47 protein-coding genes and 4 tRNA genes (2 of these 51 cut by a window edge) are annotated in these 57,671 nt (G+C 42.7%); 31 read left to right on the forward strand and 20 right to left on the reverse strand.

The window, feature by feature from the left end:
• The 4 genes from Q4486_RS10080 to serB all read left to right on the forward strand — a co-directional run.
• Positions 1–163, forward strand: partial view of an efflux RND transporter periplasmic adaptor subunit gene (locus Q4486_RS10080; protein WP_303519305.1) — the 3' end only. 1,979 nt of this gene lie to the left of the window's left edge; 163 of the gene's 2,142 nt are visible here — the last part of the coding sequence; the start codon falls outside the window, past its left edge; its stop codon occupies positions 161–163.
• Positions 156–2,144 (forward strand): preprotein translocase subunit SecA, encoded by a 1,989-nt coding sequence (locus Q4486_RS10085; protein WP_303519306.1) that lies wholly within the window; start codon positions 156–158, stop codon positions 2,142–2,144. The genes Q4486_RS10080 and Q4486_RS10085 overlap by 8 nt, the downstream gene beginning before the upstream one ends.
• A gap of 11 nt (positions 2,145–2,155) precedes the next feature.
• Positions 2,156–2,926 (forward strand): efflux RND transporter periplasmic adaptor subunit, encoded by a 771-nt coding sequence (locus Q4486_RS10090; protein ID WP_303519307.1) that lies wholly within the window; start codon positions 2,156–2,158, stop codon positions 2,924–2,926.
• A gap of 65 nt (positions 2,927–2,991) precedes the next feature.
• Positions 2,992–4,212: a phosphoserine phosphatase SerB gene (gene serB, locus Q4486_RS10095; protein ID WP_303418744.1), complete on the forward strand. Its 1,221-nt coding sequence runs from the start codon at positions 2,992–2,994 to the stop codon at positions 4,210–4,212.
• Between the two features lie 71 nt (positions 4,213–4,283).
• Here the strand turns inward: serB and Q4486_RS10100 are convergent, their stop codons facing one another.
• The 11 genes from Q4486_RS10100 to Q4486_RS10150 all read right to left on the reverse strand — a co-directional run bounded on the left by Q4486_RS10100 (position 4,284) and on the right by Q4486_RS10150 (position 13,121).
• Positions 4,284–6,425 carry an EAL domain-containing protein gene (locus Q4486_RS10100; RefSeq protein WP_303519309.1) on the reverse strand — a complete coding sequence of 714 codons (2,142 nt, stop codon included), beginning with the start codon at positions 6,423–6,425 and terminating at the stop codon, positions 4,284–4,286.
• A 154-nt stretch (positions 6,426–6,579) separates the two neighbouring features.
• A tRNA-Gln gene (locus Q4486_RS10105) sits at positions 6,580–6,654 on the reverse strand.
• A gap of 205 nt (positions 6,655–6,859) precedes the next feature.
• A tRNA-Gln gene (locus Q4486_RS10110) sits at positions 6,860–6,934 on the reverse strand.
• A 15-nt stretch (positions 6,935–6,949) separates the two neighbouring features.
• Positions 6,950–7,026, reverse strand: a tRNA-Met gene (locus tag Q4486_RS10115).
• Positions 7,027–7,154: 128 nt separating this feature from the next.
• Positions 7,155–8,246: a redox-regulated ATPase YchF gene (ychF, locus tag Q4486_RS10120; protein ID WP_303418738.1), complete on the reverse strand. Its 1,092-nt coding sequence runs from the start codon at positions 8,244–8,246 to the stop codon at positions 7,155–7,157.
• A 22-nt stretch (positions 8,247–8,268) separates the two neighbouring features.
• The gene (gene pth, locus Q4486_RS10125) at positions 8,269–8,859 is read right to left on the reverse strand and encodes an aminoacyl-tRNA hydrolase (protein WP_067866581.1); all 591 of its coding nucleotides are present in this window, start codon (positions 8,857–8,859) and stop codon (positions 8,269–8,271) included.
• Positions 8,860–8,882: 23 nt separating this feature from the next.
• On the reverse strand, positions 8,883–9,473 hold the full coding sequence (locus tag Q4486_RS10130; RefSeq protein ID WP_303418734.1) for a 50S ribosomal protein L25/general stress protein Ctc: 591 nt from the start codon (positions 9,471–9,473) through the stop codon (positions 8,883–8,885).
• 126 nt (positions 9,474–9,599) lie between these two features.
• Positions 9,600–10,541: a ribose-phosphate pyrophosphokinase gene (locus Q4486_RS10135; RefSeq protein ID WP_067984270.1), complete on the reverse strand. Its 942-nt coding sequence runs from the start codon at positions 10,539–10,541 to the stop codon at positions 9,600–9,602.
• Positions 10,542–10,607: 66 nt separating this feature from the next.
• A tRNA-Gln gene (locus tag Q4486_RS10140) sits at positions 10,608–10,682 on the reverse strand.
• 124 nt (positions 10,683–10,806) lie between these two features.
• On the reverse strand, positions 10,807–11,391 hold the full coding sequence (lolB, locus tag Q4486_RS10145; RefSeq protein WP_303519310.1) for a lipoprotein insertase outer membrane protein LolB: 585 nt from the start codon (positions 11,389–11,391) through the stop codon (positions 10,807–10,809).
• 35 nt (positions 11,392–11,426) lie between these two features.
• Entirely contained in the window at positions 11,427–13,121 is a 1,695-nt protein-coding gene (locus Q4486_RS10150; RefSeq protein ID WP_303519312.1) for a tetratricopeptide repeat protein, read from the reverse strand.
• A gap of 257 nt (positions 13,122–13,378) precedes the next feature.
• Here Q4486_RS10150 and hemA point away from each other — a divergent pair, with 257 nt between their 5' ends.
• Genes hemA through Q4486_RS10170 form a run of 4 tightly spaced genes read left to right on the forward strand, consistent with a single transcriptional unit; the run spans position 13,379 to position 17,444 of the window.
• Positions 13,379–14,650, forward strand: coding sequence for a glutamyl-tRNA reductase (gene hemA, locus Q4486_RS10155; protein ID WP_303418722.1), 1,272 nt, complete (start codon positions 13,379–13,381; stop codon positions 14,648–14,650).
• Positions 14,650–15,738 (forward strand): peptide chain release factor 1, encoded by a 1,089-nt coding sequence (prfA, locus tag Q4486_RS10160; protein WP_303519314.1) that lies wholly within the window; start codon positions 14,650–14,652, stop codon positions 15,736–15,738. Before hemA ends, prfA begins: the two co-directional genes overlap by 1 nt.
• Before the next feature lie 55 nt (positions 15,739–15,793).
• Entirely contained in the window at positions 15,794–16,627 is an 834-nt protein-coding gene (prmC, locus tag Q4486_RS10165; RefSeq protein WP_303519315.1) for a peptide chain release factor N(5)-glutamine methyltransferase, read from the forward strand.
• A 34-nt stretch (positions 16,628–16,661) separates the two neighbouring features.
• Positions 16,662–17,444, forward strand: a complete 783-nt coding sequence (locus tag Q4486_RS10170; protein ID WP_303519316.1) for a molybdopterin-synthase adenylyltransferase MoeB — start codon at positions 16,662–16,664, stop codon at positions 17,442–17,444.
• Between the two features lie 22 nt (positions 17,445–17,466).
• Here the strand turns inward: Q4486_RS10170 and Q4486_RS10175 are convergent, their stop codons facing one another.
• The 7 genes from Q4486_RS10175 to ftnA all read right to left on the reverse strand — a co-directional run bounded on the left by Q4486_RS10175 (position 17,467) and on the right by ftnA (position 24,189).
• Positions 17,467–18,054 (reverse strand): hypothetical protein, encoded by a 588-nt coding sequence (locus Q4486_RS10175; protein WP_303519317.1) that lies wholly within the window; start codon positions 18,052–18,054, stop codon positions 17,467–17,469.
• 32 nt (positions 18,055–18,086) lie between these two features.
• Entirely contained in the window at positions 18,087–19,043 is a 957-nt protein-coding gene (locus tag Q4486_RS10180) for an AEC family transporter (protein WP_303418707.1), read from the reverse strand.
• A gap of 101 nt (positions 19,044–19,144) precedes the next feature.
• The gene (locus Q4486_RS10185) at positions 19,145–19,651 is read right to left on the reverse strand and encodes a histidine phosphatase family protein (RefSeq protein WP_303519318.1); all 507 of its coding nucleotides are present in this window, start codon (positions 19,649–19,651) and stop codon (positions 19,145–19,147) included.
• Positions 19,652–19,992: 341 nt separating this feature from the next.
• Entirely contained in the window at positions 19,993–21,651 is a 1,659-nt protein-coding gene (locus tag Q4486_RS10190; protein WP_303519319.1) for an acyl CoA:acetate/3-ketoacid CoA transferase, read from the reverse strand.
• 161 nt (positions 21,652–21,812) lie between these two features.
• Positions 21,813–23,189 (reverse strand): sigma-54-dependent Fis family transcriptional regulator, encoded by a 1,377-nt coding sequence (locus Q4486_RS10195; protein ID WP_303519320.1) that lies wholly within the window; start codon positions 23,187–23,189, stop codon positions 21,813–21,815.
• Positions 23,190–23,277: 88 nt separating this feature from the next.
• On the reverse strand, positions 23,278–23,487 hold the full coding sequence (locus tag Q4486_RS10200; RefSeq protein ID WP_303418696.1) for a hypothetical protein: 210 nt from the start codon (positions 23,485–23,487) through the stop codon (positions 23,278–23,280).
• A 165-nt stretch (positions 23,488–23,652) separates the two neighbouring features.
• The gene (gene ftnA / locus Q4486_RS10205) at positions 23,653–24,189 is read right to left on the reverse strand and encodes a non-heme ferritin (protein ID WP_303519321.1); all 537 of its coding nucleotides are present in this window, start codon (positions 24,187–24,189) and stop codon (positions 23,653–23,655) included.
• Positions 24,190–24,799: 610 nt separating this feature from the next.
• Here ftnA and Q4486_RS10210 point away from each other — a divergent pair.
• Positions 24,800–25,891 (forward strand): YCF48-related protein, encoded by a 1,092-nt coding sequence (locus Q4486_RS10210; protein WP_303519322.1) that lies wholly within the window; start codon positions 24,800–24,802, stop codon positions 25,889–25,891.
• Entirely contained in the window at positions 25,891–28,239 is a 2,349-nt protein-coding gene (locus Q4486_RS10215; RefSeq protein ID WP_303519323.1) for an RND family transporter, read from the forward strand. The genes Q4486_RS10210 and Q4486_RS10215 overlap by 1 nt, the downstream gene beginning before the upstream one ends.
• A gap of 75 nt (positions 28,240–28,314) precedes the next feature.
• Here the strand turns inward: Q4486_RS10215 and Q4486_RS10220 are convergent, their stop codons facing one another.
• Positions 28,315–28,626 (reverse strand): hypothetical protein, encoded by a 312-nt coding sequence (locus Q4486_RS10220; RefSeq protein WP_303519325.1) that lies wholly within the window; start codon positions 28,624–28,626, stop codon positions 28,315–28,317.
• Between the two features lie 241 nt (positions 28,627–28,867).
• Between Q4486_RS10220 and Q4486_RS10225 the strand changes: the two genes are divergently transcribed.
• The 19 genes from Q4486_RS10225 to Q4486_RS10315 all read left to right on the forward strand — a co-directional run bounded on the left by Q4486_RS10225 (position 28,868) and on the right by Q4486_RS10315 (position 52,493).
• The gene (locus tag Q4486_RS10225; RefSeq protein WP_303519327.1) at positions 28,868–30,619 is read left to right on the forward strand and encodes a flagellin; all 1,752 of its coding nucleotides are present in this window, start codon (positions 28,868–28,870) and stop codon (positions 30,617–30,619) included.
• 105 nt (positions 30,620–30,724) lie between these two features.
• Complete coding sequence (locus Q4486_RS10230) at positions 30,725–31,087, forward strand: flagellar protein FlaG (protein ID WP_303418682.1); 363 nt, start codon at positions 30,725–30,727, stop codon at positions 31,085–31,087.
• A gap of 47 nt (positions 31,088–31,134) precedes the next feature.
• Positions 31,135–33,252: a flagellar filament capping protein FliD gene (fliD, locus tag Q4486_RS10235; protein WP_303519329.1), complete on the forward strand. Its 2,118-nt coding sequence runs from the start codon at positions 31,135–31,137 to the stop codon at positions 33,250–33,252.
• A gap of 56 nt (positions 33,253–33,308) precedes the next feature.
• The gene (fliS, locus tag Q4486_RS10240; RefSeq protein WP_303418679.1) at positions 33,309–33,707 is read left to right on the forward strand and encodes a flagellar export chaperone FliS; all 399 of its coding nucleotides are present in this window, start codon (positions 33,309–33,311) and stop codon (positions 33,705–33,707) included.
• A 35-nt stretch (positions 33,708–33,742) separates the two neighbouring features.
• Complete coding sequence (locus Q4486_RS10245; protein ID WP_303519331.1) at positions 33,743–35,521, forward strand: tetratricopeptide repeat protein; 1,779 nt, start codon at positions 33,743–33,745, stop codon at positions 35,519–35,521.
• Positions 35,518–36,525, forward strand: a complete 1,008-nt coding sequence (gene rfbB, locus Q4486_RS10250; protein ID WP_303519332.1) for a dTDP-glucose 4,6-dehydratase — start codon at positions 35,518–35,520, stop codon at positions 36,523–36,525. The genes Q4486_RS10245 and rfbB overlap by 4 nt, the downstream gene beginning before the upstream one ends.
• 27 nt (positions 36,526–36,552) lie before the next feature.
• Positions 36,553–37,434 carry a glucose-1-phosphate thymidylyltransferase RfbA gene (gene rfbA / locus Q4486_RS10255; protein ID WP_303519334.1) on the forward strand — a complete coding sequence of 294 codons (882 nt, stop codon included), beginning with the start codon at positions 36,553–36,555 and terminating at the stop codon, positions 37,432–37,434.
• Positions 37,415–38,524 (forward strand): DegT/DnrJ/EryC1/StrS aminotransferase family protein, encoded by a 1,110-nt coding sequence (locus Q4486_RS10260; RefSeq protein WP_303519335.1) that lies wholly within the window; start codon positions 37,415–37,417, stop codon positions 38,522–38,524. The genes rfbA and Q4486_RS10260 overlap by 20 nt, the downstream gene beginning before the upstream one ends.
• A gap of 64 nt (positions 38,525–38,588) precedes the next feature.
• A complete protein-coding gene (locus tag Q4486_RS10265) occupies positions 38,589–39,641 on the forward strand; it encodes a Gfo/Idh/MocA family protein (protein WP_303519337.1) in 1,053 nt (350 codons plus the stop codon).
• A gap of 2 nt (positions 39,642–39,643) precedes the next feature.
• Entirely contained in the window at positions 39,644–40,789 is a 1,146-nt protein-coding gene (locus Q4486_RS10270) for an acetyl-CoA carboxylase biotin carboxylase subunit family protein (protein WP_303519339.1), read from the forward strand.
• Positions 40,790–40,882: 93 nt separating this feature from the next.
• Positions 40,883–42,178, forward strand: coding sequence for an aspartate aminotransferase family protein (locus tag Q4486_RS10275; RefSeq protein ID WP_303519341.1), 1,296 nt, complete (start codon positions 40,883–40,885; stop codon positions 42,176–42,178).
• On the forward strand, positions 42,165–43,205 hold the full coding sequence (locus tag Q4486_RS10280) for an FkbM family methyltransferase (protein WP_303519342.1): 1,041 nt from the start codon (positions 42,165–42,167) through the stop codon (positions 43,203–43,205). Before Q4486_RS10275 ends, Q4486_RS10280 begins: the two co-directional genes overlap by 14 nt.
• A gap of 10 nt (positions 43,206–43,215) precedes the next feature.
• The gene (locus Q4486_RS10285) at positions 43,216–44,361 is read left to right on the forward strand and encodes an iron-containing alcohol dehydrogenase (RefSeq protein ID WP_303519344.1); all 1,146 of its coding nucleotides are present in this window, start codon (positions 43,216–43,218) and stop codon (positions 44,359–44,361) included.
• The gene (locus Q4486_RS10290) at positions 44,361–45,425 is read left to right on the forward strand and encodes a class I SAM-dependent methyltransferase (RefSeq protein ID WP_303519345.1); all 1,065 of its coding nucleotides are present in this window, start codon (positions 44,361–44,363) and stop codon (positions 45,423–45,425) included. Before Q4486_RS10285 ends, Q4486_RS10290 begins: the two co-directional genes overlap by 1 nt.
• 117 nt (positions 45,426–45,542) lie before the next feature.
• Positions 45,543–46,991, forward strand: a complete 1,449-nt coding sequence (locus tag Q4486_RS10295) for a sigma-54 dependent transcriptional regulator (RefSeq protein ID WP_303519346.1) — start codon at positions 45,543–45,545, stop codon at positions 46,989–46,991.
• 1 nt (position 46,992) lies between these two features.
• Entirely contained in the window at positions 46,993–48,093 is a 1,101-nt protein-coding gene (locus Q4486_RS10300) for a PAS domain-containing sensor histidine kinase (RefSeq protein WP_303519348.1), read from the forward strand.
• A gap of 24 nt (positions 48,094–48,117) precedes the next feature.
• Complete coding sequence (locus tag Q4486_RS10305; RefSeq protein ID WP_303519349.1) at positions 48,118–49,488, forward strand: sigma-54 dependent transcriptional regulator; 1,371 nt, start codon at positions 48,118–48,120, stop codon at positions 49,486–49,488.
• Positions 49,489–49,718: 230 nt separating this feature from the next.
• Positions 49,719–51,671 (forward strand): acetate--CoA ligase, encoded by a 1,953-nt coding sequence (acs, locus tag Q4486_RS10310; protein WP_303418654.1) that lies wholly within the window; start codon positions 49,719–49,721, stop codon positions 51,669–51,671.
• Positions 51,672–51,827: 156 nt separating this feature from the next.
• Positions 51,828–52,493 (forward strand): response regulator transcription factor, encoded by a 666-nt coding sequence (locus tag Q4486_RS10315; RefSeq protein WP_067866510.1) that lies wholly within the window; start codon positions 51,828–51,830, stop codon positions 52,491–52,493.
• Between the two features lie 73 nt (positions 52,494–52,566).
• Here the strand turns inward: Q4486_RS10315 and Q4486_RS10320 are convergent, their stop codons facing one another.
• Positions 52,567–56,499 carry a NahK/ErcS family hybrid sensor histidine kinase/response regulator gene (locus Q4486_RS10320; protein WP_303418648.1) on the reverse strand — a complete coding sequence of 1,311 codons (3,933 nt, stop codon included), beginning with the start codon at positions 56,497–56,499 and terminating at the stop codon, positions 52,567–52,569.
• A 318-nt stretch (positions 56,500–56,817) separates the two neighbouring features.
• Between Q4486_RS10320 and Q4486_RS10325 the strand changes: the two genes are divergently transcribed.
• On the forward strand, positions 56,818–57,078 hold the full coding sequence (locus Q4486_RS10325) for a DUF4212 domain-containing protein (protein ID WP_067866506.1): 261 nt from the start codon (positions 56,818–56,820) through the stop codon (positions 57,076–57,078).
• Positions 57,079–57,109: 31 nt separating this feature from the next.
• Positions 57,110–57,671, forward strand: partial view of a sodium:solute symporter family protein gene (locus tag Q4486_RS10330; RefSeq protein WP_303418644.1) — the 5' portion only. It continues 1,256 nt past the right edge of the window; only the first 562 of its 1,818 coding nucleotides appear in the window; its start codon is at positions 57,110–57,112; its stop codon lies off the right edge, out of view.

A 57,671-nucleotide genomic window follows, 5' to 3' on the forward strand; every position in this document is an offset into this window, starting at 1 on the left:
AAGTTTTAGAGGGCATTTTCGGATGGACATATCTGTGCCCGATGCACCTAAAAACAGGTTTGATGAACGAGTTTATGTTTTATTTGAGCATGATTCGGAACCTGTGTTTTATCGGTGGTACCGGGCTGTACGGCGTGTTTTCTTGAGGCAGTTTGATGTATAAACGGCCGCAGTGTTTACCTAGCAATGTCCTTGAAAGACCACAGCAACACTTACATAAAGTGAGTGCATTGCAGCATTGGTCTCGTAAAATTGCTTCATTTTTTTCTAGACCTGCACGTTCGTCGTTATGGCTATATAAACGCTTTTTGAGGCCGATCCATAAAGAGGCAAAAGTGCTTGAAACCCTATCTACAGATGCGCTTGATACTTACCGAGAAACACTTAAAGCTCAGCTTAGAAAAAATGGAGTGACAGACCCCTTATTAATAAAAAGTTTTGCTTTAGTGAGGGAAGTCTCTGGTCGGGTACTAGGTATGCGGCATTTTGATAGCCAGTTACTGGGTGGTTTAGCTATGTTTCATGGAAATATAGCTGAAATGCAGACAGGAGAAGGTAAAACACTTACGGCTACATTATCGGCAGCGACGGCAGCGATGGCTGGAATCCCGGTCCATGTGGTTACTGTGAACGATTATTTAACGGCGCGTGATGCAGAAGAAATGGCCCCAGTGTATGAAGCGCTAGGGTTAAATTTAGGTGTCATTATTCATGGTTTAAGTTCGCAAGAACGGAAAGATATTTATGCTAAAGACGTTGTTTATTGCACGAATAAGGAACTTGTTTTTGATTTTTTAAAAGACAGTATTGTATTAGCAGGAAGAACACATCAACTAAATCGACATGCTGAGCGTTTAAAAGGTAACCAAGCGATGCTGGAGCAGTTAATGTTGAGAGGGCTGCATTTTGCGATTGTTGATGAAGCCGACAGTATTCTATTAGATGAGGCGCGTACCCCGTTAATTATTTCAGGCCCAGAGATAAATCAAGAAGATCAGCAGTGGGTGTATCAGCAGGCGATGTCGATTGCGCAAAAATTAAAGCAAAACGCTCACTACAAAGTTATTGCTAGGGAGCACCGGCTTGAATATACAGAGAAAGGTGAAGAGGAAGTTCTAGCGTTGACGGATGGCCTAGGGCCCTATTGGGTTGGACGGGTGAGGTGCTTAGAATTAGTTCATCAAGCGTTAACCGCACTGCACCTTTTCGATATCGATAAACACTACCTTGTTGATGATGGCAAAATTATGATTATTGATGAGCATACTGGCAGGGTAATGGCTGATAGAACCTGGGAGCGAGGCCTGCATCAGTTAATTGAAATTAAAGAAGGGTGTGAATTATCAAAGCCCAGGGAGACATTGGCGAAAATTAGTTTCCAAAACTTTTTTCGTTTTTATCATCATTTAGGGGGGATGACTGGTACAGCGAAAGAGGTTATGCCTGAGTTATGGAGCGTATATGCTTTGCCTGTTGTTTTTATTCCAACTAATAGGCCAAGTTTGCGGAAACGGACTGGACGTTGGGTGCTTGAAAATGAGCAGCTTAAATGGACCAAGGTTGTGCAGCGAATAATTGAGTTGCACCGTGAAGAGCGTCCCGTTCTCGTTGGTACTCATTCAGTTGCGGCATCTGAGCTGTTAAGTGAAAAGTTGCAGGCTGCGGGTGTCTGTCACCAATTGTTAAATGCAAAACAGGATGAGCAAGAGGCGGATATTGTCGCACAGGCAGGTATACCCGGTGCGGTTACTATAGCAACTAATATGGCGGGGCGAGGAACGGATATAAAACTACAGGATTGTGTGGAAAAAGCAGGCGGGTTACATGTTATCCTTACTGAATTACACGAAGCCTCGCGTATAGACCGCCAATTAGAAGGGCGGTGTGCTCGACAAGGAGATAAAGGAAGCTTTGAAATTATCCTTTCACTTGACGATGCTATTCTCACTCAAGCATATGTTCATTGGATGAGGTTTGTTTTACGCCTCCCACTACCAAGTTTTATTAGTCGATCACTTACTTTTGGGTTAATGCGGCGGGCTCAGAAACAACTAGAAGCTGAGCATGTGCGAATGCGTGCAGAGTTGCTGAAAGCGGATGAACGCCAACGAGAGATGCTCTCGTTCACAAGCAGTAAAATATAGGACAGTTAATAATGAAGTATTTCTTCAGTATTTTGATCGCGTTGCTTTTTATATCGACTCAGGCTGCTGCAGAGCCCGCTGCTGAGAATGTTACTGAACCTTCGGTTTTTGATGAGGGGGCATTAAGCTGCTTGTTAGAGCCTAGTATGGAGGTTGAGCTTAGTAGTGAGGTGACGGGTGTACTTGAAAAAGTAACAGTGCAGCGGGGTGATCGAGTTAAAAAGGGGCAGGTACTTATCTCACTAAGCTCACGAGTTGAACGGGCAGTATTGGCGACTGCACGTGCGAAAGTGTCGTTTGCTAAGCGAAAAGTAAAGCGTAATGAAGTGCTTTATAAAAAAGGTTTATTGTCTGATCATGAACGAGATGAAATGTTGACTGAACAGCGCCTAGCGGAACTTCTTGCGAGTGAGTCTTATATTAGACTAAAGCAGCGAGAAACAAAGAGCCCTATATCTGGTGTTGTTGTTGAACGTTACCTGGAACCCGGTGAATTGGTCGATGAAGAACCGTTTATGAAGATTGTTGCGCTAAACCCTTTGCATGCGGAAGTGGTTATGCGCTCAGAGTTTTACGGGAAAATACAGAAAGGAATGGATGTGCTGCTCTTTCCTGATGTTGTTTTAGGGCAGGGTTATAAAGGTACAGTGCATCTGGTCGACCCGTTAATTGATGCGGCGAGTGGTACATTTGCGATTAGGGTTCTGGTGCCAAATGATGAGTTGGTTTTACCCGCAGGCCTTAAATGTAGAATTCAGTTCGCGCCACAACTGAATGATTAATAGGCCCTATAAGTTCGCTTTGTTATAATCAGCACCAATATGAGTTTCCACTGGAACCGCTTTTGATGAAAGAGATTATTCTGCTTAATATCTCGGGTGACGATAAGCCCGGGGTTACCTCTGCTATTACCAATATACTTGCTCAATTTCAGATCAATATTTTAGATATTGGTCAGGCGGTTATTCACGATACGCTTTCTTTAGGTATTTTAATTGAAGTGCCAAAGGCCGCGGAGTCATCTCCGTTGTTAAGGGATATTCTCTTTAAAGCGCATGAGCTTAATATGAATATCCGTTTTCAGCCAGTTGATGAGCATAATTATGAGGCCTGGGTTGCGGGCCAAGGTAAGTCACGTCATATCATCACCTTGTTGTCACGTAAGCTAAGTTCGGTTCAAATTGCGCGGGTCACCGAAATTGCGGCGCTCCATAGTTTGAATATCGATAATATTAGTCGTTTGTCCGGGCGTATTAGTTTAAGTGATAGCTGTGAGCAAACTAAAGCCTGTGTCGAATTTTCAGTGCGTGGTGCGCCTGCCGATGCAGCGAAATTAAGATCAGAATTTTTGACAGCGGCGAGCGACCTTGATGTGGATATCGCCTTTCAAGAGGATAATATCTATCGCCGTAACCGTCGTTTAGTTGTGTTTGATATGGACTCTACGCTGATCGAAGCTGAAGTGATTGATGAGCTAGCCAAAGAAGCAGGTGTAGGTGATCAAGTCGCTGAAATTACTGAAGCGGCAATGCGTGGAGAGATTGATTTTAATGAAAGCTTCCGCCGTCGTATGGCGCTTTTAAAGGGGCTGGATGTTTCAGTGCTGGAGCGTATTGCTGAGCGGTTACCGATGACTGAAGGGGCTGAGGAATTGGTCTCTAACTTGAAGGCGTTAGGTTTTAAAACGGCGATCTTGTCGGGCGGCTTTACCTATTTTGCATCCCGTTTACAGGATAAGCTGGGCTTTGACTATGTTTATGCGAATGAGCTTGATATTGATGAAGCGGGTAAAGTAACCGGCGAAGTTAAAGGCGTGATTGTGAATGGTGAGCGTAAAGCTGAACTGCTGCGTGAGATCGCGCAGAAAGAGGGGATTCGCCTAGAGCAGACTATTGCGGTTGGTGATGGAGCGAATGATCTGCCAATGCTCTCTATCGCAGGCCTAGGTATAGCTTTTCGTGCTAAGCCTCTAGTTCGAGAAAGCGCAAAGCAAGCAATTTCTACCTTAGGTTTAGATGGTATTCTGTACCTTATTGGTTTCCGTGACCGAGATACGTTGCAAGAGTAAGCGGTATATGGATTAAAAAAACAGCCCTATCAAGGGCTGTTTTTGTATATGGATGCTCTTAGTTTAACGAGTTATTGTTCGGCGAAAAAATCATAGTCCATTTTTTCTTTCGGGGGCTGTAAATAATTTCCCTGTACATAGTCAACACCGGCTTTCCATAGGGAGGCCATTGTTTTGGTATCTTCTACTTGCGGCGCAATAGATATCTTATCAAGACTTCCTAGCTGCTGGATTAGGCTATAGAACTGCTCATCGAGTTCCGGTGTGTTGTTTAGGTCTTGTGTATAAGATGCGTCAAGTTTGACGAAATCAGAGTGCACCATAGAGAGTATATCGTTGGCATTGAGTGCGTTGCCAAAATGCTTAATACAGACTCTACAATGAATTTTTTGTAGTTTTTCAGTAAAAGCTTGTGCTTGGCGAGGTGAAATAGCTATATCTGATTCACTGATCTGGAAAACTAATCGTTCGGCTGGAATCTTATTTTTTCTAAGTACACCGGATAGCCAAGTAAGTAATTTTGTATCACTTAATACGTGTGCGGATATATTGATAAATAGTGTGTTTTTGATTTCTTGGTTAAGTGATCTCTTCAGCTGGATAAGGCTGTGTTCAATAACCCAGCGATCAACCTTTATTGATGCTTCGGAATCTTCAACAGTGGCCATAAAATCACAAGGTGCCAGCATGTTTTTCTCATCATCTAGTAGGCGGAGTAATACTTCATAGTACTGCTCCTTGTGGTCATCAGAGGTGAGATTCACTATAGGTTGGTAGAGTAACCTGAAATTCTTTTGGTCGATTAAAGTGCGAATATTTTCGTATTCATCATCTTTTTCTTCAATAATGGCAGCTTGAGGGATATGTAGTTTAACGCCATCTCCATTGCCTTTTTCTTTTCTAAGATCAGCAATCGCCATTTTTGCGCGATTTAAAAGTTCATCTTGAGGAGGGGTGCTGTCGTTAATAACGGTTATGCCTATAGAACAAGTTGATTGAACCTCCATGCCCGATATAGTTGAGCACGTTTTTGCGATGCATTGGCATAACTTTTCAGCAAAGGCTTCGGCTTTTTCTACATGCGGGTCTTTAAAGATGATTACAAAGGCGTTCTCTTCTGGATGTGTTAGTAAATGAGCTTTATTAACCTTTTTGTGCAGAAGGGCTGAAATATCTCGTATTAGCTGATCGCTTCCTTCATGGCCGCGTTTTTCTTTAATTTGTGCGAGCTGATCAAGCTCTATGTAGAGTAAAGAGCAATCATTGCCACCTCGTTGCGCTCTTTGGGTTATCTGTTCGAGCTGCTTATGGAGATGGTGTTTGTTAAAGAGCCCAGAGATATAGTCTAAATCTTCGTTTAATAGTCCGCCTACATGGTGATCATCGACTCGGAATAGGACTCTAATGAGCTGCTTCTGGTTACGCTCTATAACGGAGAGTTCCATGTTTGCAGTGAACTCTGTGCGGTCGCTTCTCTGAACGCTGAGCTGTAACTCTGATTCGTTCAGATGCTGCGCATCCATTTTGCTTAATTGTTCTGTGAATTTTTTCCGATCTTCAAAATTGAGGAAATCGACCAGAGGTTTGCCTTCCACTTGTTCATTGCTTTCAAAGCCCAAGAGGTCAAGAAAGCTTTCATTAATACAAACAAGCGAGCCTTGGTCGCAGCAGGCAATAGCGTTTTTCGAGCTAAGCATTAGTTGCTGAGCACGTTTTTCGGCTTCAGCTAAGGATGCTTCGGCTGCCCTTAAACGGCGACGGTTATCTAAGTGATCTAGTTCACGTCTGATGTTGATCAGAACTAATTCTTTTTCATCTAAAGGCACGACGGCTTGGATATGGTTTTTTAAGCCTTGTAGCAGTAGGTGGCTATCAGAACTGGGAATAATCTGTATGACGGGAATATCTTTATCTAAACGCTTCAAATGGCTTATGGCTTGTTTAGAGGTGAATTCACCACGATCTATAGTGCATAAAATTAGGTCCCAAGATCGCTCGCTAAGGGCGCTGAGGAACTCTGTTTCATTATTTACCTGTTTGCCGCGTGGGGATATTCTAGATGTTCGTAGCAGCGTTATAAGTGGCGCGGTCTCTTCGGCAGATAAGCCTAAGAACAGAAGTTGTACATTTCTTCTCAGGCGCTGTTTGCGGGGCTGATTGTTTTCATATTTATTCAACAACGTGCTGTCGTCAACTTCAATAACCTGAGACATGTATGTGCGAACTCCAGAATTTAATTCCTTTAAAATCTACTGCTCATTAATAATATGAGTAGTGTTAAATATATCCGGTTTATTGGTTGTTGTCAGGTTTCTAAAGAAGATTGGATAATCAAATTATGGAGGGTGTTTAGAAGGGGATAAGAAATGGCTGGGGTAGGAGGATTCGAACCTCCGCATGCTGGTATCAGAAACCAGTGCCTTACCGCTTGGCGATACCCCAACAAGGATAGAATACACAGCTTTATCTTCAGAGGTTTCAACCTATAAGGATTTAAAACCAAAGCGATTTATATGCTGAGAAAGTCTATATGTAGAAGATGGTAGTTTTAAACTAACCTAAGGTTTAAGCAGGACTAAAGTTACATAGTTTAACTAATCTTGGTTAATGCCACTTTGATTAACATGAATAGCTAATGCTTAAATAGTGGCTGGGGTAGGAGGATTCGAACCTCCGCATGACGAGATCAAAACCCGTTGCCTTACCGCTTGGCTATACCCCAGCATTATCTGAAACATGGTGGCAATAGCGGGACTCGAACCTGCGACCCTCGCATTATGAATGCGATGCTCTAACCAACTGAGCTATATTGCCAACGCTTCAGAGGCGCGCATTATTCGCTTTTTCGGTTTATCTGTCAATAGGTTATCTAGGAAAAAATCAGAAAAAAATGAATAAAAAAAACCGACAATGAGTGTCGGCTTTTTTTGGTGAATTTTTGTTCAGACGTTGAAGCGGAAATGGACAACATCGCCATCTTGAACAATATAGTCTTTACCTTCTAGGCGCCATTTCCCTGCGTCTTTTGCGCCGTTTTCGCCATTGAACTCAATAAAGTGCTCATAGCTAACAACTTCGGCGCGGATAAAGCCTTTTTCAAAGTCGGTATGGATAACACCCGCTGCTTGCGGTGCTGTTGCGCCTACTTTGACAGTCCAAGCGCGAACCTCTTTTACGCCTGCGGTAAAGTAGGTTTGTAGGCCTAGTAGGTTGTAGCCTTCGCGGATAACACGATCTAATCCAGGCTCTTCCATACCCAGGTCTTCAAGAAACTCGTTGCGTTCTTCGTCATCTAATTCTGAAATTTCAGCTTCGAGTTTGTTGCAGACAACCACAACGCCCGCTTGTTCTGTCGCGGCTAACTCTCGGACTTTGTCTAGATGAGGATTATTTTCAAAACCATCTTCATCAACATTGGCTATATACATTGTTGGTTTGACGGTTAGCATATGGAAAGTCTTTGCGATGGCCATCTCATCGTCATTCAGACCTAAAGCTCGAACAGGTAGGCCCTCTTCTAGATGCGGAATCAAGCGTTCTAGAATGGCTTTTTGTGCGACAGCCTCTTTATCGCCGCCTTTAGCTGCTTTTTGTATACGTTGTAGTTGTTTCTCTGCAGAGTCTAAATCAGCTAAAGCGAGCTCAAGGTTGATAATTTCTATGTCAGCTAGGGGATCGATGCGGTTGGCGACATGGATAACATTGTCGTCTTCAAAGCAGCGAACAACATGTGCAATGGCATCGGTTTCACGGATGTTAGCTAAAAACTTATTACCTAGACCTTCGCCTTTTGATGCACCTGCTACGAGTCCTGCAATATCCACAAATTCCATGGTTGTTGGTAGAACGCGCTCAGGATCAACGATTGCCGCTAATTTATCTAAACGAGGATCGGGCATCGCCACGGTACCGGCGTTTGGCTCGATAGTGCAAAATGGGAAATTCTCGGCGGCAATACCGTTTTTGGTTAGCGCATTAAAAAGTGTAGATTTGCCTACGTTAGGCAGGCCAACAATACCGCATTTAAAACCCATGATTGATTCCTGTTAGTTGAAACTAGCTGGCTGAAAAGCTATGTAACTGGTTCATTGCTTTGGCCCAGTCGCCGGTAATGGCTAACTCCAAATGACGTTCTGCTTCATCTATTGCTGTTAGAGTTGCATCGCGTTCTTTTGCTGGAGCTTTATTTAATACAAACCCACTTACTTGGCTGCTATGACCGGGATGGCCTATTCCAATACGTAAGCGGTAGAAATTCTTATTATTGCCAAGTTTACTAATAATATCTCGTAAACCATTATGTCCACCATGTCCGCCGCCTAATTTAAAGCGAGCAATGCCTGGGGGCAGGTCAAGTTCGTCATGCGCGACTAAAATTGATTCAGGTGGGATTTTAAAAAAGTTTGCTAATGCTGAAACGGATTGGCCGCTCAAATTCATAAAGGTTGTAGGTACAAGTAAATGTACAATTGAACCATTAATATTAGCTTTAGCGTAAAGCCCATGATATTTCTTTTCGGGCTTTAGGGGGGTGAGATGTCGAGCAGCAAGCTGCTCGACAAACTCTGCACCAGCATTGTGACGAGTTTGTGCATATTTATCGCCAGGATTACCTAGGCCAACAATTAGCTGAATCTTGTCTTTCATGCTAGTGCATTGTTACCGGTAAATTACTTGTTGCCGCGAGGCGCGTAAATGTAACCGATCCCTTGATCATGATCACCGCCACGACGAAGAGATACGATCTCAACACCTGCAGGCAAAGTGATGTCTGATAAGTGAAGTACTTTGTCTGTTTCGCAATCAGATAGGTCAACTACCAAGCTTTCTGGTAGATCTGTTGCTAGGCAAATAATTTCAACTGTGTTTTTCTCAGATGCAAATTTGCAAGCAGCTTTAGATGCAGGTGATTTTTCAAAGTTGACAAATTCAACAGGAACAGTGATTTTGATCGCGCTGGATTTAGTTACACGCTGAAAGTCAGCATGTAGTACAACAGGTTTAGCAGGGTGACGCTGTAGATCTTTTAGGATCACTTGCTCATCTTTGCCATCTAGTTTTAGTGTAACAATAGATGAGTAGAAAGCATCGTCTGCTAGTAGCTTAATTAGCTCGTTATTTGGCATTGCGATGGCTGTTGGCTTTTTGCGCTTATCACCACCGTAAACAATACCAGGAACAAGACCTGTGCGACGTAGGCGGCGGCTCGCACCTTTCCCTTCATCTTCACGTGCTACTGCATTTACTTCAAAGTTAGACATTTTAATACCTTTAAATAAACAAACTGCAAAACCTTGCGACCAAGTTTTGCAGTATTTGGCCCTTATGGGCAATATGCTCGCCGCTTCGTGGCGAGCGCTGTATCAGCGATTGTTGTAAGTGTTACCTTAGCGGAACATTGCGCTGATAGATTCTTCGTTACAAACACGGCGAACGGCTTCTGCAAGCAGTGGCGCGAGTGTTAGCTGGCGAATTTTATTGCAGCCAGCGGCTGCTTCAGAAAGAGGGATTGTGTCAGTGACAACAAATTCATCTAAATCTGAGTTGGTGATATTGCTAACAGCAGGACCGGAAAGAACTGCGTGAGTCGCGTAAGCAACTACGCGTGCTGCACCGTTTGCTTTCAGCGCTTTGGCTGCTTTACACAGCGTGCCTGCGGTATCGCACATGTCATCGACAAGTACGCAGGTACGGCCTTCAACATCACCTATAATATTCATTACTTGTGATTCATTTGCACGCTCACGACGTTTGTCGATAATGGCAAGATCACAATCAAGTTGTTTAGCAACCGCTCTGGCGCGTACTACACCGCCTACGTCTGGCGAAACAACCATTATATTGTCGTATTCTTGGTCAACGATATCATCTAGTAGTACAGGTGAACCGTAAACGTTATCCACAGGAACACTAAAGAATCCCTGAATCTGGTCTGCATGGAGATCAACCGTAAGAACGCGGTCGATACCAATAGCATCCATCATGTCTGCAACCACTTTCGCTGTGATAGGTACACGAGCAGAGCGGGGGCGACGATCTTGGCGGGCGTAACCAAAGTAAGGTACAACCGCTGTAATACGTGAAGCTGATGCCCGGCGAAGAGCATCCGCAAGTACAATCAGTTCCATTAGATTGTCGTTCGTTGGCGCGCAGGTAGATTGTATAATGAAAACATCTTTACCACGGACGTTTTCTTGAATCTCAACGCTTACTTCGCCATCACTAAAACGACCAACATTTGCTTTACCCATAGGGATATCAAGGCGATCAACTACTTTTCGCGCAAGTTCCGGGTTAGCATTGCCGGTGAAGACCATCATCTTGGACACGGCGTGCACCTTTTCGATTGTAATTTGTTCGGAATCTATAGATTGGGAACCGTTCATAGGCTTTTTTGGCTGGGGTAGGAGGATTCGAACCTCCGCATACTGGTATCAGAAACCAGTGCCTTACCGCTTGGCGATACCCCAACATTTTCCTCTTGGAGGACCGGCCTCCCATTGAAAGAGGCGCAGATTATCTAGGATTGGCTTTTTAATGTCAAACCTTAGAGGCGCTTAGAGGTTAATATTCCTTATCGTTTTACTTTGGATCTTATTGTTTGATCCAGCTATTAATGATGACCGTTATTTTTAGATCATTTCTGGATAGGCTTAGCTTGTTCGGCAGCGCGGGATTTAGGTTGTTATAGCGTAGATACTGAATCTTCCATCCGTCCTGCTGTAGTGCTTTAAGGCGGTTGTCTTCAAGGTGATGAGTATAAGGTTTTTCTGGTGAAGGTAAGCCGCGTATCCACCAGTAAATATCGCTGATGGGCAGATCCCAACCTAGTTTCTCATATAATATTTGTTCTGGGTTGGCTCCCCTGTATTGTTTGTCACCAGATACGTTAACGGTAACAGCCCCAGGTTTTCCTTCGATTGAGGCTCCTCCTTGCCCCCAAGGGCCATGTATATCAATTTGGTAAGTTTGCGCTATCTGTAGCCATTTGAGGCTGGCTGTTTGATTGTCGTCAGCTGTGCGAATGCCAACTTTACCGCTTAGTTCCCAGTTTAAATATTGTTTCAAAAGGGTTTGATGCTCATCCCAAGATAGGTTGGGAGAGAGTGGTTGAGTTTTTTGTAAACTACAACCGGCTAAATATAAGCAGCAGAAGGCAAAGAATAAGTTTTTATACATATAGATTTTGATATCTGTCAGTTAAACAATGCAAATTATTGAGTACCAATAGCTTGCATTGCTTCATCTAAAAAGGGATTGTCTGGGTTCTCTTTATGGGCAGACTCGAGCAGCGTTTTAGCTTTGTCTTTTTGATCGGTTGCCCAGTAAACTTGAATGAGATGGCTAGATACTTCAGGGTCTGAATATAACGCGTGAGCTTTTTCCAGATAAGGTAGCGCTTCTTGTGAACGCCCCATCTTATGTAATACCCAGCCCATAGAATCTAAAATAGCGGGGTCTTCGGGTTCTAGATTTAGCGCGGTTTGAATTAATTGATGTGCTTCTGTAAATCGATCGGTATGTAATAGTAGAGTATAGCCAAGCGCATTGAGTGCGGTCGCATTATCGGGGTCTAGGGCTAGTACTTGACGTAAATCCTTCTCCGCTTGTGGAAAGTCGGTTGATTCAATCATCATCGCGCGTGTGTAGAGTAGCGTGGTGTTGTCCGGCGTTAGGCTCAAGGCATCTTCAATTAAGGTAAATGCTTCATCGCTATAGTTGTGGAGGTTTAGCCATTCGGCTTCTATGGTAAATATTTGAGTTGCTTGGCTAGGTAGTGAAGCACGTGCATCCTTTAGAATTTGTTGGACTTGTGCCTTATTTTGGTCGCTTTCTAGTAGCGCGACTGCTCGTGTTAATGCCTGTAAAACATTGGGGCCTTCTTTTACCGAAATATAGTGCTCAATCGCCTGTTTGTTATTCTTTTGAGCTTGTGCAATATGGCCTAGATAAAAGTGGGGAGAGCTATCGTTCTCTTCGATAATTAAAAGGTGTTTAAACGCTTTTTGTGCAGTTGTTAATTGTTCATTTTCAAGTAAAAGAAGCGCTAAATAATAGGTGAGCTGTTTATCTTTAATATTGTCATCTAAAAGTGATTCGGCTTGTTGAGTGGCTTCTTGGATATGGTTGGTCTGGAATAATAGCTGTGTATAGAGAATGTTAAGTTGTTTGTTTTCGGGTTGCTGCTCAAAGGCTGACTTGATCATTGTAAGTGCGCCGTCTAGATCTTTTTCTAAGCGCAGTAGTTCAGCTTTCTGTATTAATGCTTCAGGGTTTTCCGGGTTGATATCTAGTGCTTGATTAAATGAAGCAAGGGCCTGTTCTGTTTGGTTTGATGCTTTGTAAAGTAAAGCTAAAGTGAGTGCTAAATCAGAGCGAGGTTTGTGGCTCTTTTTATATGCTTCGAGCATTGAGATGTAGCCGCTGCTCGTTTGGCTGTTTATGTTTTCACTTTGGTTACGAATTAGCGCTAACGTGCGGAGAGCGTCGTAGTCTAATGCTTTTTGGATTAATGGGAGAGCGTCTTCGTATTTGCCTTCATGTAACAGCATAGAGGCTTCTATTTGGTATGGTTCTGGGTTTTCTGGTGAGATCTCACGCCATAGACGCGCACTGCTAAGAATTTTATCGCTATCTCTTAGGTACTGAGCAATACGTGTTGCTCGCTCTGCCACTGCTGGATCGCGAGTTTTTTGGGCTTGTACTGAATAGTTATCTAACGCAATTGGGAATAATCGTCGCTGCCCTGCAATTTCGGCAAGTAGAAGATCGTAAAGTGATTCCTGATTAAATTCCCCAGGAACGTAGGTTGCAGGTTCTGATGCTAATGTTTGCTTAGGTGCTGGATTGCTCTGGCAGCCTTGCAGAATAAGCAATGAGAAAGTAATAAATATAAAAGATCTATTCATTGAAAAATGCACTTAATGTCTAGGCCATCACTATGATTGTTTGATCACTATAGTTGAATCAGTAACTGCTTGTCAGCTACTTGAAGCGGTTTTACTTAGTATTAATACGCTATTTCTGACAATAAGTTCCTATAAATGTTCAGTGGTGTTTTAACCTTTGGGGCAAAGCGTTGTATCATAGCGCGCTTATTGGGGTTAGTTACCATTAGCCTGTTGTAACTGTGTATATATGGCTGTGGGTAGTAGTGGCGGAAAAAATGGCTTTATTAGCATTAGGCATCAATCATAAAACAGCACCGGTTGAGGTGCGTGAACGCGTTGCGTTTGCGCCTGAGCTATTATCGGATGCGATGCTGGCTGCTCGGGATTTTGCAAGCCTTAAAGAGATCGCTATTCTTTCAACTTGTAATCGCACTGAGTTGTATTGCTCTGCTGGTATAGAGGGAAGTCGAGCTTTATTAGAATGGCTGGGTGAATATCACAATCTTGATTCTAATGAGCTGCAGAAGTGCTCTTATGCACTCTGGGATGAAGAGGCCGCACGGCATATGATGAGAGTCGCCAGTGGGTTGGATTCTTTAGTGTTGGGTGAACCTCAAATATTGGGCCAATTGAAATCAGCTTATAGTCTTTCCCAAGAGCATGGTCATGTAGGTGCGGAACTTGGACGCTTGTTTCAACAAACGTTCTCTATTGCTAAACAAGTGCGTACTGATACAGCGATAGGTGAAAATCCCGTTTCCGTTGCTTATGCTGCTGTGAGCTTGGCGCAGCATATCTTTGCAAATCTAAATGATAGTAAAGCTTTGTTGATCGGTGCCGGAGAAACGATAGAGCTGGTGGCTCGTCACCTTTCTCAGGCGGGCGTGAAAGATATTACTGTTGCTAACCGCACCTTAAGCCGTGCCTTATCTTTAGCTGAAGAGTTTGATGGTCAGGCCATTTTACTTGGTGATATACCTGATGCCTTGGCTGAAGCGGATATAGTTATTTCGTCAACTGCGAGTCAGTTGCCTATCTTAGGTAAAGGCGCGGTTGAGGCAGCTCTTAAGCGGCGTAAACATCGACCTATCTTTATGGTTGATATTGCGGTTCCGAGAGATATTGAAACTCAAGTTTCGGAATTGGACGATGTATATTTATATACAGTCGATGATTTAAAAGAGGTTATCGAAGAAAATCAGCGTAGCCGTGAGAATGCGGCTCGCCAAGCTGAAGAGATTGTTGAAAGTGGCGCTCATGAGTTTATGCGTCAACTTCGCTCTTTAGAGGCTGTTGATCTATTAACTGCTTTTCGGAGTCAAGCGGAAGCAGTGCGTGATCAGGAATTAGAAAAAGCGCTTAAGCAACTAGCGAACGGGAAGCCGGCTGACGAAATATTGCAGATGTTAGCGCGCGGATTAACAAATAAGTTGCTCCATCATCCGACGATTCAGATGCGTAAAGCAAGTGCTGAAGGTCGTACCGATCTATTGGATCTTGTGCAGGAGCTGCATCAGATCGGTGATCCATTTAAAAACGAGAAATAATGAAAGAATCAATCGTAAGTAAGCTCGAAAAACTCAGCGATCGTTATGAAGAGCTTGCGGCTTTGCTGTCCGATGCTGAAGTTATTACTGATCAAAATAAATTTCGCGATTACTCTAAAGAGTATTCGGAGCTTGAGCCTGTAGTTCAGGGGTTTGCTGCTTATAATCAAGCCGTAGAAGATATGGATGAAGCGGAAGCTATGATGAATGATAGCGACCCAGATATGCGTGAGATGGGGAAAGAGGAATACCCAGAGGTTAAAGCACGCATTGAAAAGTTAGAGTCTGAGCTAGAAGTACTGTTACTGCCAAAAGATCCAAACGATTCGCGTAACGTGTTTTTAGAGGTGCGAGCGGGAACCGGTGGTGACGAGGCCGCTATCTTTGCGGGTGACCTTTTTCGTATGTACTCCCGTTTTGCTGAAGTGCAAGGTTGGCGCGTTGAGGTTGTAAGTGTCAATGAGGGCGATCATGGTGGTTATAAAGAGGTTATATCGCGGATTGTTGGCACAGATGTTTATTCTAAATTGAAATTTGAATCAGGCGCGCATCGTGTGCAGAGGGTTCCTGAAACTGAATCTCAAGGTCGTGTGCATACCTCAGCTTGTACCGTTGCAGTGATGCCTGAAATGGATGAATCTGCAGAGATCGAGATCAATAAAGGTGATCTCCGTGTGGACACGTTCCGAGCCTCAGGTGCGGGTGGTCAGCACGTCAACAAAACGGACTCAGCGATCCGCTTAACACATATACCAACGGGTGTAGTGGTTGAGTGTCAGGAGGAACGTTCGCAGCATAAGAACCGTGCAAAAGCTATGTCACTGCTTGCGTCTCGTTTACAGGCTGCGGAAGATGAACGTAATGCGGCAGAGATGGCGAGTACGCGTAAAGGTCTAGTGGGTAGCGGAGATCGTTCTGAACGTATCCGTACCTATAATTACCCACAAGGTCGCGTAACGGATCATCGTATTAATCTTACACTTTATAAGTTACAAGAGATTATCGGTGGTGAGTTACAGCATGTAGTTGAGCCTTTGCTGCAAGAGTATCAAGCCGAGCAGCTCGGCGCTCTGTCAGAGGAAAGTTAAATGTTAAGGGCCGTTATGGCCCTTTTCTTTATCTTAGTTTAAAAAATGTGGTTTTATGCAGATCCAACAAGCACTTGCGCTGTATTCACAATTAGAAGATAAATCAGAATCCGCAGCGTTGGATATTGAATTGATGCTCTGTTCTTTGTTGGGCAAGCCCCGTAGTTATCTTTTCACTTGGCCAGAAAAAGAGCTACCTCAAACGATCACTGCTCAGCTAGAAGTAATGATTCAGCGCCGTTGTGATGGCGAGCCGGTGGCCCATATTTTAGGCGCGCGAGGATTTTGGGATTTTGATCTTGAAGTTTCTCCTCATACATTAATTCCGCGTCCTGACACTGAGATATTAGTTGAGCAGGTATTGGCGCTTGATCTTCCTTCTTCTGCCCGTGTTGCTGATTTAGGCACAGGGACGGGGGCTATTGCATTGGCTTTAGCTTGGGAGCGGCCTGAGTGGGCAATCGTAGCATCGGACTATGTGGCGGAGGCTGTGGCGCTAGCTGAACGAAATAGGGATAAGCTTAAGCTGCATAATGTGAGCTTACTGCAAGGTAGCTGGTTTGAGCCTCATTCAGGGGAATATGATCTGATTGTTAGTAATCCTCCTTATATAGACCCTAATGACCCTCATTTACTGCAAGGTGATGTGCGTTTTGAGCCTTTATCAGCACTCATTGCTGATAAAAAGGGGATGGCTGATATTGAGTTGATTAGCGATCAAGCGCGTGACTTTCTTTGTGACGGTGGTTTTTTGTTGTTTGAGCATGGTTATGATCAAGGGGAAAACTGCCGAGCGCTTCTGAATGGTTTAGGTTATGAAAAAGTGGAAACTCTTCGTGACTATGGCAATAATGAACGCGTAACTTTAGGGCAGTGGATAAAGTGCTGATACCTATAAATAAAAGCATTGTTGGAGAGCTCTAATGCTGAGTGATGAGCAGCTATTACGTTACAGTCGTCAAATAATGTTGCCTGATGTGGATATTAATGGTCAGGAGACATGGTTGAATTCAACGGTTTTGATTGTCGGCCTAGGTGGGTTGGGTAGTCCTGTTGCTATGTATCTTGCTGCCGCGGGTGTAGGGGAACTGGTTCTGCTTGATGATGATGAGGTTGAACTTTCTAATTTGCAGCGCCAAGTTATTCATAACAGTAAACGGATTGGTCAGCCTAAAGTAGATTCTGCTCGTAATACGATCGCCTCTTTGAATCCTGATGTTCGAGTGAAGACCATCTACGAGCGTCTTGATGAAAGCGCGCTTCAGCGTTTAATCGCTACGGTTGATCTAGTGGTCGACTGTACTGACAATTTTACTACGCGTTTTGCTATTAATCGTGCATGCTTTCGACATAAAAAGCCGCTTGTTTCTGGAGCAGCTATCCGTATGGAAGGGCAAGTTGCTGTCTATGATCCTCTTAAGTTGGAATCACCTTGTTATCAATGCCTTTATACTGAGGGAAGTGATGAGGCGTTAACCTGCTCAGAGTCTGGTGTGCTATCACCCTTAGTAGGGATTATTGGTTCTATTCAGGCAATGGAGGCCTTGAAAGTACTTGCCTCTGTGGGTGAAAGTTTAGCGGGGCGTTTGATGTTGCTGGATGCGAAATCAATGGAATGGCGAACGCTGAAATTACGGAAAGATCCGCATTGTTCGGTGTGCTCTCCGGCAGCGATGGCGACTCATGAACCTCATCACCGTGGATAATGCTAGGCTGGCTTAAATTTTATTAGAGAAACATCCTCCTGATCTGTAGATCTTCGGCGCACTTATTAGCATATGAAAGTGTCTCCTCGTCAATCTCATCCATATCCACCTGTTTAGGTAGTACAGCCCCTGAATTAATTAGGAAGTGTATTAAGGGGCGTTCGCCCATTTTTAATGCTTTTATAACTATGGACTCTTTAATTTCGGCACCGTGCTGAATTAAGAGACTTATATGAAGCATTAGCTGTGTAGGTTGGCTGTACTCAAAACAAGCCGCTAATAGTTGATCCCTATCTTCGTTATTACCTGCGCTTAGAAGTGCGGTAAGGAGGCGAAGGCTAGCTTCTTGCTTAATGGATAATATGCCGAAAGGGTGATCATTAACGGTTTTTCCTGTTGCTGATGCGCCCTGTTCAAGTATTAATGTCAGAAGATGGGGGCGTTGTTGAATAATGCAGGCTTCAACTAATCCTGGTGTTGTATCTGATGATAATTTATCAATATCACTCGGTTTTATCTTTCTTAAATACTTGAGTAGTTTCTCCTTATCATCAGCCAAAATAGCTTTGTAAGCGTTAGCAAGTGGATCTGCTTTAAAGAGATGGCGCACGTAGATACCCTGTCTATTCCGATTAAGTCGCTTTAAATAATGGCGATTACTCTTAGGAGATAGATCCCCGCACTGAGAGTGAGTACGGACCCTAAGGTGGTCATTAAAATAATATTAGCGGCGAGTTCAGCATTACCGCCCATACTTTTCGCCATAACGAAACTGGCAGCGGCTGTAGGACATCCGAACAGTACCATCATCATTGCTAAATCTTGACCTTTAAAGCCATAAAGCCAAGCGGCGATTGTTAGTACTAAAGGGATAAAGACTAGCTTGCTGAGCGTGGCCCAAGTTGCTTGCGATGATGTGTTCCTTAAACTAGCCAAGTTAAGTGACCCGCCTATAGCTAATAATGCCAGTGGTAGCGTTAAATTAGCGAAATAGCGTCCCGTATTTTGGGCAATTTCAGGTAGTTTGAAGCCAAAATAAGAGAAAGGTAGGGCAAGCAGTACAGCAATGATTAATGGATTCTTTATTATTTCATAAAGGGTGCTTCCTATATTAGAGGCACCGCTTCTTTGGGCGGGGATCGTCAAAGCTACAATGGATAATACGTTATACATAGGGATGACTAAGGCCAATAGTAAAGACGCTTGTGCTAGCCCTGAATCAGAAAAAAGGTTGTAACTTACCGCGAGGCCGATAATTCCATAGTTGCTACGGAATGCGCCTTGAATAAATACCCCTAAGTCCTCTGGTCGCTTAATCCAATATTTCCCTATAGCCCAGAGAGCGATAAAGGATATAAAAGTGCTAATTAGCACAAAACCAAGCTGTTGAGGATTGAAGACGGCTTGGAAATCAGTCCGAGAGATAGACATAAATACGAGGGTTGGTAGGGTGATTACAAATACCAGTTTTGAGGCTGTGTGGATAAAACCCTCATCAATCACCTTCAAGCGTTTGAGCAAATAACCAAGAAAGACGATAAAGAAAATTGGTGCAACTATATTGGCAGTAAAGCTAAGTGAGTGAAGATAAAGTTCCACTTTGGGCTACCCTATGAGTAAAAAGTGCCGCTATTTTAGCATAGGTGTTTAATGCTAAGGGATAGATGATGCTTATTTATCTGAGAGTCGTAGCATTGCCTCTATTCATTGCTTGTTATGTGTTTTTTCGGGTAATCAAACAGGGATAAGCTTGCGCAACCTTCTGCTAGCTCATGCCAGTTCTTGATACTTAAGTGTAGATGCATAACAGCCGCGGTGGGGAATTTAGTGACGCTCTCTTGGCGTAAGATCGATGCTAAGTGTTCGAGTCCAGGGTTATGGCCTACAAGCATAATGTGCTTATATGATTCGGGCATGTTTTGTAATACAAGCAAGAGTGTTTCTGCGGATGATTCGTAAAGCTCTGGAATCTCAAATATTTGGTTTTGTGGTATAGCGAGTCGGCTGCAGATCGCTTTTGCCGTTGAGAGGGTTCGTGTAGCGCCGCTACTAAGAAGCGTATCCGGTGTTAATTGGTAATCGGCTAAGCGTTCAACCATTGCAGGGAGATCTCGCTTTCCTCTTTTATTAAGTGGACGCTCAAAATCAGTTAATTCAGGATGCTTCCAGCTGGATTTTGCATGGCGCACCAACGTGAGCTTTTTCATTTGAGGTACCCAACGATTAAATAGGAATTGGCTGTATAAAGATTAATTGATATTTGTGTAAATGCGAGTCATCAAATATTTATTTTGCTGCCTGATGCAATAAGAATTGTTTTAATACCATCCTGAAAACAGGGGTGATATAGAGTTTTCTAGCCTAAAGGTAGAACAAAGCGTGTGTTCTTATCTCCGTTCTATTAGGTTTTGTACAATGCTTTATCATTCCCTGTTTTCTGGTTTTAGGTGTGATATGGCTTGTTTACCTTCTGCACAATAGCGCTGCACACGCGTTATATAGATAAACTTAATCATTCACACCTAAGTGGATGGACTGTAGATCGCGCTCAACTTGTGGTTTTTGTTGCCTGTTCAGGTTGTGGATATTCTGATCGGCTTAAAACATTTTTCATTAAAGAGCGCATCTGTGTCATCGAGCGACTACCGGGGTGTTCAAGATGCATTGGTTTGTCTTGAAAAAGCCTAGCATCCATTAAGCTTAGGTTGTCATCGATAAGCGGGATAAATTCCATTTGATCTAAAATATCAGTTTGGAGATCGGCCCCCGGTGCTATTTCGGTCAAGAGTAGGCCGTTTTTTGTGAGTTTGAATACAGCTCTCTCTGTGATGAATGTTACTTGTTGTTGGCATTCCATAGCGTAGTTACCATTGAATGTGATCTGCTGTACGTTCTTCTTGAATTTTTTTAGGGTGCCGTTAGTAGTAATTTTTAACGTGCCATTGATCACTTCTAGTTGTTGTTTGCCTGAGGTGAATGTACCTAAAAAATAAACATCCTGTGTATTTTGCGTTATGTTTATAAACCCGCCAGCGCCCGCTAGTTTTGTGCCAAAGCGGCTGACGTTTACATGTCCTTCTGGGCAGGTCTCAGCGAGGCCTAAGAAAGCCTGATCCAATCCACCGCCATCGTAAAAATCAAATTGAGCCGGCTGATCAATAATGGCTTGGGCGTTGCTGACCGCACCAAAGCTTAATCCACTTGCGGGTTGGCCGCCAATGCCGCCTGGCTCTACTGTTAAAGTGAAATCATCACCCTTATTTTCTTCAGCGGCTACAGTGGCGATCATCTCAGGCATGCCTATACCTAGGTTTACAATCGAATTCTTTTTTAATTCCATTAAGGCTCGGCGTGCAATGATTTTGCGGGCCTCGAGAGAGGTTTTGCCTGATTGTTGGGCTGTGTTTCGTACTTGCCCTGAATATGCTGGGTTAAAGGGTTCAGCGAATGTTTGTGGGTGGTCTTCGGGTGTGGAAAGAATAATGTGGTCTACTAAGATGCCAGGGATACGGACGCGGTCGGGAGTCAGCAGGTGTTCGTCTGTTATTTGTTCTATTTGCACTAAGACGATTCCGCCGCAATTTTTTACCGCTTGGGCGATGGCTAAGGAATCGAGGGGGAGTGCTTCCCGTTCCATTGATATATTGCCATTTCTATCTGCAGTTGTTCCGCGAAGTAGTGCAATATTCAGGGGAAAGTGTTTGTAAAGCAGGCACTCTTGGCCGTTTATATCGAGTAGTTGAACAAGATCTTCTGTGGAGCGTGAATTTATTTTTCCGCCTTCAATTCTTGGATCCACAAAAGTATGTAAGCCGACTGTAGTGAGGGTTCCCGGCTTACCTGCAGCTATATCTCGAAACATATGGCAGATAACCCCTTGAGGCAAATTGTAGGCTTCAATTTGATTATCTATGGCCAGTTTGCCAAGCGTTGGAGCTAGTCCCCAGTGTCCGCCTATAACACGTTTCACCATGCCTTGATGGCCAAAATGGTTTAATCCGCGATGTTTAGTGTCACCTTGCCCTGCTGCATAGAATAAGTTGAGATTATTAGGTTCGCCCTCTTCTAGGAAGCGCTTTTCAATGGCGGTAGCTAAGGTTTCTGCGAATCCAATGCCGATAAATCCGCCGGTAACAATCATGTCATTGGATTGAATTAGTTCTGCCGCTCGTGATGCGGTAATGAGCTTGCTTGGACGTTGACTCATGGAGGACCTAATTTTGTCTATTATTATTTTTAGTATTACAGATGTAGCAAATGGATGGCCAATGTTTTAAATATGTTTGTAAACAATGGGTTACTTTTTTTGTAGGGTGAGAAATAACTAGATCCGTCTTGAATTATAGACGTTTGTTTTTTTTGGGTGTATTAATTATTTGACGCTTTGTTTAAGTGTAAGTACAAACTTGCCCTTGATATGCCAAGCATTTTCGCTGCGGCGGTTTTGTTTCCGTTACAGCTTTGAATGGCTTGTTTTATTGCGTCTATTTCTGTTTGTGCTCTTTTGCTTTTTAAATCGGTTGCTGTTGGTTGGTTTGATGTAGTGTGGGGTAAATCGTCTAATGCGCCTAGATCGTTGGCTTCTATGAATTCTCCTTCGGCCATCACGCAGCCGCGTTCAATTCTGTTTCTTAGTTCTCGAATATTTCCAGGCCAGTGATAGCTTTTAAGCCACTCATAGGCTGCTGGTGAAAGGGATAGTTCTGGTAGCTGTGATTGATGTTGGATCTGCTGCAACATATGTTGAGAGAGTTCTGGGATATCTTCTCGTCGCTCCCTTAAAGGTGGCAACTTTATGGGGAGTACATTGAGTCGGTAGTACAGATCTTCTCGGAACAGGCCCTTTTCTACTAGTTCTCGAAGATCTTTTGCTGTGGCTGCAATGATTCTGACGTCTACTTTTTCTAAACGGTTGGAGCCTAAGGCCTCAACTTCTCTTTCTTGTAGTACTCGGAGTAGTTTTGTTTGCATAGCTAATGGCATTTCGGCTATTTCATCAAGAAAAAGTGTGCCGCCATCGGCCAGTTGTACTTTGCCTATACGTCCTTTGCTATTGGCGCCAGTGTACGCACCTGGGGCGCTGCCAAATAATTCCGCTTCGGCTAGGGCTTCAGGTAATGCTCCCATGTTAATGCCCACGAAAGGGGCGCTTCTTCTGGTTGATGCGTGATGGATGCCTTGGGCTAATAATTCCTTACCCGTGCCGGTTTCGCCAAGAAGAAGGAGGGTTGTGTCTAATTGTGCGGCTCGAAGCGCTTGGCGTCGTAATAATTCTGTCGGTTGGGAGCGGCCAAGCATGTCGTCTAATGCATATCGACTAGGTCTTAGGATCTTTTCATCTTCAAATTTGCGGCGTAAGCGGGCAAATTTATCAAACAGAGGTTGTAAGCTTTCTAAGTCATCATAAAAAACAAAGCCGATCGCACCTATAGTTTGCTGATTTTCGTTTTTAATGGGTAAACGGGTGACAACGCACCAGCGATGCTTTATCTGCATAAGGTCAACAAAACTAGGTTTGCCGCTTTTTATAACGCGAGGGAGTTGGGTAGTAGGGAGGAGTTGCTCTACATGACAGCCAGTTGGGTCGACGTCGGGGGCTATATCTATAAGCTCTTTATATGCATTGCTCATCCATAGGATGTTGCAATTTTCATCTACTGCTATAGAGCCTTGGCATAAGCTCGATAGTAGATCTAATAGATTGTGATTATTGTCTTGATCTATCAGTTCGCGCAGAGAGTCCATAAGTACCGCAGTTTTATCCTGTTACTAGTTAGGATAAAACTACGCGTAGAGGCGCTCGCTGCCAAGTTATTTAGTAAAAAAATAACTCTTATGCAGCGTTTTTCTTATTCTGCTTTTGGCGTCGAGAAATGGAGCCTTTAAGTACGGTCTCCCATTCGCCTGCTGTACTCATTAGTAGAGAGCCGCATTCGCCACATTTACAGATTTGTGAATGGCCAAGGTCGCTGACGGTTTTTAATGAAGGGTGTTCTTTCCCTGTTTTTACTAGCTCAAAACAAAGTACACAATCAGTATTCACGCTTTATTCTCCTTCCCTGTATTAGGCATGAGAGGCTGCTTTGAAAGTATTTATCGGACAGCCTATCAAAATCTTTAGAATAAAATCTATAAAAAACAGAAAGTTTTTGATAAAACTTGGTGTTGTTTGTAGAGTTGTTTTATAACTGATTGATAAATATAGTTTTTATATTTTATCTGATGCGCTATCCATAACGCTGCCACCCGAACCATTTTTGGCTAATTCGCCAATCTCTTTATCGATAAAGAACAATCCTTTGCCATCTTCGCCGATAATCTTGATTTTATCTAAAATGCCATTGAAGAGTTTCTCTTCTTCATGCTGTTCTGCGACATACCATTGGAGAAAGCTGAAGGTTGAGTAATCGTGGTGAGTAAAAGCGGTGTGGGCTAATTCATTGATCTTTCCAGTAATGAAGCACTCATGCTCATATACTTTTTCAAAGAGATCTTTAATTGAATTGTATTCCGCATCGGGTGCATCTATAGCACCTATCATTGCTGTTGCGCCGGTTTCATTCACATAAGTGAATAAACGTTTCATGTGTGACATCTCTTCGTCAGCATGTTTGTATAAGAATGCGGAACAACCCTCAAAGCCTTTAGATTCAGCCCATGCCCCCATCTGTAGGTAGAGGTTTGAAGAGAAAAACTCTAAGTTTATCTGCTCGTTAAGTTTTTCAAGCATTGCAGGGCTTAGCATAATAATTGGATCCTTTTAAAATAATCTTTAGCGGATTTTAAATCATTTCGGGTTTGCATAACCACTTTTTGGCGTTAGCAGAGCGTGCGCACTTTTTGCATAGATAGCAGCTGGAGCGAGTATAGCTTGCAAGTGTCTTGAACTGCTCTTCTATATCTGCCTTTTTTAATTTACATAAGGTTTTTGGTTTTGACATAGAGAACTCGGCAAGTTTTTTGTTAATGATAATCAATCTCAAACGCTATGTGAAACAATAATTACCGAATATGGCTAAGTATAGATAAAAACATTCTATGACCGTGAAATAGCTGGATCGACGTTAGAGCCTGAGTTTAGGCGTTAAAAAGAAGAGCGGACGCAGAGCAACGTGTTTTTAGGGCCTTTTTTGTGCTTCGCTTGATAGGTGTAGCTGATAAATTAGTTTTGAATGACGCTAGTCAATATAAGCCTTCCATTGCATTATGGTGATGATAGATGTGTGGATGAGTTTGCTATAGTGACCTATATTGTTAGCGATAATGGGAAAGAATGTCATTGCTGTGTTTGCGTTAAAGGTAGATGCTTTTTAGCTATTAAAACTCCCGACAAAAAAATAATAACTGGGCTTTAGATGAGCAAAATAACGTTTTCTTACAGTGTGGTCTTTGGTTGCTTTTTAGCATTATCTCAATGTGTATTAGCTGATCGTCTTGTTCAGTCTGCGATACAGCAGGCGGCTCCTGAGAAATCCCTTTTACTTACTATTTCACGTGCTGGTAAACGCTTGGTTGCTGGGGGTGAGCAAGGGGTGATTATCTATTCGGGAGATCGTGCGTTAACTTGGAAGCAAGCGGAAGTTCCTACCAGCACTTTAATTACAAGCTTGAACTTTTTTGATAAACAAACAGGCTGGGCTGTAGGGCATGATGGTGTCATTTTAGGGACTAAAGATGGTGGCCTGTCTTGGCAAAAGAGATTAGATGGTGCTGTGATTAATCAGTTAAGGGTAGATGCGCTTGAGACTGAATTTAATTATCAAAACAGTTTGGGCGCTGTTGATGCTGATTTATTAGAAAATCTTGGTTACCAGCTGGATGATGCAAAAATAGCTGTTGAAGAGGGTCCTAGTTCTCCACTACTTGATATTATCTTTTTAGACTCGCTAACGGGTTATGCGGTAGGTGCGTATGGGCTTTTTCTTAAAACAAATGATGGTGGTTTAAGTTGGGTTTACGAAGGGTATAAATTACCTAATCCAGACAGTTTGCATTTGAATAGAGTAATCCAAACGCAAGCGGGGCATTTGTTGATCTTAGGTGAGGCTGGGCTGTTGATTGAGAGTCTTGATAATGGGGGGAGCTGGCATAAAGTTGAGTTGCCTTACCAAGGTTCCCTTTTCTCAGCAGTTGAGGCAGATAGTCTTTATCTAATGGGGTTGAGAGGTACTGTGCTTAAGCGTACTCGAGATGAATTGGGCAGCACTGTTTGGAATAAAATTGATATAGGCTCAACTGCAACAATTAATGACGCAATAGTGGTTGATGATATTGCCTATCTTGTTGGGCAAGGGGGGGCTTTATTACAAAAGCAGGGAGAGGCTTTTGTGCCTTTCCAAAAACGTGGTCTTAGGAGTTATAGTGCTGTCGAGTCTGTAGGGCAGTATCTTATTGTAGTCGGCGAAGGTGGTGTTTCTCGAATTGATTTGAACGGAGGGGCTGACTAATGAAAAGGTTGTCCTCAATACTGCTCTGGCCGATTAATACCAGTGAAAAACTAGCTGAGCGCGTACTTTTTAGTTATCGGAAATTGCTTTTAGTCGGTTTTTTGATTGCCACTTTATTCTTTACTTGGCAGGCCTCACAGATTCGTCCTGATGCTAGTTTTGTGAAAATGATCCCTGCTCAACATCCGTTTGTTGAAAACTATATGCGCTATAAAGATGATTTGGCGGGTTTAGGTAATAGTATTCGTGTTGTTGTTGCAGCAAAAAATGGCGATATATTTAGTGCTGAATTTCAGTCTACTCTCAAAAGTGTGACTGATGAGCTGTTTTTTATTCCTGGGGTTGATCGTTCCGCATTAAAGTCTATTTGGACACCTAATGTACGCTGGACTGAAGTGACTGAAGATGGTTTTGTTGGTGGTCCAGTAATACCTGCCAAATATGATGGTTCAAAAGAAAGTTTAGAGCTCGTACGCACCAATATTCTTCGCTCAGGTCAGGTGGGAATATTAGTAGGTAATGATTTTCGCTCAGCTATGGTGCAGGTGCCTCTTTTTGATAAAGATCCCGAGACAGGGGAGAAGCTTGATTATAAAGAGTTTTCCGCTCTGTTAGAAAAGCTGGTTAGAGATAAATATAGTTCTGAAAATATCAGTATTCATATCACCGGATTTGCGAAAATTGTTGGTGACCTGATTGATGGTGCGGTTGAGGTGGCTCTATTTTTTGCGATCGCTTTTGTGGTCACTATGGTGCTGCTCTATCTCTATTCCGGTAGTGTAATGGGTACGATTATTCCTTTGATCTGCTCTCTTGCTGCGGTCATATGGCAGTTAGGTGTATTGAATCTCCTTGGTTATGGAATAGACCCTTATTCGATGTTAGTGCCGTTTTTGGTGTTTGCTATTGCGGTCAGCCATGGCGTTCAAATTGTAAATACAATCACACTAGAGTCTGCTACGAATGGGGCTGATAAGCTTCAAGCGGCAAAGCATGCTTTTAAAACAATCTATATTCCTGGGTTAACGGCGCTGATTTCAGATGGTATCGGCTTTATTACGTTGATGGTAATCGAGATCCAAGTTATTCAAGACCTGGCTGTAGCTGCATCTATTGGTGTTGCCGTTATTATTTTAACCAATTTAATGCTGCTCCCTTTGTTAATGAGTTATTTTGGGGTGGGTCGTAACGCTATAACTAAAGCCAAAAAAGGAATAGAGAAAAAGGATTCCCATTGGCACTTGTTAAGTGTCTTCGCTACTCAAAAAGGAGCTATAGTCGCTGTTGTGATTGCTATCTGTCTCGCGGTTTTAGGTATTTATGGGAGTAAAGGGTTACAGATTGGCGATTTGGATGTGGGTGCCCCAGAGTTGCGAGAGGATTCTCGTTATAACTTAGATAATAGTTTTATTACCGCTAATTACTCTACTTCGAGTGACGTGTTTGTTGTGATGGTTTCTACGCCAAAAGAACATTGTAGTCGCTATGAAACGTTGGCTTTAGTCGATCGTTTCCAATTTTACTTACGGAATGTTTCTGGGGTGCAATCCAGTATTTCGCTGGTGGATGTATCGGAACGTGTAACGGCAGGTTTGAATGAGGGGAGTCTGAAATGGCGTTCGGTAATACGTAATCAGTATGTGATTAATGCCTCTCTCTCTTATGTTCCAGCGGGACTGATGAACAGTAGCTGCTCTTTATTACCGGTTATTATTTTCCTTGATGATCATAAAGCAGAAACATTAAAAGCGGTGACAGTTGCTGTCGATGGTTTTGTTGCTCAATACGAGACAGATACAATCAAGTTTAATATGGCGGCAGGCAAAGCAGGCTTTGAGGCCGCAACAAACGAAGTGATTGAAATGGCCCAGTATGAGATGCTGATCTGGGTTTATTCTGTGGTGAGCTTCCTGTGCTTGTTAACCTTTAGATCACTTCGTACAGTAGTCTGCATCATCGCGCCCTTGATATTAACCTCAATCCTATGTCAGGCGTTGATGGCTAAATTAGGTATTGGCGTAAAAGTCGCTACATTACCGGTGATCGCTTTAGGTGTTGGTATAGGTGTGGATTATGGTATCTATATTTATTCAAAAATGCAGACCTATCTGCAGAAAGGTCATAGCTTGGCTGAGGCCTATCTTGAAACTTTACAAAGTACGGGTAAGTCTGTCGCATTTACTGGATTGACGTTGGCAATAGGGGTTGTTCTTTGGACTTTCTCGCCTATTAAGTTTCAAGCGGATATGGGGATTCTACTTACCTTTATGTTTATCTGGAATATGTTGGGTGCGTTGATATTGTTACCCGCAATTGCGCGCTTGTTACATCCAAAAATCAATGAATAGAGTGCTGGCGCCTAGGTAGGCCTGTTGGTTTGTCGCAGTATTAAAGTAGGTGAGAGTGGTGGTAATGACTTTTATCTACTTTAATGCGTTCAGCATTTTTTGCATTTTTGCACCTTGTCCTAAGGTTTTCTTTTCCTTAACGAGCTTTAATTTATAGTCGCCAGCTAGATCCATTGTGCGGTTGTTAGTTGTTTTTATCTCTAATAATAAAGCGCGTAGTTGAGATTTAATGGCATCATCGGCTTCTGCTGTCATTATTTTTTCTACAGTGGCTGTGTGTATCTTTTGTAAGTCGGTTAACTCGTCCCATCTTCCTTCTTGCGCTAATACCTCCATATTGGTGGATTGTTCTAGTGCTTCTTCTGCGAGCTTTATTAAAGGGTTCATGCTTTTCTCCAAAAAATACTAATGATCAGTTTGAAGGTGCCGATAACAAAAATCAACGAGGCATTGGGCTACTTGGAAAAATGCTTAGGAAAAAAGTAAATGTTTTTTCTAAAGGGTTTTTGTCAATGGTCGATAACCTACACAAGCTTGGATTTTCAGTCTTTTTAAAATTGGAAATTCAAAAAGAAAATATTTTTATTACGGTCGGTCAAACTCGGCTGAGTATGAGGAGAATAAACTCATGTCAATGGTAATTAATTCAAACATCATGTCGCTGAATGCTCAGCGTAACCTAACGCTTTCACAGAATGATCAGAACCAAGCAATGGAGCGTTTATCTAGTGGTAAACGTATCAACTCTGCAGCAGATGATGCTGCGGGCTTGGCAATCTCTAACCGCATGACCTCTCAGGTTCGTGGTTTGGATCAAGCGGTACGAAATGCAAACGATGGTATCTCTTTAATTCAAACGGCTGAGGGTGCGTTGGACGAAACAACTAACATCCTACAGCGTATGCGTGAACTATCTATCCAGTCTGCCAACGGTACTTACGATGATGGTAACCGTGCAACATTGGATGCTGAGGTTCAGCAGTTGATTGCTGAGATCGATCGTATCTCTGAAACAACTAAATTCAACGGCCTTAATATTCTTGACGGCACTTTAGGTGAGGTTGAGCTACAAGCCGGTGCTGATGCCAATGAAACTATCGCGCTAAACATTGGTGCGACAGATACTCAATCTTTAGGTAATGGTACGGGTGCATCTATTATTGGTGCAACAGATTCGGGCAATGACCTATTGACTCAGTTGCAGACATTTGACGGCACAGAGACAATGTCTATTAACGGTATTGATATCGGCGATTTGTCTGCTGAAACTGTTCTGCAGGATGCTATTGATACAGTTAACTCCAACGTTGCCGGCGTGACAGTTGGTACATTGGCTGAAGCTACAGCGACAACATCGGGTGACGGTATCGTTGCTTCAGGTGAATACATTCAGTTTGCAGTAACTATGGCGAATGGCGATGTGCAGACGTTCCAGGTATCTGAGACGGGTTCTCTTCAGGAGTTGGCTGATAAAGCTAACGAAGTATCTAACGGTCTTATTCAGGCAGAGATTAATGATGATGGCTACCTGACTGTATCTGTAGAGGGTGCTGATAATGTTGCGCTTACTGCAAGTGGTGCTACGTTAAATGATGCCATTGGTACATTTACGAATGCAACGTTTGAAGCTGCGCTTACCATCTCTGACGATTCTGGCGATGCTGTAACCATTGAATATAATGATGCAGCTCATGCTGATGTTGTTGGTTTAGATACGCGTTTAGAAGCGGGTACTGTAACAGGCTATCAAGCTCAAGCGCAGGGCGATGTTGATGCGGGTCAGGTTACTATAAATGGCGTAACGCTTGGTGAGTACGATTCAACTGTTGATTATGACGGTAACAGCACTGCTGGTGAAGAAAGTGATTTGGTTGCTTGGTTGAACTCTTACACAGATGAAACAGGTGTGACAGCGTCTCTAGATGGTGCTAATGGCGTAACTGATGCTTTAAAACTTACCTCCGTTGATGGTGGTGATATCTCTATCTCATACAAAGATGGTGATGAAGCTGCGATGGAGACTATCTTTGGTCTAAATGAAACCAATGCTGCAGCAGGTGCTGGTGGTAGCGTAGCAAGTATCGATATTTCGACTGCTAGTGGTGCACAGGAAGCTATAGATATTATTGACTCTGCACTTGAGCAGATTAACTCCACTCGAGGTGATTTGGGTGCGGTTAATAACCGTCTAGACTTTACAGTGAATAACTTGTCAAACGTATCTGAAAACGTTTCGGCTGCCCGTTCACGTATCGAAGATGCTGACTTTGCTTCAGAATCTGCAGCCCTATCAAGAGCTCAGGTACTACAGCAGGCAGGTACAGCAATGTTGGCTCAGGCTAACGCTGCACCACAGCAAGTACTATCTCTACTTCAGTAAATACTAGCTATACTATTAAGCTAAGTGCCTAGTAGAGTGTTGATCCCCCTGAGTCTATAACGATGATGGGGGAATTTTCACAAGGTTAAATAAGAGGATTGAGTTATGGGTATTGAATCGATGGGGGCAGCTGCTAATGTCATTCAGCCGTCACAGCAGACTCAACAAACCGTAAGTCAGGTTAAGCCTCAGCCTGTTGAAGCGCCGCAGAAAAACGAGCAGTTTCAACAGACCCAAGAGGTTTCAGCAGAGAAGTTAGATGCTGCTATTGATCGTCTTAATGAGATGATGGAAAGTGGCCAGCGCTCGTTGAGTTTTTCGGTTGATAAAGCTTCAGAGCAGGTTGTTGTGGAAGTGCGTGATTTAACAACTGATAAAGTAATACGTCAGATTCCAAATGAAGAGGCGCTAGCATTTGCCGAATCATTGGATCGGATGATAGGATTCCTTTTTGATAAGAAAGCCTAACCTTTAAAGGCTTTCTTCCACCCACTTAAAAACCAGAGGCAAAAACCATGAGTGATAGCATTATTAGCTCACTGGGAGCCGGTTCTGGTATCAACACCTCCAGCATTGTTTCCCAGCTCGTAGACATTGAGAAGGCTCCTAGAGAGGAGCGTTTAAATGACACCGAAGAGAAACTGGAAGCTCAGATATCAGCATACGGAACCTTACAAAGTAGCTTGTCTGAGTTGCAAACAGTGCTTGATCCCCTTGCAGATAACGACACGTTTAATGCGCGTACGGTGTCATTCCCTGATACTGATGTGATTACACCTAATTCAGTAGACCCAGGTGCGCAAACGGGTACCTATCAAATAGAGGTTGTTGAAGTTGCTCAAGCCCAGTCTTTAGCGACAGGAGCATACTCTGATAAAGATCAAGCTTTGAATGAGGCAGGTACGCTGACTATTAGTTTTGGTACTTGGACTTATGATGAAGACGTTGATCCGGGAGCTGATGCTGATGCTGATCAGGATCCTTATTCCTTTGCGACTAATGACGAGCGGGCAGCGTTAAATATTACGGTTGAAGCTGGAGACTCTTTACAGGATATAGCCGATAAAATTAATGCTGAAGATGCGGATGTTCAAGCATCAGTTTTATTGGTTGATGGCCAGTACCAGTTGTTACTAACCGCCCCTTCCGGTGCAGATAATGCGTTGAGAGTGAGCAGTGATGATGCCACTAAAGGTGATACAACAGGTTTAAGTGTTTTTGAATTTAATGAAACAGAATCGTCTCAAGTTATCGAGACGCAGCAAGCGAAAGATGCAGAGCTAAAAGTTAACGGCCTTACCGTCTTTCGTGAGACAAATGAAATTGATGATGTTATTCAGGGGTTTAGCTTTTCGTTAAATAAAGCTGAACCTGGTAGTAGCTTTACCTTTACTGTTAGTGAAGATACATCCATAGCCGAGCAAGCGATAAGAGATTTTGTTGAAGCTTATAATCTCTTTTATGAAACAGCGCAGAATTTAACGGGTTATAGTACGGATGAGGATAACCAGACAGTCAAAGGTGATCTAGCCACTGACGGTACAGCCAAAGCAATGCTTAACCAGATTAGATCTACGATCGGATCTTTAGTGCCAGGTATTGATGATGGTTTTACCGCGCTAACAAATGTAGGAATACGTACTGAGTTAGATGGAACGCTGTCTATTGATGAAGATGATTTCAGTCGAGCAATGGATGAAAATTTTGCATTAGTTGAGACTTTATTTGCGACTAATACAGGATCATCTAGTGATGAAGTATCAGTTTCAGTGGGGAGTTATGCGACAGGTACTGTTCCGGGTAATTATGATGTTGTTATAACCACGAATCCAGAAAAAGCATCGGTGAGCGCTAATGCGATGGCTGATGGTGGTGCTATTGGTTTTGATAGTGCTACTGATACCGTTGCTATAGCTGACGCCACTTTGTTAGACCTATCCTTTAAGGTGACTGTGGACGGGGTTGAGTCTGACACGATTACGCTGACAGGTAGTTATACAACTGCAGATGAAATTCGTGCAGACCTGCAGTCATTAATTAATGGCGATAGTAATATTAGCGGAGCTAATGTTGCTGTAGATGTGACTTATGATGAAGCCACAGATCAATTTGCTTTTACATCCAGAAGTTATGGCGTAGCCTCGAGTGTTGCTTTTGATACGGCTGATTTTGGTGCAGATATCGCTGAGCTGGGTTTTATTACACAGTCAGATAATGGTGTTGATGTAGTGGGTACCATTGATGGGGAAGCGGGTTTCGGCTCTGGTAATATTTTATTGCCAGCCATCGATTCTGATCCTTATGGCCTGAACTTTACCATAGGTGAAAATGCAGTCGCCGCAGGCACTGCTACTGTTGATTTCTCTCGTGGGTTTGCTGGTGAACTTGATAAACTTATTGCTAGTTTTCTTTCTTCATCAGGTAGTATTCAGCTTCGTGAAGACAATATTAATCAAGCGTTAGAAGATGTTGCTGATGATCGTGTTGAGCTAGAGCGTAAGATGGAAACATTTGAGTTGCGTTTGTCTGCACAGTTTTTAGCGATGGAGCAAATTGTTAGCAGCTTTCAAAGCACCGGTAGTCAGTTAGACGGTTTACTTGAACAGTTGCCATTTACATCTACGAGTAGTTAACACAGCGTTTATAGTTAGACATGTGTTTAGAATATTTTATTGGATAGGTATGTTTTATGAGCGTCAATTTAAACGCCCTAAAAGAGTATAAAAGTGTAGATCTTAGGGCGACTGTAGAAACAGCGAGTCCACATAAGCTTATTTCGATGTTATTAGAAGGGGCGTTGACCTCTTTGGCCAAAGCTAAAGGCTCTATCGAACGTAAACAGATTGAAGAAAGAACTGAACACTTAAACAAAGCTTCAGATATTATCGTCGGTTTAAAAGGTGCGTTAGATTTAGAAAAGGGCGGCGAAGTGGCGGCTAATCTGGACGAACTTTATAATTACATGATACGTCAACTAATAGTGGCTAATCGTGAAAATAATGCTGATAAAGTTCAGGAAGTGATGGGGCTTATTTTGGAGATAAGGCAGGGCTGGTCGAGTATGCCGGTAGAGCTTCAGAACGATTAGTTTTTAGTTTGTTAAATTATGTGTAGTAGTTGCCTGTGAATCAGAAAAATGATCTTGTAAAAAAGGCTCTCGCTCTTGGGATTTCAAGTTATCAGAACTCTAATTTTCCACAGGCTAAAGCGTTATTTCAAAAAGTACTTCAGCTCGATGATAGTAATTTCTATGCATTGCATTTTCTCGGTATTATTCTTCTTCAAGAGCAGAATTACAAAATAGCGCAGCTTTTATTGGCAAAGGCTCTAGGTTTAAAGCCAAAGGATGCTGAGGTTAATCATCATTTGGGCTTAGCGTTTAAAGGTTTAGGTGATGCGGAAAGAGCTAGACACTGTTTTTCGGAAGCGGTCAAACTCGAACCATCCTTAGCGGTAGCGCATCTAGGTTATGCGGATGTTGTGTCGAGTATGGGGCGATATGAAGAGGCGGTAGGGGCATATAAAACGGCCTTAAAACACGATTCAACACTCATTAAGGCCCATAACAACCTTGGTATGGTGTATCGTAAAAAAGCAGATTTGGTTTCCGCAATCGCCTGTTATAAATCTGCATTAGGGTTAGATCCTTCGCGGTTGGATATTCATAGTAATTTACTCATGTGTATGGCATCTACTGATGGGGTGTCTCCGAGTGAATATCTGAAGGAAGCGATTTGTTATGGCACTCAAGCCCGAAAAGTAGCGGTTCCCTATACTGATTGGCCTTTGTTAGATAAGTCGCCGGGTAAAACATTAAATGTGGGTTTTGTATCTGGCGATCTTCGTAATCATCCAGTGGCTGCGTTTATTGAAAGCTTTATTGGCTGTTTTGATGATACAAAAATATCTCTTACTGCTTTTTCAACAACATCTAGGGTTGATAAGGTTAGTGAGAGGCTTAAAGGCTATTTCAAGGATTGGCATTGCATAGAAACATTAACGGATAAAGACGCCGCAACGCTTATCTATCAAAGTAAAGTGGATATTCTTATTGATTTATCTGGGCATACAGCGGGTAACCGGTTACCTGTTTTTGCTTGGAAACCCGCACCTATTCAAATTAGCTGGATCGGTTATTTTGCCAGTACTGGATTAGAAGAAATGGATTATATGCTACCAAATACAGCGCTTTCACCTGCTGAATTTGAATCGCATTATATTGAAAAACAGTGGCATATTAATTCTGCTGCTTGTTTACAGGTGCCTGAGTTTGATGTTGATGTTGCTGAGTTACCCGCAAGCCGTAATGGTTTTGTTACTTTTGGTAGTTTTCATAGCTTGGCAAAAATATCAGATTTGGTGATAGAAACTTGGTGTGAAATTTTACATCAAACACCGAACTCCAAACTCTTTTTTAAATGCAAGGAGTTGGTTGATATCCATTTTCGAGAGCATTTAATAGATCGATGTAAACGTCTGGGTATAGAGCAGGATCGTTTAATTATGGAAGAGGGCTCGCCGCTATCTGAGTATTTTGAAGCCTATAATAGAGTCGATATAGGTTTAGACCCGTTTCCTTATAATTCAGGGACTGTGGGTTATCATAGTTTATGGATGGGTGTTCCGTATATTGCTTTGCAAGGGGATCGTATTCTATCGCGTATAGGCTACTCTAACCTTTCACAAGTAGGGTTGAACCATTTGGTAGCTGATGATCGTACTCGCTATGTTGATGTAGCGGTTGATCTGGCATCAAATATTGAACAACTGGCTTTTATTCGTAAGGGACTGCGTGAAGTTGCACTAAATTCTGCACTGTTTAATGGGAAAAAGATGGCGGACGAGTTAGAGCATGTATTTAAAGAAATGTGGCAATGTTTTGTGAAGAAAAGTCAGCAATGAAAATTCTTGTCACTGGTGGTTCAGGCTTCATTGGTTCCGCATTTATTCGTTATTTAATGACGCATACTGAGCATGTTGTAATTAATTTAGACAAATTAACTTATGCGGCTAATGATGCTTGTTCGGTTTATGAGGTTAATTCCCGACGTTATCGTTTTTACCAGAAAGATTTGACTAACCTTTCAGCAATTACGCAGGTCATTGAATCCGAAGAACCTGATCGTATTATTAATTTTGCCGCAGAAACCCATGTTGATAGGTCAATTCATGGTCCAAATGCGTTTTTTCAGTCTAATATTGTTGGCACATATAACCTACTACAAGCGTCTCTGGCATATTGGCAGGGATTGCCCTCGGCTAGTCAGTCTGGCTTTAGGTTTCATCAAGTATCAACAGACGAGGTTTATGGGGAACTGACTGATGAGTTTGAATCTCCGTTTACGGAATCCTCACCAATTAAACCGAGTTCTCCTTATTCTGCCTCTAAAGCCAGTGCTGATAATTTAGTACAGGCTTGGGGAAAGACGTATGGTATGCCTACTTTAATTACACGTTCATCTAATAATTACGGCCCATGGCAATATATGGAGAAGCTTATTCCCGTTGTCATTAACTGCATAGTAAAGCAGGAACCTATTCCTATTTATGGTAAGGGGGACCAGCAACGTAATTGGTTACATGTGGATGATCATGTCAGTGCGCTTTATTGCGTGCTTACACAAGGCGATGTAGGAGAAATTTATAATATAGGTTCAGAGGATGAGCTGAAAAACATAGATCTTGTACAGTGTGTGTGCCGCATATCTGCATCATTATTGAACACTGAAGTAGACGACGTTCTTAAATTAATTACATATGTTGAAGATCGCCAAGGACATGATTTTCGTTATGCTTTGTCCAGTAAAAAAATAAAAAATGAGTTAGGCTGGGAGCCCTCCATTAGTTTTGATGCAGGCCTTGCTCAAACCATTGAGTGGTATCTTACATATTATGATGAGCGATAACGCTTAAGTGCCAAAAAGGTTCTAGTTATGAAGGCTATTTTATTGGCAGGGGGCTTAGGGTCGCGTTTATTCCCCGCAACTAAAAATATATCAAAGCAGTTGTTACCTATCTTTGATAAACCGATGGTTTATTACCCGTTATCTTTGCTCATGTTGGCAGAAATTCGCGACGTTCTCATTATTACCTCCCCTGAAGACAAAAATAGTTTTGAGCGTATGTTAGGTGATGGGAGTCACTTAGGGATGAGGTTGGAGTATGCAGCACAAAACGTGCCTAATGGTATAGCCAAAGCTTTTGAAATAGGTGCCGATTTTATTGGCAGCGAAAGAGTATGTTTAGTCTTAGGGGATAATCTGTTTTATGGAGACACGGTTAAACCTTTAATGTTGAAAGCGAAAGCGGCCCAGTTAGGGGCGACGGTATTTGGTTATAAAGTGCCTGATCCTCAAAGATATGGGGTTGTTGCATTTGATCAGTCCCTCAATGCGATATCCATTGAAGAGAAACCTTCTAAGCCTAAGTCTAATTTTGCCGTGACAGGCCTATATTTCTATGATCAAGACGTTGTAAGTATTGCGCAAAGTATTGTCCCATCAGCGCGAGGAGAGTATGAAATAACCTCTATTAATCAGGCTTATTTACAGGCTGGTCAGTTAAGTGTCGAACTATTAGATGAAGATGTTACATGGTTTGATGCGGGCACTCATGAGAGTTTACGTGAGGCTACTAATTTTGTGGCAGATACTCAGCGTACGGAATGTGAAACTATTGCTTGTCTTGAGGTGATTGCTTTTCAAAACAGTTGGATTTCACTGAATGATTTAGAATGTATTGCGAACAGTTATCCACAGAGCGATTACCGTCAACACCTTATTGAAACTATATTGAATGAAACACCCTTACTATAGGCCTTCGGCGCTGAATCAGGCTAAGCTTATTCAATATCTTGAAGATATTAATGAACGTAGATACTTTACAAATAATGGGCCTCTGGTTGGTGAGTTAAAGGAGAGACTTGAAGCGTATTTAGGTGTAAAAAATCTATTGCTTGTTTCAAGTGGCACCGTTGCATTACAGGTTGCGTATAAAGCGCTAGGGGTAAGCGGTAATATTATCACAACGCCTCTTAGCTTTGTTGCAACAGCCAGTGCCTACAAGTGGTTGAATAAGGAGCTTTGTTTTTCAGATATAGATTTAGAAACCCTCAATTTAGACCCCGCCCACGTTACTGATGTTGTAGCGCTTAACGCCAATGACTTAGTTGTTGCAACTCATTTGTATGGCAACCCTTGTGATATAGATTCTTTTAAACGACTTTCTCTGCGTTTTAAGAACAAAACAATTTATGATGCCTCCCATGCATTTGCGACACGTTATGGTGGGAAATGTGTGTTGTCTGAGGGTGATGCTTCAGTTATTAGTTTCCATGCCACAAAGCTCTTTCATACCATTGAAGGTGGGGGAATTGTTTTTGCATCCCATGAGGATTATCAGCGTGCCGAAAAGATGATTAACTTTGGTTTTGATCATCAAGGCCAAGTAATTGAGATTGGTATTAATGCGAAAATGAGTGAGTTTCATGCTGCTGTTGGACTCACGATGTTAGATGATATTGAATCAATGATTGATCAGCGTTGTGAAATGGTGGAGCACTATTTAACGTGCTTGGCGCCCTATGATGTAGAGTTTCCAAAACGACAGGAAGGCACTGATAGATGTTCACCTAGTTATATGCCCTTGATTCTTAATAGTGTTAAAGAGAGGGATTGCCTACATAAAATGCTGTTTGAAGAAGGGATTGAAACACGGAAATATTTTGAGGGCCTGATTAATAACCTAGCGGCTTATTCAAATCAGCCTTTATGTCTGCCAAATGCAGAAGTGGTCGAGAATAGGCTGCTGTGCTTACCTTTTTATGTAGACCTGGATTCAGCTGATATTTCCTATATATGTGAGCGAGTTGTTGCTGCTCTCGATGAAATTAGATCGAAGGCTTAGTAAAAAAAGAACCTTAAAAGCTACAAAGTATTATCGTGGTTTTTGATTAGAGTATTCATCTATTATGCTTAATATTGTTGTCGTTGGCCCTGGTTTAATGGGGAAGCAACATATCGCAAAGGTTGAGGCGATATCCGGCGTGACTTTGTCTGCTGTCGTGGCCCCAGCATCGTCAACTAATATTGATTATGTGGCGACACTGAACGTGCCAATGTTTAGTGATTTAGAAAGCTGTATTTTGTCACAGAAACCAGACGGGGTAATTATTGCTAGCCCGAATGAGTTTCATGCAGAGCAAGCTATCATTTGTATTAAGCATGACGTTCCTATTTTGCTTGAAAAGCCCTTAGCGATGAGTCTAACTGAGGGAAAACGTATTGTTGATTGTGCAAAGAACCAAGGTTTTGTTGATAAGGTAATTGTTGGACACCATCGTGTTTATAGTCCGTTAATTCAGTATGCCTCGAATATTATTCAAAGTGGTCGCTTGGGCAAGGTGGTTACCTTGCAGGGTAGTGCTCAATTTTATAAGCCTCAGCATTATTTTTTAGAAGGAGAGTGGCGAACGCGTACAGGTGGGGGGCCTATCCTCATTAATATGATTCATGAGATCAGTAATATGCGTAAACTTGTTGGTGAAATTGAAGCAGTGCAAGTTATAAGTTCTTCTGCGATGCGGGGTTATGACGTGGAGGATACGGCTGTGATTAACTTTCGTTTTGAGGGGGGAGTGCTTGGCTCATTTGTTTTATCAGACACGGCTGCATCTGCTCGTAGCTGGGAGTTTACATCGGCTGAAAACCCAAGCTACCCATATTATGGCGAAGAGCATTGCTATTCTGTTGCTGGCACTTTGGGATCAATTGATATACCAACCATGAAAGTTAAATCTTATGCGTCTTGCAAAGATGCTTCTTGGTGGGAACCTTTTCAAGAATCATGTGATGTCATCGAACGAAAAGATCCTTTGTTGCTGCAATTGGCGCATTTTAAAGCGGTCATAAACGGTGTTGAATCTCCTGCGGTATCTGTACTAGATGGCTCTCGTAATTTAGCCGTAGTTGAAGCTATTAAGCATGCAGGCCAAAGTGGTCGTTTAGAAAAAGTGGTTTATTAGTTATGCCAAAAAAGGTACTTCTAGTTGATACTAATTTTTCTTCACGTCCTATCTATGATGCCATTCTTAATATGGGGTATGAAGTTCATGTTGTTGGCGGAAACCCCAATGATGCGCTTGCTAAAACGGCGGAGAATTATTGGGAATTGGATTACTCTAATGTCGATAAATTAAAAGAATTAGTGGGCCGCGAAGGGTTTGATTTTATCGTTCCAGGATGTACTGATCGGTCATATACCTCTTGTGTCATGGTAAGTGAGGAGCGCTTTCCCGGTATTGAGTCATTAGATAATGATCAAACAATTAACCTTAAACATAAATATAGAGCATTGGGTAAAACATTAGGCCTAGAGTTTCCTCGCTTGTACACTGCTGAGCTTGATGAGAGTGACTTTCCAGTGATTGTAAAACCTGTGGATTCGTTTAGTGGTAAAGGGATTACGATTGTCGAGCATTCATCTACGCTTGATGATGCTATCAATTTTGCCAAGGTGGTGTCTCCCACTGGTCGTTATATAGTTGAAGAATATGTTGATGGGCAGTTATATAGTCATTCAGCATTTATTGAAAATAGATCTGTTAGTGCCGACTTTATAGTAAAAGAGGATTCATCTATAAACCCTTTTGCGGTTGATACAAGCAGTCTTTGTAGTCAGTTTGAGTCATCGTTATTGCAAACGTTGAGGTCGTCTATTGAGAGCATCGCCAAAAAGCTGAGATTGCTTGATGGATTGGTGCATACGCAGTTTATCCTCAAAGATGGATGTGTGTGTTTAATTGAAATGACGCGAAGGTGCCCCGGTGATCTTTATAGCCAATTGATTGAGCTTCAAACAGGGTTTCCCTATGTTGAAAATTATATCCGGCCATTTCTTGGTTTAGCGTTAGATACCGCGCCTTCTACCGATATTCAGCGCTATATTGTTAGGCATACGCTTTCTAGTAATGATGAAATTATTTATAACGGTGTCCGTTTTCTTCAGCCTATTACACTGAGTCGTTGGGTGCCGTTAAGGGTGACAGGAGACGTTGTCTTGCCAAGCCCGTATGGACGTGTGGGCGTATCATTCATTGATTGTCATAATGAGGCTGCCACCCAAGAGATCTATAGGCAGCTGATGGGCCGTGCATTGTATGTTTTATATTAAAAAATAATTACTAGAGAAATTATTTTATTTTGTCGCAGAAGAAAGTAGCTTCTGTATCGATTTTTTTGCTAAAGGCGACGTTGGTATTACTTAATGAATAAGAATAAAGCTCTCTTAGAGCAGTATCATAAATACATGATGCCAGTGCTTGATTTTAGAGAGATCGTCTTGACTAAAGGGGCGGGTAGTTATGTTTGGGATGTTGATGGTAATGAGTATTTAGATCTTAATAGTGGTCAATTCTGTTCTGTTTTTGGCCATTCTGATCCAGGTCTTTCTTCGCATCTGAATAGTATATCTGCAAGGCTCCAGGATACTGATACAGCTACTCTCTCGGTACCAGTATTACACGCTGCAAAATTGATGCATGAGATTTCTGGTGAGATGGATGGACGAATACTGTTTTTATCTACTGGTGCTGAGGCAAATGAATGTTGTCTGAAATATGCTAAACATTTAAAAGAAAAAAGCGGCGTTATTGCGTTTGATCAGGGTTACCATGGCCTGACACATGGCACTGCTGGGTATTCCATGTCTCGAGATAGAATACGGCCAGTACTCCCGCATTCTTATACTGTGAAAACCCCTTGTATTTATCATTCAGACCAGCCAAGTGTTGAGGAGTGTTTAGAGGAATTTAGTGCCTTATTAGAGGATAATCATGAAGATATAGCCGCAGCTATTTTTGAGCCGATAGTGTCTGGTGGGGGGTTTTATTTTCCGCCGAAAGCCTATTTTCAAGGAGTAAGAGAGCTTTGTGACCGTTATGGAATCTTTCTTATTTTTGATGAATGCCAAACAGGTATGGGTCGTACAGGTAGTTGGTTTTATTTTCAACAGCTAGATTGCGTGCCTGATTTTGTTGTCTGTGCAAAGGCTATTGGTTTGGGTTATCCGGTGTCATGTATTATTGCTAATGGGAATACGGTGTCTCAAGATCGCTTTATCATGCAGCATTTTAGCTCGCATCAAAATGAACCATTTTCGGGTGAGCTTGTTTCATACGGAATTCAAAGAATCATTGAGGATAACTTGCTAAGTAGTAATGAGACGCTAGGAACTTATTTGTTAGATTGTCTTCATCGACTATGTGCGACGCATAAGAGTGTTATGAACCCAAGGGGTCGTGGGTTAATGTGTGCTTTTGATCTTTGCTTTTCAGAGCTGACGACTGATGCTGAGGCGAAGATTAAAGGGGAGGAGTTTTGCAATTCAGCGCTTAATAGCGGCTTGTTACTTCAGCACTGTAATAATGGTAGAACGATACGTTTGCTTCCAAACTATATGATAACAAAGGAAGATGTTGATCGTTTGTATGACACACTAAATAATCTTTTTACAAAGGAAGAGGCGGCTAAAACCCTCGGTGATAATCATGAATTATATTAGTAACGCTATAGATTTAATGTCAGATAAGACGGTTGTTTATTGGGGCGCAGGTCGTCGGTTAAACGTATTTCTAACAGAATTTTGCATAGCATCAAATAGGTTGCCGCTCCCAGATTATATTTGTGATAGCACACGTACGATCGAGGAAGAGAGTATCGGTGGTGTGCCTGTCATCTCTTTTGACGAAGTTAAGAAAATGAAGGCCGCAGATACAATTATTGTTATGACCGCGGGTCTTCTTGATTTACAGGCGCAGGTCGTTAAGTCAGAGCTTTATTATTTTCCTATGTATCATTGCCGAGCGTTTGAAGTTTATTTTTATCTCAAAGAGCATGAGCAGCAATACGAACACTCTCTATCCTTGTTGCATGATAAACACTCCCGAGAGGTTTATCAGCAGTGTCTTACGGGTGTAATGAAGGGAGCGTTTTGGGATCAATCTTTATATGAGCCTTCGGCTTATTTTGATAATGATGTAGTCGGGTCGTTGGGAAATAATGAACGAATGGTCTTTGCGGGCGCTTTTAACGGAAAACATATTGATCGTATGCTGTTAAGTAATTCTGCTGTGAAAGTCGAAGCTTTTGAGCCTAGCAGCCGCTGGTCTGCTTATTTGAGAGATAAGTTTTCGGCTAATAAGAATGTAAATATCCATAATAAGATCTTGTGGAATCAATATGAAGATTTGGCTTTCTTAGAAGATGAGGGTAATGGCGGGTTAGATGCACATGTTGGAAAGGGGGGCGGCGACTCTACCGTCCAGGGAGTGCCGATAGATGATTACATTGACGGTCCTGTCACTCATATAGCCCTAGATGTAGAAGGTTCTGAACAGTATGTACTTAAAGGTGCTGAGTTAACAATTGCTCGTGATCGTCCTAAGTTAACAATTTGTCTTTATCATTCAATGGATGATTTTATTAATATACCGATTTTAATTAATGAAATGAGTAAGGGTGATTATAAACTGCATGTGAAACAGCATTCTTGTATTACAGCCATTGAAACTGTTTTATATGCCGTGTGATTTTAGATAAATGGAGCGTATAAAAGATTTTCAGTATTCACTTCCAACGCGTTTAGTGTTTGGTCGGCAGGCTCTTTCCGCGCTTGCTGATTTAGTCGCTGAATATAATGCCGGCACCGTCGCTATCGTCTCAGGGCAAGGTAGTTGTAGAAAAAGTGGTTTATATGATGAAGTTTTAGCAGTGCTTAGGGACCCTATTGTTGAGCTACGTAATTGTCCAGAAAATCCAGATACTGGTTTTATTGACTCATGTGTCGAGCAGTTAAAAAGTGTTGATGTAGGGCTTGTACTAGCGATTGGTGGGGGATCGGTTATTGATAGCGCTAAAGCTATCGCGTTGAGTGTGGCCAATAACTATGAAAATATCTGGCTTTACAAAAACTCTCGTGCTGCATTTCCTAAGCCTGCTATTGCTGTGGGCGTCATTTTAACGACGCTAGGGACTGGCTCGGAGGTAAATGGCGGGTTTGTTTTGGATAATAAAGCCGAGAAGGTAAAGGTTGGGTTGGCTAATTTATCGACAAGGCCGCGCTTCTCTTGCTGCAACCCTGAACATTCATACACGCTAAATAGCGACACATTACGTAATAATTACATAGATATTCTGTCTCATCTTCTAGAACAATATTTCTCTTTTACTGACCATGTTTCTGTAGTAGACCATATGCTTTTAGGAACTTTCTCTTATTTTATAGAGGAAGATAAACAGTTTTTATCTATAGATAAAAATTATGATACCCGCTCTGAGATGATGCTAACGTCTAGTCTTTCTATGTCTTACCTCTTCTCGTTAGGTAAAGATGTTGCTTGGTTACTGCACTTTTGTGCTCATCAAGTGGCAGTTGAAGCGACGATGAACCACGGGGAAAGCTTAGCATTCGTATTGCCCGGTTGGCTTCGCTACCTTGAGAGTTCTGGTCGTTATGACAATAAAATCCTGATATTAAAGCAGAAATTAGGTCTGGCTGATAAATCGCTGGGTGCTTACTTTACAGAGAAACTCGCTGTCTGGGGTTTTTTCTCTCGTACTTGCAATTTAGGGTCACGGCAATTAAAGCGGGTGGTTGATGAGCTTGAGTGTAATCAAGTGCTCTTGAGTCGAGCGGATATAGAACGGTCTGATTTAGAATGTATTTTATCTAACGTGGAGTGCTAGTGAAGTCTACATTATTGATTTTTCCGGTGGAGTCTGAAGAAAATTTTGAATCTTATTCTCTGTTACGTAGTTTTGGAATTAGAATTTTAGGGAGTAGCTCTATCCTAACTTCCTATTCTGAAGTGGATGAATTCGTACCGTTACCGTTTATAACTGCGAGCGATTTCCTAACTGAGTTTAGGAAAGTAATTAGTGAGCAAAATGTGACGCATTTTTATACATCTCATGCGGGTGTCTGGGGATTAATTAATAATTATTTGCAGCAGTCAGATTTAAATATAAATCTAATTATGTGTTCTGAATTCCCGTTTAAGAAAGAATGGGAGCGCTTAAGCCCGGCTGTCCAATGGGCGCGTGCTGTTTCATTTTCCTTGGATGTGTCTAAAAGTGAAGTAGACAATGCGCCGGTGCTTACGGAGGCTGAACTGTCTTCGTTATATAAGTTTTATTTTGCTATTCCCGGGCAATCTGATGCAACAAAGCTAGAGGCACTTGTAGCAATTACGCCCTTAATACCTCAAGGGGACTGGGTTGAAATTGGTTCATTATATGGACGTTCTTCATTTGCTTTAGGTTGGTTGGCTAATCGGTATACGCAAAGCTCATTATTTTGTGTCGACCCTTGGGATGAGATATTGGTAAAGCCTCAAGGAGGAAGGGCATCGGTATTAGATAACCAGATTGGTGATATAGATAGCGAACAAATTTTCAGGGTATTTTTATCATCGATTGGTATTTTGAATAATGTTACTTTTTTCAAAAAGACGTCTGCTGAAGCGATTAACGATTACCATCAACGGGTGAATACTCCTGAGAGCACCCGAGGTGATGCTGGGATTGCTTTCTTACATGTGGATGGCAATCATCATTATGACGAAGTCTCCCGTGATATTGGGCTCTGGGAGCCTTATGTTGATGTGGGAGGGTGGATTGCCATTGATGACTACCTTTGGGCATTTGGTGATGGCCCGAAAAAAGCAGGGGATGAGCTACTAGCTACTAATCGTTTTGATACGGCGTTTGTGACAGGGGATACTTTATATATACGTAAAGAATATATGTGAATAGGCGTCAAAATATAGGCGTTCCTTTTCCTGTTTTTAAGCTCTGTCATTTAATTGACATTCCGTGCTATGGTTGCCACTATTGGTTCTACTCAAATCAGGTAGAGATAAGCAGGAATGACTGCGCAGCCAAAACTATTAATTATTGATGATGATCTAAGTCGCAGAGAGTTGATCTCCGCTGCGCTTTCCTTCTTAGGTCGGCCTTTCAAATTCTATGGATTTGTTGATTGGTTGCAGTCAGATGACCAAACACTCAAAGGTGATAAAGTCTCTTTAGTGTTGCTTGGACAAAGTGAATTACCTATATCCCTTGAAAAGCTGCTACGCAATTTACAGCAAAAAACACCTGATGCTGCTGTTGTTACTTTAGATGAATGGTCTGAAGTCGCTGAGCTGCCTGATGATCTGAAAAGTGGTGTGACAGGGCAGTTAAATGTGCCCTTTAGTTATCAAGAGTTACTCGATCAATTACATAAAGCTCAACTTTATTCTCGGCCGCCTCAGGGGGCAGGGGATGCGAATAATCCTCCTTCAGAGCTGTTTTCAAGTTTAGTCGGTAGTAGTCGGCCTATGAGGCTGGTGCGACAGGCTATGTCTCAAGTAACGGGACGTGATGTCAATGTCTTAATTACAGGAGAGTCGGGTACTGGTAAAGAGGTGGTTGCTCGGAACCTGCATGATTATTCTGTACGTAAAAATGGCCCATTCGTGCCGATTAACTGTGGAGCTATTCCTGCAGATTTGCTTGAAAGTGAGTTGTTTGGTCACGAACGGGGAGCTTTTACGGGTGCGGTTTCTAGTCGTTCAGGTCGTTTTGAGCTGGCTCAAGGGGGGACGCTTTTTCTTGATGAAGTAGGTGATATGCCTTTATCTATGCAGGTAAAACTATTACGTGTGCTTCAAGAGCGAAAGTTTGAGCGTATCGGTGGCACTAAAACACTTGAAGCGGATATACGTGTTATCGCCGCAACGCATAAAAACCTTGAAGAGATGATTGAAGAAGGGACCTTTAGAGAGGATCTTTATTATCGCCTCAATGTTTTCCCAATTGAGATGCCGCCATTACGAGAGCGAACCGAAGATATTCCTCTGTTACTGGATGAGTTATTGGGCCGATTAAAAAAACAAGGTTTTGACTCTGTCAGATTTCAAATGAGCGCTCTAGAGTCCTTAAAGGCCCATCCTTGGCCTGGTAATGTGAGAGAGCTGTCCAATCTTGCTGAGCGGCTAGCAATTCTTTTTCCTAATGGCGTTGTTGGTGTTTCTGAGTTGCCGGCCCGTTTTCAGCATGTTGAAGAACCTGATCCAGCGCGTTATGCGAATACGGAAGAGCTGTTGGAATCATCCTCTGTTACTGGCGCTATAGCTTCTGTCACTCATTTAGACCATCTGCCTGAAGAGGGGCTGGATCTTAAGGCTCATTTAGAAGCTATTGAGCGGAGCTTAATTGAGCAATCATTGGCAGTACATGATGGTGTTGTTGCTAGAGCCGCTGAGTTGTTAAAAATTAGGCGAACGACCTTAGTAGAAAAAATGCGTAAATATGGGATGCAACGTAAGTAATATGAATGATATCGAACGCTATAAAGCCCGTATTACGGAATTAGAAGCTGCCTTAAGTCAGGCGCAAGAATCTCTAGTAAATGAATCTCTTCAACGTCAAAAAAATGAAGATAAAAATATTGGGCTTAGTGACCGCTTTCAAAATTTACTGTCGATTTTGCCGGCTGGTGTTGTCCTTATTAATGGCGCAGGCAAAGTGGCTGAAGCCAATCCTGCAGCGGAAAACTTTTTGGGCACCCCTCTGATCGGGCAGTTGTGGTTTGACATTATTAACCGCAGTTTTGCACCTCGTGGCGATGATGGCCATGAAGTTTCTTTAAAAGATGGTCGCCGTGTAAGTTTGATGACCCGTGCGATGGATAGTGAGCCGGGCCAGTTAGTGTTACTGACAGACCAAACCGAAACACGGTTGTTGCAAGGACGTGTTTCCCATTATCAACGGTTATCTGAAATGGGTCGTATGATGGCCTCATTGGCGCATCAGATTCGGACGCCGCTATCTGCTGCGTTACTGTATGTTGATCACCTAATGCGCCCAGATCTTTTGGTTGAACAGCGACAGAAGTTTGCACGTAAAGCTAAATCTCGCTTAACCAACCTTGAGCAGCAAGTGCGAGATATGCTGATTTTTGCACGGGGAGAGATGCGGTTGGATGATCTGATCTCTTCTTCCTCATTTATGCGGGAGTTAGAGGATATGCTCGACCTTCCTCTAGTCAGCTATGATGCTGATTGTGATTGTATCAATGATGTCCCTAACTATGAGTTTCAATGTAATAAAGATGCACTATTAGGTGTATGTATTAACTTGGTTGAAAACGCGCTGCAGGCAAGTGGTAAAGGGTGCGAATTAACTATACGTTTTACGGATGACGCGGGCCGCATAGCCCTGCAGATTATTGATCAAGGGCAAGGTATGGCGCCGGAGCAGGTAAAGCGTGCGCTAGAGCCTTTTTATACAACTAAGTCCCATGGTACAGGGTTGGGTTTAGCTGTGGCTCAGGTGGTTGCTCATGCTCATCATGGTGAATTTTTAATACGCTCCACTCTGGGGGAGGGCACTGTTGCTACTATAGTATTGCCGTGCCTATCAACCAAATAACTCTAAGCTTGAGCGATATACAATATGCCTAATAAGATAATGATTGTTGAAGATGACAATGAGTTACGAGAAGCGCTTTGCGATACGTTAGAGCTAGCGGGTTTCTCTTATATTGAGGCGCCTGATGCTGAAGAGGCCTTAGCGTTACTCGCCAAACATCAGGTCGATATGGTTGTTACTGATGTGAATATGCCCGGTATGGATGGTCATCAGCTTTTAGATGAGATTCGGAAGTTGCATCCAGGGCTACCTGTTATGTTAATCACTGCATTTGGCCAAGTGAGCAAAGCGGTTGAGGCGATTAAGGCAGGTGCTGTTGATTATTTAATGAAACCTTTTGATTCTGAAGCCCTTATTTCTGCGGTACGTCGTTTTGCCTCGGGCGCTGTTGTAGCACCAGAAGCACAACAGCCCATTGCCGAAGAGAGTAGTAGTAAGCAATTACTTCAATTGGCGAGACGGGTGGCTGCTTCAGATTCTACAGTGCTTATCTCTGGTGAATCAGGAACGGGTAAAGAGGTTTTAGCCCAATATATTCATAACCACTCCTCACGAGCGGATAAACCGTTTATTGCCATCAATTGCGCAGCTATCCCTGAAAATATGTTGGAAGCTACGCTATTTGGGCATGAAAAAGGGGCGTTCACTGGAGCATATACCAGCTCTCCCGGTAAGTTTGAACAAGCTGATGGGGGAACTTTGCTGTTAGATGAAGTGTCGGAAATGGATTTAGGTTTACAGGCAAAACTGTTACGCGTTTTGCAGGAGCAAGAAGTTGAGCGTATCGGTGGGCGTAAAGTGATATCACTCAATGTCCGTGTGATTGCTACGACTAACCGCAAGCTTGAAACTTATGTTTCTGAGGGTAAGTTTCGAGAAGATCTTTATTACCGTTTAAATGTGTTTCCTCTTCAATGGCGACCCTTGAGAGAGCGGCCAGCGGATATAGTGCCTTTAGCAGAGCTTTTATTTAGCAAGTATTGTCAAAAGATGCAGCGTTCCCCTGTTGGTTTGTCCTCTGAAGTTGTTAATGCGCTAGTTGAGCATACTTGGCCGGGTAATGTTAGGGAGTTAGATAATGTGGTTCAGCGTGCTTTGATTCTGCAAGGGGGGGCTGAGATTCGAATGGCTGATCTTATGCTTAATCCTGCTGACATTCCCCAGGCGGAAATATCGGAAGTAGAGACCGAATTAGATGATGAAGATTTGGTGGGTCAGTTGGGCGAAGGTATGCGTCAACATGAATTCCAATTAATTATCGATGCGTTGAAAGCTACTCATGGAAGCCGCAAGGATGCCGCTGAAAATTTAGGGATAAGTCCCCGAACGTTGCGTTATAAATTAGCAAAAATGCGTGAGCTAGGCTTAGATTTGGATAAATTGCTCGGTCGTTGAAGAATTGAGTGATAATAAAAAAGTCCTTATAAATTAGTAGGTTGCTGGATTTCTGAGACTAAGGTCTTAGCTCGGATATACCAAGGTCTAATTCAGGGTATTGCTCTCCCTTCTGTATAAACCTAGGACAGATATTTAACCTCGTTTGCGTCTGATAATAAAAAAATACCAAAAACATAGACGATCTGAGGGTATTTGATAATTACAACAATCAAGCTAAGGGCATCACGATGAGTGAAAAAATATATCCAGTTCGTCCGGAGATAGCGGCACAGGCGCACATTGATAATGATAAATATCTAGCAATGTACGATCAGTCTGTGAATGATCCAGACACATTCTGGGGTGAAGCAGGTAAACGCCTAGATTGGTTCAAACCATATACTAAAGTTAAAAACACATCTTTTGATCCACATAATGTTGATATCCGTTGGTTCGAAGATGGTACGTTAAATGCCTCATACAACTGCCTTGATCGTCATCTAGAAACTCGCGGTGATCAGGTTGCTATCATTTGGGAAGGAGATGACCCAAGTGAGTCTGAGAATATTACTTACCGTCAACTACATGAACGTGTTTGTAAGTTCTCAAATGCGCTTAAAGCGCGTGGCGTTAAAAAAGGCGATGTTGTAACTCTTTACATGCCAATGATCCCTGAAGCTGCTGTTGCGATGCTGGCATGTACACGTATTGGTGCAGTGCATTCAATCGTATTTGGTGGTTTCTCGCCGGAAGCATTAGCTGCGCGTATCGAAGGTGCAGATTCCAAAGTCGTTGTTACTTCAAACTACTCCCTACGTGCAGGTAAATCTGTACCGCTTAAAGCTAATGTTGATAAAGCGTTAGAGCATGAAGCAGCGAAAGAGCGTGTTGAGAGCGTAATCGTTGTTAACCGTGTTGATAAAGACGTTGCTTGGAATGACAAGGTTGATGTTTGGTATGAAGATCTTGTAGCCGATGCTTCTGCAGATTGCGCTCCTGAAGAGATGGAAGCGGAAGCGCCAATGTTTATCCTTTACACATCCGGTTCAACGGGTGCGCCAAAAGGTCTTGAGCATACAACCGGCGGCTACATGGTTTACGCGTCTATGACGCATGAGTATGCCTTTGATTATAAAGAAGGTGACATCTACTGGTGTACTGCTGATGTAGGTTGGGTTACAGGTCACAGTTATATCGTGTATGGACCGCTTGCTAACGGCGGCACGTCCTTGATGTTTGAAGGTGTTCCAAGCTACCCAGATAACAGCCGCTTTGGTCGTGTTATTGAAAAACATAAAGTTAATCAATTCTACACTGCGCCAACCGCGATTCGTGCCTTGATGCAGCAAGGTGAAGATGTTCTAGGTGATTCCGACCTATCTTCACTACGTATCTTAGGTTCAGTAGGTGAACCGATTAACCCTGAGGCGTGGGAATGGTATTACCGTGTTATTGGTCAGAGCCGTTGCCCAATTGTTGATACGTGGTGGCAGACAGAAACAGGTGGCATGATGATCTTGCCTCTACCTGGTGCTACCGCTGCTAAACCAGGCGCTGCTTCACGTCCATTCTTTGGTGTTCAGCCAGCGTTGCTTGATGCGGATGGTAATGAGCTAGAAGGTGCTACAGATGGCAACCTAGTTATTAAAGACTCATGGCCTGGTCAGAGCCGTTCTATCTGGGGTGATCATGAGCGCTTTATCCAGACTTACTTCTCTACCTACAAAGGCTATTACACTACAGGTGATGGTGCGCGTCGTGATGAAGATGGATATTACTGGATCACAGGTCGTGTAGATGACGTAATTAACGTTTCTGGTCACCGTATGGGTACCGCTGAGGTTGAGTCAGCACTTGTTGCGCATCCTGCTGTAGCTGAAGCCGCTGTAGTAGGTTACCCGCATGAAGTTAAGGGTCAGGGTATCTACGTATACGTGACGCTACAGTCCGGCTACGAGCAATCAGATGAGCTACTGAAAGAACTGCGTATGCATGTTCGCTCTGAGATTGGTCCAATTGCTTCGCCTGACTTGATTCAATTTGCACCAGGCATGCCGAAAACTCGTTCCGGTAAAATCATGCGCCGTATCTTACGTAAGATTGCTGAAGATGATTTTGATGCATTAGGTGATACCTCAACACTGGCTGATCCGTCGGTTGTAGATGATCTCATCAATAACCGAATGAACCGTGCTAAGTAATATTTTTTAATATTTAGTCTAAAAAACTCTCGTAGGACTCGGAATATCCGAGACTTACGGGAGTTTTTTGTTCTATAGTAGTAGTTAAATCACTGGAAAACCGTTCCATTTACGGTCGGCGTTCGAGTAACAGTTTCTTAAGGGGGAATTGAACGCATGCAGTTAGCTCAAAAAATTATTATTGCAGATGATCATCCACTATTTCGCGCGGCTTTGAAGCAGGCGGTTGCTCAGGCACTGCCCGGCGTCGAGACGATAGAAGCAGATTCTCTACCGGCTGTTCAGGAGGCTGTTGACCAGCATTCTGATGCTGATCTTGTTTTGCTTGATATTCACATGCCAGGTACTAATGGATTCTCAGGTTTAGTTTTTCTTCGTGGTCAAAATCCAGGGATACCTGTGGTTGTAGTTTCCGGAAGCGAGCAGCCTCATATTATGAAGCGTGCAATTGATTATGGTGCTTCTGGTTTTATTCCAAAATCTTCTTCTTTAGAAACAATAGCGGATGCGATTGTTGCGGTACTAAAAGGGGAGGAATGGTTGCCACAGGAGGTTGCAGATAATCTTCCTGATGTAAGTGAAGATGATCAGAAGTTTGCAGTCGCTTTAGCGGCCTTAACGCCGCAGCAATTTCGCGTCTTGACTATGTTGACTGAAGGGCTGCTAAACAAGCAGATTGCTTATGAATTAAATGTTTCAGAAGCGACCATCAAAGCGCATGTAACTGCTATCTTACGTAAATTGGGCGTTCATAGTCGTACACAGGCGGTAATCGCAGCACAACGTTTGGGTGTAGAACCGCCTAAAACTGATTTAGAGTAACTTGTAGCTCGTTGATTTTAATAAGGCGCTTAATGCGCCTTTTTTCATGTCTGTGGCACAGGGATGATTTGCTTTAGCTGGCCCGTGCGGTTGCGATGGTTTTGTTAATGATGGCCCTTAGTGCAGCAGGCTTAATCGGTTTTGTGAGTAGTTGAGCGCCATTAGCGGCGATCTCCTCTTTTACTGCTTCGGTGCGGTCTGCGGTAATGATAATGGCCGGTACTTTTTTGTTGAGCAGTGGTTGAATATCTTCCAGCGCCATAATACCGGTTAGTGTTTCTGAAAGATGATAATCTGCCAGAATTATTTCGGGTTGGAAGCCCGCGTTAATCTGTTTTATCGCATCCGCTGTTGATAGTGCTGTATTAACCTCGCATTCCCAACCATTAAGTAAAGCTGACATCCCTTCAAGAATTTTAGGTTCATTATCGATCACTAATGCCTTAATTCCTTTGAGCCCTTTACTGTGAATCCAGCCGCGTTTTTCAGGTTTAGGTTTGATAGCTTTTGCTGGATCACCTAAAGGTATTTCAATACTAAATACGGTGCCTTTGGTTGGCCATGAGCGAACATTCAGGCTGTGTCCTAGCATGTTGGCAATACGCTCGGTGATGGCTAGTCCTAGTCCTAGACCTTGTACTTGGGAGTGTCTTGGGTTGTCTATTCGCTTGAACTCTTCAAATACCTCGTTGAGTTTGTCTTCAGCTATGCCGACACCGGTATCCCATACTTCAACTCTCAGCATGTTATTGTCTCTGCGACAACCCAGCAGAATTTTTCCCTCTTGTGTGTAACGGATAGCGTTGGATAGGAAGTTTTGAATTACACGGCGTAAAAGCTGTTGGTCGGAACGAACAATTTTGTTACATGGGACGAAACGAAACCTTAGCCCTTTTTTCTTTGCAACGGCTGTAAATTCTGTATTCAGCGCGTTAAACATATCGCTTAGGCAGAAGTCACTAATTGAAGGAATTAATGCACCGGCATCTAATTTAGATATATCGAGTAAAGCGGTAATTAGCTCTTCTGCCGCAGTTAAAGAACCATTTAGATTATCTACCAGCTGACTTGTTTCCTCGCTATGGCTCTGTTGGGCCAGTGCGGAAGTAAATAGACGTGCCGCATTTAAAGGCTGTAATAGGTCATGACTGGCTGAAGCTAAGAAACGTGTCTTGCCTATATTGGCATCATCCGCGTCCGATTTGGCCTGACGTAGCTCATCTTCCATTAGTGAGCGGATTGTATTTTCTTTACGTAGTTCTTTGTTTACGACAGAAAGGGCGTGCGTTCGCTCTCTCACTCTCTGTTCTAGGGTTTCGTTAGTCTCTTTAAGGGCTATTTCTGCTTTACGTCGCTCTGTAATATCTTGATATAAAGAGAAGTAACCTAGTACATCGCCGTAATCACCTATATGTGGAATGTATTTTACTTCTGCGTATCGCTTGCTTCCGTCGGAAGTTGGTAAGGTCGTTTCAAAACGCTGCTGTTTACCTTTTAGTGCTTCGGTAATGTAAGGGCTTCTAAGCTCATATTCTGCTTCAGACATGATTTTATAGCAGGGTTTTCCTGAGATTGAGTTTCGATCTAAGTGGAAGGTCTCTGCATAAGCCTTATTGACAAAAAGATAGCGTCGTTCTGGATCAAGGTATGCAATAAGTACAGGTACATTGTCCGTGTAGATACGAATATTTTGTTCGCTTTCCCTTAACGCTTCTTCTACATGTTTGTAAGTGGTGATGTCCATGTAGGTGTTAACGTAGCCGCCGTTAGGCATTGGGTTGCCGCGGACTTCTAAGACTGTGCCATTGGGGCGAAAACGCTCGTAACTGTGGCGTTGGCTTGATTTAAGTAAGGATAAACGCTTTTTGACCTGTTCCTCGTTATTACCGGGGCCGTATTCTCCTTTGGTTGCATTAAAACGAAATACTTCTTCAATTGGGCGCCCAACGCAGATAAGGCCTTCCGGATAATCGAACATCTCTACATAAACTCGATTCCATGCTACAAGCCTCATTTGCTGATCGACTACGCTGATACCTAAGCTGATATTCTCAATAGTCGATTGCAGAAGTGAGCGGTTGAACCGGAGTGCTTGAGAAGCTTCATCAACGATAGTTACAACATCGCCAATGTGCATGTCTTTTCCACGCAAGGTGGACGCTAAGACTATGCGTGAAGATGAAGCACCAATCACGCCCGCCAGTAATCGTTCGGTAAATTGGATTAATTCAGGTGTGGCTTTATCATCAGATAAAGGAGGGTCTTCATCCCGTTGTAGAGCAAAGCCCGTAAACGCATGTTGGGTGCGGCTGATCCCTAGAAAACGCTCTGTCAGCATTTGTAAATCACCAACAGTGACTTGCCCGTACTGTCTTGAGCTTTCGGTTAGATCCTTGTTGTATACGTCAACAAATGCGCTTGCTTGTATACGGTCCACAAGTCGTGGTGTTGCGTAGCGAGAGATCAGAATATAAAGACTCGTATTAACGAATAGAGACCAGAATACTCCATGGGATAAAACATCTAGGCTATCGAGATTAAATAGATGGGTTGGGGAAAGCCAAGTAATATTAAATATCCCGTTATTTAGGTATTCAGGCCCCAGTAGTCCAGCTTCACTAAAAGAGGGAAGTACAAGGGTGTAAAGCCATAGTATAAATCCGCCAATTAGACCGGCAATAACCCCATTACGAGACCCTGATTTCCAGTAAATTCCGCCAATAATCGCTGGTAGGAATTGTGCTGCTGCTACAAATGCAAGTAAGCCGAAAGACGCTAGAGGGGATTGGTCGCCTAAAATTCGATAGTAAAAATAGGCCAAGATCATTAGGCATAAAATGGTGATACGTCGGACACGAAGTAAAAGGGAGCCGATATCCTTGTTATCCGAGAGTCTGAGCCATGAAATTCGAAATAAAAGCGGCATGATAATGTCGTTACATACCATTGTGGCTAAGGTAATACTCGCTACGATAACCATACTGGTGGCCGCGGATAATCCCCCAATAAACGCGAAGGTCGCAAGTTGTTTGTAATCCGCAGCTAAGGGGAGCATAAGTACAAAAGTATCTGCATCAACGTTTGTACCTTCAAAATAGAGCACACCTGCTGTAGAGATGGGTAAAACGAAAGCCGATAGTAAAATCAAATAGACAGGAAATAACCAGCGAGCCAGTTTTAAATGTCCAGCATTTGTATTTTCTACTATGGTGACATGAAATTGACGGGGTAAGCAGATAACGGCCGCGCAGGCGAGAAGTGTTTCTGTTAAAAAACTGCCTTCAAGGAGTGAGGTTGTGTAATTGTTATTGTTGTTTAACTGTAAGGCGATATTGTAAGCAAGGTTGCCAAAACCATCAAAAACTTCAAAGGTTACGAAAATACCCACGGCTATAAATGCTGCGAGTTTTACAATGGATTCGAAAGCTACGGCGAGTACTAAGCCTTCATGGTGTTCGGTCGCATCAATCTGCCGCGTACCAAAAAGTATAGCGAAAATTGCCATGACTATGGCCACAAAGAGTGCGGTATCACTCCCTTTGCTTATTACCTCTTCTGTTCCAGGCGTTAAGGCGTTGTAGCTAATCGCTACAGCTTTAAGCTGCATGGCGATATAGGGCATAGTGCCGGTAACGGCAATAATGGTTACTAGTACAGCTAAGGCTTGGCTTTTCCCGTAGCGAGATGAGATGAAATCCGAGATGGTTGTAATATTTTGTTGTTTGCTGATCAGCACCATCTTCTCAATTAATTGCCATCCAAAAATAAATACGATAATTGGTCCCAGATAAGTGGCTAAAAACTCCCATCCGTTAGTGCTTGCTCTGCCTACTGCTCCATAAAAGGTCCAAGAGGAACAGTAGACAGCAAGGGAGAGTGAGTAGATGATTGGTCTACTGGCTGCCCGAGGATTTTTTTGAGCATTTTTGTCACCGTAGTAAGCGATGGCAAAAAGCAAGCCTAGGTAGGCAAGCGATATAAGAATTATCGACCAACCTGAAAGCATAAACACAATTCCTCGGTGAGATTATCAGGTAGTTAGTTTACTAGTTTTTAGCAGGAACCCAATATTTACCTGATTTTTGCAGAATAACGAATAGATATGTATCTAAATGACTAATACTTTTGTATAGGTGTTTGTTGTTAATAGGTTTTTTGGTTATGCCCTAGACTCTACGGAAAACGGCTAATCAGAGGGAGATTGGTAGGCATAAGGATATAACGAGTCGACTAAAGTTTAGCTTTGTTTGGCGACGGTGTCTGATAGTCTCTACCTGTCTTAAATTTTCACCAATTTTTCAATAACAAAAATAAGGATGGTGTTATGTCAATTAGTAATGAGCAGGCGCAAGCCTACTGGCGCGAAAATTTGCGCATCATTATGACTCACCTTGCGATCTGGTTTGTAGTTTCCTACGGCTGCGCAATCCTGTTCGTTGAACAGCTTAACGAGATTCCGTTTTTCGGCTTCCCATTAGGTTTTTGGTTCGGCCAGCAGGGGTCAATCTTCGTATTCGTCATCTTGATCTGGACTTATGTGTTCAGTATGAACAAGCTTGACGAGAAGTATGACGTTCACGAATAACAATAATAATTTCAATTAGGACGGCATTGCTATGAGTCTCGACGTTTTAACTTTTCTCTTTGTAGGTGGCTCCTTTGCGCTATATATCGGTATTGCGATATGGGCGCGCGCAGGATCAACCAAAGAATTCTACGTGGCAGGCGGTGGTGTACCACCAATTGCAAACGGTATGGCGACAGCGGCTGACTGGATGTCTGCAGCTTCGTTTATCTCTCTAGCCGGTTTGGTTTCCTTTATCGGTCGTGATGGTTCAGCTTATTTAATGGGTTGGACTGGTGGTTATGTATTGTTAGCACTGCTGTTAGCACCTTACCTACGTAAGTTTGGTAAGTTCACAGTACCTGACTTTATCGGTGACCGTTATTACTCGCAAACTGCGCGTGTAATTGCAGTGGCTTGTACAATTGTAATCTCTTTCACCTACGTTGCTGGTCAGATGCGTGGTGTTGGTATCGTGTTCTCTCGTTACCTACACGTTGATATCAACACAGGTGTTATTATCGGTATGGCGATCGTATTCTTCTACGCTGTACTCGGTGGTATGAAAGGTATTACTTATACTCAGGTTGCACAGTACTGCGTACTTATTCTTG

Source organism: Neptuniibacter sp. 2_MG-2023 (assembly GCF_030547495.1).
GTDB lineage: Bacteria > Pseudomonadota > Gammaproteobacteria > Pseudomonadales > Balneatricaceae > Neptuniibacter.

Excerpts from the sequence above, each read along its gene's own strand:
- Q4486_RS10325 (WP_067866506.1), top strand. The coding sequence starts at position 56,818 with ATGTCAATTAGTAATGAGCAGGCGCAAGCCTACTGGCGCGAAAATTTG.
- serB (WP_303418744.1), top strand. The coding sequence starts at position 2,992 with ATGAAAGAGATTATTCTGCTTAATATCTCGGGTGACGATAAGCCCGGG.
- Q4486_RS10230 (WP_303418682.1), top strand. The coding sequence starts at position 30,725 with ATGGGTATTGAATCGATGGGGGCAGCTGCTAATGTCATTCAGCCGTCA.
- Q4486_RS10305 (WP_303519349.1), top strand. The coding sequence starts at position 48,118 with ATGCCTAATAAGATAATGATTGTTGAAGATGACAATGAGTTACGAGAA.
- prmC (WP_303519315.1), top strand. The coding sequence starts at position 15,794 with ATGCAGATCCAACAAGCACTTGCGCTGTATTCACAATTAGAAGATAAA.
- Q4486_RS10195 (WP_303519320.1), bottom strand. The coding sequence starts at position 23,189 with ATGGACTCTCTGCGCGAACTGATAGATCAAGACAATAATCACAATCTA.
- prfA (WP_303519314.1), top strand. The coding sequence starts at position 14,650 with ATGAAAGAATCAATCGTAAGTAAGCTCGAAAAACTCAGCGATCGTTAT.
- Q4486_RS10190 (WP_303519319.1), bottom strand. The coding sequence starts at position 21,651 with ATGAGTCAACGTCCAAGCAAGCTCATTACCGCATCACGAGCGGCAGAA.
- rfbB (WP_303519332.1), top strand. The coding sequence starts at position 35,518 with ATGAAAATTCTTGTCACTGGTGGTTCAGGCTTCATTGGTTCCGCATTT.
- ychF (WP_303418738.1), bottom strand. The coding sequence starts at position 8,246 with ATGGGTTTTAAATGCGGTATTGTTGGCCTGCCTAACGTAGGCAAATCT.
- acs (WP_303418654.1), top strand. The coding sequence starts at position 49,719 with ATGAGTGAAAAAATATATCCAGTTCGTCCGGAGATAGCGGCACAGGCG.
- Q4486_RS10300 (WP_303519348.1), top strand. The coding sequence starts at position 46,993 with ATGAATGATATCGAACGCTATAAAGCCCGTATTACGGAATTAGAAGCT.
- Q4486_RS10285 (WP_303519344.1), top strand. The coding sequence starts at position 43,216 with ATGGAGCGTATAAAAGATTTTCAGTATTCACTTCCAACGCGTTTAGTG.
- Q4486_RS10295 (WP_303519346.1), top strand. The coding sequence starts at position 45,543 with ATGACTGCGCAGCCAAAACTATTAATTATTGATGATGATCTAAGTCGC.
- fliD (WP_303519329.1), top strand. The coding sequence starts at position 31,135 with ATGAGTGATAGCATTATTAGCTCACTGGGAGCCGGTTCTGGTATCAAC.
- Q4486_RS10220 (WP_303519325.1), bottom strand. The coding sequence starts at position 28,626 with ATGAACCCTTTAATAAAGCTCGCAGAAGAAGCACTAGAACAATCCACC.
- Q4486_RS10265 (WP_303519337.1), top strand. The coding sequence starts at position 38,589 with ATGCTTAATATTGTTGTCGTTGGCCCTGGTTTAATGGGGAAGCAACAT.
- Q4486_RS10215 (WP_303519323.1), top strand. The coding sequence starts at position 25,891 with ATGAAAAGGTTGTCCTCAATACTGCTCTGGCCGATTAATACCAGTGAA.
- pth (WP_067866581.1), bottom strand. The coding sequence starts at position 8,859 with ATGAAAGACAAGATTCAGCTAATTGTTGGCCTAGGTAATCCTGGCGAT.
- Q4486_RS10150 (WP_303519312.1), bottom strand. The coding sequence starts at position 13,121 with ATGAATAGATCTTTTATATTTATTACTTTCTCATTGCTTATTCTGCAA.
- Q4486_RS10280 (WP_303519342.1), top strand. The coding sequence starts at position 42,165 with ATGAATTATATTAGTAACGCTATAGATTTAATGTCAGATAAGACGGTT.
- Q4486_RS10315 (WP_067866510.1), top strand. The coding sequence starts at position 51,828 with ATGCAGTTAGCTCAAAAAATTATTATTGCAGATGATCATCCACTATTT.
- fliS (WP_303418679.1), top strand. The coding sequence starts at position 33,309 with ATGAGCGTCAATTTAAACGCCCTAAAAGAGTATAAAAGTGTAGATCTT.
- rfbA (WP_303519334.1), top strand. The coding sequence starts at position 36,553 with ATGAAGGCTATTTTATTGGCAGGGGGCTTAGGGTCGCGTTTATTCCCC.
- lolB (WP_303519310.1), bottom strand. The coding sequence starts at position 11,391 with ATGTATAAAAACTTATTCTTTGCCTTCTGCTGCTTATATTTAGCCGGT.
- Q4486_RS10210 (WP_303519322.1), top strand. The coding sequence starts at position 24,800 with ATGAGCAAAATAACGTTTTCTTACAGTGTGGTCTTTGGTTGCTTTTTA.
- Q4486_RS10090 (WP_303519307.1), top strand. The coding sequence starts at position 2,156 with ATGAAGTATTTCTTCAGTATTTTGATCGCGTTGCTTTTTATATCGACT.
- Q4486_RS10100 (WP_303519309.1), bottom strand. The coding sequence starts at position 6,425 with ATGTCTCAGGTTATTGAAGTTGACGACAGCACGTTGTTGAATAAATAT.
- Q4486_RS10185 (WP_303519318.1), bottom strand. The coding sequence starts at position 19,651 with ATGAAAAAGCTCACGTTGGTGCGCCATGCAAAATCCAGCTGGAAGCAT.
- Q4486_RS10170 (WP_303519316.1), top strand. The coding sequence starts at position 16,662 with ATGCTGAGTGATGAGCAGCTATTACGTTACAGTCGTCAAATAATGTTG.
- Q4486_RS10320 (WP_303418648.1), bottom strand. The coding sequence starts at position 56,499 with ATGCTTTCAGGTTGGTCGATAATTCTTATATCGCTTGCCTACCTAGGC.
- Q4486_RS10270 (WP_303519339.1), top strand. The coding sequence starts at position 39,644 with ATGCCAAAAAAGGTACTTCTAGTTGATACTAATTTTTCTTCACGTCCT.
- Q4486_RS10130 (WP_303418734.1), bottom strand. The coding sequence starts at position 9,473 with ATGTCTAACTTTGAAGTAAATGCAGTAGCACGTGAAGATGAAGGGAAA.
- Q4486_RS10275 (WP_303519341.1), top strand. The coding sequence starts at position 40,883 with ATGAATAAGAATAAAGCTCTCTTAGAGCAGTATCATAAATACATGATG.
- Q4486_RS10085 (WP_303519306.1), top strand. The coding sequence starts at position 156 with ATGTATAAACGGCCGCAGTGTTTACCTAGCAATGTCCTTGAAAGACCA.
- ftnA (WP_303519321.1), bottom strand. The coding sequence starts at position 24,189 with ATGCTAAGCCCTGCAATGCTTGAAAAACTTAACGAGCAGATAAACTTA.
- hemA (WP_303418722.1), top strand. The coding sequence starts at position 13,379 with ATGGCTTTATTAGCATTAGGCATCAATCATAAAACAGCACCGGTTGAG.
- Q4486_RS10225 (WP_303519327.1), top strand. The coding sequence starts at position 28,868 with ATGTCAATGGTAATTAATTCAAACATCATGTCGCTGAATGCTCAGCGT.
- Q4486_RS10260 (WP_303519335.1), top strand. The coding sequence starts at position 37,415 with ATGAAACACCCTTACTATAGGCCTTCGGCGCTGAATCAGGCTAAGCTT.